Below are 55,924 nucleotides of genomic sequence, written 5' to 3' on the forward strand. Positions count from 1 at the left end.
CGCTTGGCCATGCTGGGTCTCCAGATCGAACAGTCTGGAGATCCATGAATCACACATCACCCGCGTCGTGAATCCTGAATGTCGATTGGACCTAGGGCGCACCAAAGCGTTCCGGAAGCTGGAAGCCTCCGGGGCGACATTGGGATTGGCCCGCGTTGCCGGCACCATGCCGGGCGGGCCTTCACCGGGATTCAGACAGACGTGACATCCACGCTCCTGTTGCGACGGACAGATTCTGCCGACCGCATCGGTGGCCGTCAACCACGGCAAGCGTCCACCTTGTCCGTCCTCCGCCGATTGTGGCTCCACGGTCACGATGCCGTCGCTTTTGACGAGCACCCAGGGGGCGACCTCCGGGGACAGGAGAGACTTTCATCTTTTCCCCGCGACAATGGTCGAAACGGCGCCCGGCAAATGGCGCCTGAAGATAGCTTGCGGTAAGCTTCGGATGACCAATGTGATTCCGGAGCGGGGCCCCTCGCCGGGCACACCGGCAGCAGGACATGGAGAGACAGGAATCCGAGCATGCGCCACACGACTTTGAAGCAGCTGCGATTCCTGTCGGCGGTCATCAAGACCGGCACTGTCACCGCCGCCTCCTCCGCCATGAACGTCACGCCGCCGGCCATCACCGCCCAGGTGAAGGCTCTCGAAGACCTCGTCGGCATGCCGCTGCTCGAGCGCGTCGGCGACCGCTTCATCGCCACATCGGCCGGCAGGGAAATCGCCACCACGCTCGACCGCATCGAGGCGCTTCTCAACGAGTGCTCCGGCGCCCTCGCCGAGATGCGCGAGGCGGGATCGGGCCGGGTTGCCGTCGGCGTCGTCTCCACCGCCCGTTACTTCGCGCCGACCGTGCTCGCCGCCTTCCGCAAGGAGCGGCCAAAGGTCGATATCGACTTCATCGTCGGCAACCGCGACGAGACCATCCAGCGCCTCCGGAACTACGAGGTCGACCTCGCGGTGATGGGCCGGCCGCCGGTCGAGTTCGAGGTCGAGGCCAAGACCATCGGAAAGCACCCGCAGGTGATGATCTGCGCGCCGGATCATCCGCTGGCCCATGAGCGCAACATCCCCATCGAAGCCCTGATGGGCGAGACCTTCCTGGTGCGCGAGGTCAACTCCGGCACGCGCAACTCCTTTGGCCAATTGATCAGCCAGCACGACGGCGGGCGCGATATCCGCGAGTTCGAGATGGGCTCCAACGAGACCATCAAGCAGGCGGTGATGGCCGGCCTCGGCATCTCCTTCATCTCCTCGCACACCATCGCGGCCGAGGTCGAAGCCGGTCGCCTCGTCATCATGGACGTGGTCGGCCTGCCGCTCATGAAAACCTGGAACGTCGTCCGCCGCACCGACAAGCGAATGCTGCCCTCGGCCGAGGCGATGTACAGCTTCTGGGTCGAGCATGGCGGCGACTACCTGCCGAAGATCACCGGTCACGTCGAGTGAGGCCATCGCGGCCGCTCGGGACCGCAACGTGGAGACTTCCATGACCGCCACGCCTCGCCCGTTCCGGGTGGTCGAGAGCTTGTGCGCCACCGGCAAGGAGTCGGAAGCGAAGAAGGAAGATCGCCTGGTCGTCACCGAAGACTTCGCCGCCGTCATCGACGGCGCCACATCTTCAGGTCCGATCGACGGACGGCCGGGCGGCATCGTCGCCGCCGAGGCGGTGGAGCAAGCGGTCAGGGAACTGGCGTCGGACGCGACGGCCCGCGATTTCGTCGACCGCGCCACGGCCGCCATCATCAGGGCGATCGGCGACTGGCCGGATGAGACGATCATGCGCCCATCGGCGGTGGCGGCCGTCTGGTCGCGGGCACGAGGCGAGATCTGGCGGGTGGGCGACTGTCACGTCCGCATCGACGACCGGGACTATCATGGCGGCAAGGAGATCGACCGCATCGGCTACGAGTTCCGCTGCGCCGTCATCCGGGCGCGCCTCCGGCTGGGGCTTACCAGCCTCGATGCCGAACTCAGGGTGCCGACGATGGAGCAGCCCTTCCGGCCGCTCGTCCTTGCCCAGCACGCCTTTCTCAACCTCGACAGCGACGATCCCCTCGCCTATGGCGGCCTCGCCGGCACCTTCGTGCCCGACCGTTTCGTCGAAGTGTTCGAAGCGGCAGACGCCCGCGAGATCGTTCTCGCCTCCGACGGCTTCCTGTCGCCGGCCGCGACGCTCGCGGAGGGCCTCTCGGAGATCGCCCGCATCAGGGAGACCGATCCGCTGATGGTGGAACGGGTCATGGGGTCGCGCCCCTTCATGCCGGGCCGCGACTATTTCGACGATACGACCTATCTGCGGATCGCCCTCGGCTGACCCCGACTACTGCGCGGCGGCGCGCTCGTCGTCCAGCCAACGTGCCTCGTAGGCGGCCAGCATGTCCCACGTCGCCTCGTGGTCGGGCAGACGGTCGTCGACGCCCGCCACCTTTCGGCCGACGGTGATGCCGAATCCGCCGAGATCGCGCGCCATGAAGAAACCCGGCTCGTCGGGAACGTCGTCGCCCGCATGAACCGGCACCCGCCCCTTGAACGGCTTGTGCTCCATCAGGAAGGCGATGCCGGAGCCCTTGTTGGCGCCCCGAGGCACCACGTCGACCGACACGCGCCCCGGGATCACTCCCACGTGGCCGCCGGAATGGCGCTCCGCCAGAGCCGCCGCCTCAAGCGCGAGCGGGTCGCCCTCGTTGTAGACGATGGCCAGCGCGCCGATCTTCCACTGGATGTCCATGGTGGGATAGGTCTTGGCCACCACCTCGGCGATCTCTTCGAGCGCCTTGCGCTCTTCCGGTGTCTGCACCGGCGTGAATCGACGTCCGTCGGCAAAGCGACGGTCGGCGCCTTGCAGCGCGGCGACGGGCAGCTTCAGCGGAGCAAACATCGGATCGACCGTTTCCACCGAACGGCCGCTGACGATGGCGAGCGCGCCACCCAGGAGGTCGTAAAGCCGGTCGATCAGGGCGATGCGATCGGCGGCGATGCCACGCTCGCGATCGGCGTAGGTGGGCCCGATCAGCGTTCCGTCGACATCGAGGAACAGCGCGAGGCGGTCGGGCGCGGGCAGACGGGCGGCAAGGTCGAGCGGATCGGTGAAGGACATGGGCCTGCTGTGGTGGGCGAAAGGGAAAGTCACTCAGACGAAAGTATCGTCCGCAACACTCCTAAGCCCTACAGCCAACGCCGTCCGCCGACAATGCCTTGGCGACTGAATCGATATGAAAGTCGACGATTACGCCAAAAACCGGCCATCAGACCTCGAAATCGTAGACGAGAACCCCCTCCAGACCGCCCTCGGCGGCCGCAACGATCCTGTCGCCGACCTTCACGTGCTCGGGGTGGACGAGGTAGGCATCGCGCGCCGCTTCGTCGGTGAAGGTGACGACGAAGCCGTGCTGGAAGCCATGGCCGAGGCCTTCCGGCGAGACATTCGGGCCAGCCTTGAAGTCGACCATGCCGGGAATGAACGACTTCAGCGCCGCCACGGCGCCATAGAGCTTTAAGACGTCGGCCGACGAAGCGGTGGCCGGCATCTTCATGAACACGCAATGCAGGATCATTCGAACTCCTCCCTCACCGGCCTGCGCGGCCAGCCAGACCTTACTCTTCCACCGGCGGCGGCGTACGGCCGCGCAACGGTCGTTCCTCGATGCGGGACAACAGCGCCAGCGACAGCAGTTGCGCCGCCGCGGCCGCGAAGAACAGCGCCCTGAAGGCGGCCACCGCACCCTCCCGGGCCGCCGGCGCCAACGCGCCCTCGCTGATATGATCGCCGATGCCGGCGCTGCCGACGATGGCGCCCAGCACGGCGATGGCGACGACGGAGCCCAGCGACCGCACGAAGGTGTAGGCGCCGGTGGCCGTGCCGAGATCGCGCGGATTGGCGGCATTCTGCACCATGACGGTGCCGACCGGGAACAGCGTCCCCTGGCCGAAGGCGGTCAGCGCCGCCAGCGCCTCGATCACCCAGAAGGACACGTCGCCTGCAACGAAGCCGACTACCGCCAGCGATACCATCGACAGAGCGCTGCCGATCATTGGCAGCCGCTTGTAGCGCCTCCCCTTGCGCAGGATCCGCGCCGAGATGCTGGAGCCCGCCACCGATCCGAGCATCGGGCCGAGCAACGCCAGACCGGCCGCCGAGGCGCCGAAACCATCGATCAGTTGCAGGTAGACCGGATAATAGACCGAGAAGCCGAACATGCCGGCCGCCGCCAGGAAGGACGTGGCCGAGGTGAGCGCGATCACCCGGTCGCCGAAGATGCGTGGCGGCAACAGCGGCTCTTCGGGCTGGAACTGGTACCAGGCGAACAGCGCGAAGAATGCCGCCGATAGCGCCAGCATGCCGAGAACGAGCGGCGAGCTCCAGGGATAGGTGTGCCCGCCGAGCGTCAGCGGCAGAAGGAACAGCAGCGTCGCCGCCATGATCATCATCGCGCCGAGGATATCCAGCCGATGGTCGCGGCGAACGTCCGGCAAGCGGGATAGCGGCTTCAGAGACAGGCTGACCGCCACGATGCCGAGCGGCAGGTTCAGCCAGAAAATCGCCGACCAGTGGACATACTCGGCGAGCAGGCCGCCGAGCACCGGACCGGCGATGCTGGAAGTCGCCCAGACGGCGGAAATGTACACCATGTACTTTCCGCGCTCGCGCGGCGGCGCCACGTCGCCAATGATGGTCTGGACGAGCGCCATCAGGCCACCACCACCAAGGCCTTGCAGCGCACGGCCGACGATCAGGACCGCCATCGTGGGCGCCATCGCCGAGATCAGCGATCCCGCCACGAAGATGCCGACGCCGGCGTAGAGCACCGGCCGCCGCCCCTTGAGATCGGCGAGCTTGCCATAGAGCGGCGTCACCGCCGTCGCCGTCAGGAAGTAGGCCGACACGATCCACGACACCCATTCGCCGCCGCCGAGCGAGGCGCCCATCACCGGGAGCGCCGGGGTGACGATGGTCTGGTCGAGAGCGGCCAGGAACATGCACAGGAGAGCGGTGACGACGATCTTGGTCTTGTCGTCCTCGGTGAGAATCGACTGGTCGGGCGTGTGCGTCATGGTCTGGTCCGGCAGATTGCGGGGCGCACCCTATCCGCTGTCCAACGCGAAAGCCAGCGACGGCGTTCCGGTCGCTCTCGTCGCTTCGTGAAGGAAGCCTTCCGTTCATCGTCCGAGCCTCTATACTTCGCCCGATGAAACCGGAACCAGCCGCGATGACAGCCGCGCACTCCCGCACCGTCGATCTCAACGCCGACCTCGGCGAGGGCTTCGGCGCCTATCGCATCGGGGACGACGCCGCGCTGCTCGGCGTGGTCACGTCGGCCAACGTTGCCTGTGGCCTGCACGCCGGCGACCCCGAGATCATGGCCGAGACCTTCCGCCTGGCCAAGGCGGGCGGCGTCACGGTGGGCGCCCATCCCGGCTTTCCCGACCTCTGGGGCTTCGGCCGGCGCGCGCTGCCCTATTCGGCCGGCGAGATCGAGCGCCTCGTCGCCTATCAGATCGGAGCGGCGGCGGCTCTGTCGGCCTTGGCAGGCCACCCGATCGCCTATGTGAAGCTGCACGGAGCGCTCGCCAATCTCGCCGTCGCCGACGCCGACATCGCCGCCGCCAGCGTCAGGGCCATCAAGGGCGTCGACGCCTCGCTCGCCTGCCTCGCCATCGCCCACGGCAAGCAGGAACTGGCCGCCCGCGACGCCGGCCTCCGCACCTTCTCCGAAGTCTTCGCCGATCGCGGCTACCAGGACGACGGCAGCCTGATGCCACGCGACCGCCCCGGCGCCTTCGTCCACGACCCCACCGAAGCGGTGGAGCGGGCCTGCCGCATGGTGGCATCCGGCGAGATCGTCTCGGTAGACGGCAAGGCGCTGCCGACCTCGGTCGATTCCATCTGCGTCCATGGCGACAGCCCGACCGCATTGGCAACGGCGCGACTGCTCGCCGAACGCCTCGCCACCGAGAGCGTCGCGCTCGCCCCCTTCGTGAGCAAATCCTGATGAACGGCGCGCTCCTCGACCGCCTCGTCTCGCTCCTCCACGATTCCGGCCTGCGGGAGATCGAGTTCGAGGAAGGGGACATCCACATCCGCCTCGTCAAGGATGGCGACGGCGGCGTCCGGTCGGAAGCGCCGAGCAGCCCCGTCTCCACCGCCATGCCGGAGGCTGTCACCCCCAGCGATCACGCCATCGTCGCCGGTCTCACCGGCACCTTCTATCGAGCCTCCTCGCCGGACGCCCCACCCTTCGTCGAAGTCGGCGACCGCGTCGAGGAAGGTCAGACCGTCGGTCTGCTCGAAGCGATGAAGATGCTGAACCCCATCGAGGCCGACCGCGCCGGCCGCGTCACCCACATTCTCGCCGACAACGGCGCGCTGGTGACACGCGGCGCGCCGATCATCCGCATTGCTCCGGACGATGCGTCATGACCTTCGAGGAGATCGAAGCCGTCGTCCGCCGTCTCGATAACAAGGGCATCGCCATCGCCAACATCCGCGTCGGCCCGGCACGGTTGAGATTGCGCTTTGTCACCGAGGAGAAGCCCGAGCCGGCTCCGATCGAACCGCCGACGCCCCTCGTCGCCGCTCCCTCGCCCGGTCGTTTCCGTCCCAGGCATCCGCTGGAGGCCGCGCCGCGCTTTGCCGAGGGCGACCGGGTACGAAAGGGCGAGGTGATTGCCTATGTCGAGGCCAACGGCCTGTTGTTGCCGGCGGTCGCCGCCGCCGACCTGACGCTCGGCCCGCCCCTGATGGAGGACGGAGAGGCCGTCGGCTGGGGAACGCCGCTCTACGAGACGCGATAGAGCGACGCCGCCCGTCGCAGCCGGCCAAGCCAATCGGCGACCTCGCGCTGCGCCACCAGCGCCTCGTTCCTGCCAACCACCGCGAAACGCAGTTCGTCGCCCGGCATCGCCTGCCCGAGCCGCCAGAGATCGGCCTCGATCACCGTCGCGATCTTGGGGTAGCCACCGCAAGTATTGGCTTCGGCAAGCTGAACGATCGGCCGGCCGGCCGGTGGCACCTGTACCGTGCCCGGCACGATGCCATGAGACAGGAGCTCGCGCCGCCGCTCGCGCATGAGTTCCGGTCCGTCGAGCCGGCATCCCTGGCGATCCGCTTCGGCGGTGACGCGCCAGCCCACCGACAGAAAGCGCTGATGGGCTCCCTCGGAGAAATCGGACCACTCGGCGGCTGGCAACACGCGCAACGGTCGGTCGGCGTCGCTCCGTCCCGGCGGGGGTGGCGCGCCGACGCCGCCATCGGGCAGCTTTCCCGGAGCGCGCCGCCTCACGGGCAACCGATCGCCGCGCTTGAGCCCTCTGCCTTCATGGCCACCATAACCGCTCTTGAGCTCGGTCGCCCTGGCCCCAAGCAGCAGAGGCACATCGACGCCGCCACCGATGGCGACATAGACGCGGGCGCCGACCGTCGGCGGATCGATCGTCAGTTCGTCCCCCTCTTTGACCGCGATGGCCCACCAAGGCGGCAGGCGGCGACCGGATAGCCGCGTTTCGGCGACGGCGCCGGTAACGGCCACCGTTGTCGCCGATGCGAAGCGCAGCCGGAAGGGAAAGGCGGCCACCTCGATCGCCGCCGCATCCGCGTCATTTCCGAGCAGCGCGTTGGCCGCATCGAGCGCTTGAATGTCCATGGCACCGGAGCGGGAGACGCCGCTCGACAAGAGGCCGCGTCGCCCGCGATCCTGCACCGTGTTCAGCGCGCCCGACGACAGGATCTCGATCAAGGCTCCACCCTCGCGACGGTGAAGCGCACCGTGTCGCCCGGCCTCAGCGTCGCCGGTGCGGCACGATGCGGATCGAACAGAACGAAGTCGGTATGGCCGAGAATGTGCCAGCCCGACGGCGCGGTGATTGGCATGATGCCGGCCTGACCGCCGCCAACGATGACCGCCCCTTTCGGCACACCCTGGCGCGGCACCGCCCGGCGCGGCGTCGCCAACGACGGATCGAGCCCGGAGAGATAGGGAAAGCCGGGCATGGCGCCGATCGCCGCCACCCGATAGACGGCGGCGGCGTGGCGCTCCACCACGTCTTCGACGGAAAGGTCGAGGCCGGCTGCGAAGGCCGCAAGATCCGTTCCGCCATAGGAGACCGCGATCTCGTGCGACCGCCCCTCCCCGATGGTGGCGGTCGATTTGCGCCAGCCGTCGGCAAGGCGGCGTCCGATCTCCTCGGCGCCGATCGCCAGCGGATCGAAGACGACCATCAGGTTGTTCATGCCGGGCACGACGTCATCGATTCCGTCGACTGCCGCGAAGCTCTCGGCCAGCGCGAGAAGTCGGGCCTGCCGCGCTTCCTCGAACGCGCCGTCGCCGGCAACGTCGAGAAGAAGCGCACCGATTCCGGCGTCGGATATGGTGAAATGATCGCTCACCGAGCCCCCTTTGATCGACGGCGATTATCCTTGGCCAATGCCTGCCGCGCAAGGGAGCCACGCGGCAATGCGGTTGGTCGATGCTCGCCGGAAGTCTATACTCGTAGACCGATAGCCAGCCGCCAGACGCCGGCAAACACCAAGGACCGCCTGATGACCCCTGAGACCCAAGCCCGCCTCGCCGCCCTGCGCGAGCGGATGGTCGCGACCGAAACCGGCCTCGTTGCCGTTGCCCCGGGCTCGCACATGCAATGGCTGCTCGGCTTCACGCCTGCCTCCGACGAGCGCCCCTGCCTGCTCCTGGTCTCACCGGGCGGCACCGCCTTCCTGATGCCGGCCCTCAACGCCGACGACGTGCGCCAGAACACCGACATCGACTTCTACCGCTGGTCCGACGAGGTGGGGCCGCATGTCGCGCTTTGCCAAGCGCTGGCCGCTATCGGCGCCAATGCCACCGACCGGGTCGCCCTCGACGAGACCATGCGAGCCGACTTTGCCCTGCTCGTGCTCGATGCCCTGCCCGCCGGGGTGCTCCGCACCTTCACCGCCGACACGCTTGGCGGCCTGCGCATGCGCAAGAACGAGCGGGAATACGATCTCCTGAAGATGAACGCCGGCATCGCCGACCGTGCGATCGAAACGGCGGTTGCCGCCCTCAAGCCCGGCATGACGGAGAACGAGCTCGCCGCCATCATCCGCAGCCACTTCCTCAAGGAGGGCGCGGCGCCGAGCTTCTGGATCGTCGGCAGCGGCCATAACGGCGCCTTCCCGCACCACACCGCCTCCGATCGCCATATCGTCGAGGGCGATGCGGTGGTGATCGACATCGGTGGCATCAAGTCGGCCTTCCCGAGCGATATCACCCGCGTCGCCGTCGTCGGTCGCCCGCCGGAAGGTTTTGCCGAGATCCATGCCATCGTCGAACGGGCCGTCGAGGCAGCGCTTGCCGCGGCCAAGCCCGGCGTGCGCGCCCGCGACGTCGATGCCGCCGCCCGCACGGTGATCACCGAAGCCGGTTATGGCAAGTTCTTCACCCACCGCACCGGCCACGGCATGGGTATCGACGGCCACGAGCCGCCCTACATCACCTCCACCTCCGAGACCGTGCTCGAGGAAGGCATGGTGTTCTCCATCGAGCCGGGCATCTACCTGCCCGGCCGCTACGGCTGCCGCCTCGAGGAGATCGTCATCCTGAGGAAGGACGGCCCGGAAATCCTGTCCGGCCTCCCTCGCGACATTCTCGTGGCGAACGGCTGATTTTTCAGCCCTTGCCGGCCACCTTCTCGCTGAGCACACGATTGGGCGACACCTTGCCGGCTTCCTCGTCGGCGATGTTGCCCATCGTCGTCTTGGCGATGGCGAGCAGTGCTTCCTCGGTGAAGAAGGCCTGATGGCCGGTGATCAGCACGTTGGGGAAGGTCAGCAGGCGCTGGAACACGTCGTCCTGGATGATCTCGCTGGAGAGATCCTCGAAGAACAGGTCGGCCTCCTGCTCGTAGACGTCGAGGGCGACGCCGCCGATCCGTCCACTCTTCAGGCCGCCGATCACCGCCTCGGCGTTGATCAGAGCGCCGCGCGACGTGTTGATCAACACAAAGCCATGCTTGGCGCGGGCGATCGCCGCCTCGTCGATCAGGTAATGGGTCTCCGGCGTCAGCGGGCAATGCAGGCTGATGATGTCCGAGCGCTCCATCAGCTCCTCGCGCCCGACATAGGTGACGCCGATCGCCTTGAGATCATCCACCTCGTACCGGTCGTGAGCCACCACCTCGCAGCCGAAGCCGAGGCGGTAGGTGCGCGCCACCAACGCGCCGATGCGGCCAGTGCCGACGATGCCCACGGTGCGGCCGTGCAAGTCGTGACCGAGCAGACCTTCAAGCGCGAAGTTGTTTTCACGGACGCGCGCCCAGGCCCTGTGGATGCGCCGATCGAGCGCCAGCAGCAAACCGACCGAGAACTCGGCCACCGCATGCGGCGAATAGGCCGGCACGCGCAGCACCGTGACGCCCTTTTCCTCCGCCGCCTCGAGGGCGACGTTGTTGAAGCCGGCCGCCCTGAGCGCGACGATGCGGGTGCCACCGGCGGCCAGCGCGTCGATCACCTCGGCGTCGAGCGTATCGTTGACGAAGGCGCAGACGGCCGGAAACCCTTCGGCGAGTCGCGCCGTCGTCCGGTCGAGCCGTGGCTCGAAGAAGGTGAGGTCGTGGCCATAACCGGCGGCGGCCCGGCTCAGGAAGGTGCGGTCATAGGGTTTGGTGCTGAAAACGGCAACGCGCATCGGGCTCTCCGGGTCGGTGGTCCAGAACGAACCTAGCAGGAGCTCACGACAAGGAAAGGGGGATCGAGGGCCAACGATTGGACACGACAAGATCGGCGACGAGACGGACGGGCCTGCCGTCCGGCTTCAGTCGTGAAAAGCGAAGGCAGTATCTTCTGGATCATCGAAGACTGGCAGAACGTCGAGAAGAAGCGCAGATCTCTCGATGATGGCAGCGGCAACAGGCACCGCATTGGCAGCCGACGTAATGCCGGCCCCAGGAAATTCGGGCCGTGGGTCGTCGATAAAGACCAGAAGAACGAAAGTCGGGTCCTCCATCGGGAAGGCTGCCGCGAAGGCGTTGAAGTTGTTGTTGTGCGAGTAGCGACCGTCGATGACCTTTTCGGCCGTCCCCGTCTTTCCACCCACGCGGAAGCCGGCGACATTCGCCTTGCGCCCCGACCCTTTGACGGCATTGAGACGGAAGAGATAGCGCATGTCGTCGCTGGTCTTTTCCGAGACCATCTGAACGGCGAGCGCGCGCGCCTCCTCTTCACTGCGCGGCAGAAGGGTCGGAGGCACCAGTCGGCCATGGTTCATGATGGCTGCTATGCCCACCGCCGTCTGCAGCGGCGTCGTGGCGAACCCATGCCCGAAGGCGCTGGTCAGCGAGTTGACCTGCCGCCAGACGCGCGGCGAAACCGGCGTGGCGACCTCCGGCAGCTCGATGGCCACCTTGCTGAGAAGGCCGGCTCGCTCGAGAAACGCCTTGTGGTTCTCCATGCCGACGGCAATGGCCTCGCGGGCCGAACCGATGTTCGAGGACTGCAGGAACACGTCGACCAAGGACAGCGGCTTTCCCTTGCTGTGCGAGTCGTGGATGACCTGCGAGCCGATAACCAGGGGATGACTGGCATCGTAAATCGTCGTGAGCTCGGCATTGCCCAACTCCAGCGCCATGGCCGTGGTGAAGGTCTTGATGGTAGAGCCCATTTCGAACACACCACCGGAAACCCGATTAAGCCGGTCCTTCTCGGCGGCCTCGGACGGAGTGGCGGGATCGAAGTCGGGCAAGGAAACGAGCGAGATCACTTCGCCCGTCTTGGCATTCAGGATGACAGCACCAGCGGCGGCCGGATGGTATTGCTCCATGGCTTTATCGAGCACCTCGTGCACAGCATGCTGCACCCGAGCATCGATCGTCAGCTGGCTGGCTTTGATCTGAGCTCCATTCATCAGGCCGGACTTGCGGAGCACGCCGAAACTGGACTGATCGAGCCACCTCTCAAAGCCGGAAATCCCGCCGTTGTCGATATCGGTCAGTCCAATGACATGAGAGGTTTCCCTGCCCTGCGGATAAAAGCGCCTCACTTCGCCGCGAAAGCCGATCGCCGGAATGCCGAGCCGCTTGATCTCGTTGGCCTGATCTGGAGTAAGGCCGCGTTTCAGCCATACGAACGACGCCCTGCTCTTCAGCCGTTTGTAGATTTCCTCCCTCGTCATATTGCCCAGAACCCCCGCCAAGGCCTCCGAGGCTTCATCGGCGTCGACCACCTTTCTCGGCTCGGCAAACAGCGAGAGCACCGGAAGATCGGTCGCAAGTATCACCCCGTTCCGGTCGACGATATCCGGCCGGGCGACGGTCCGATCGAGCGTGGACACTTCCTCTTCGGGAGAGGCCCGCATCCCGATGAGCGCGAGCTTGCCGCAGATTGTCAAATAGACGCCGACAAACAAGGCGCAAACAATCATCAGCCGGCTTCTGGAGAGCGCGTCGCGCGAGTTTCCAGGCCGAAACGTGGCAGAGAGCAACGGGAATCGCATATTGTTTGGAACTTCGGAACCCGCCCCGGCCCATGAGGCCGAGGAAAAGCAAGACGATGAGGCTCATCTCTAATGCAACTCGAGTAGCATTAGTACGATTAACGGATTGTTAAATGGCGGAACGCGTCCTCATCAGGCCCGGCGGGCGTAGCGAACGGATACAGAAGGCCGTTCATGCTGCCGTCAACGCGTTGAAGGCTGAAAACCCCGACAAGGAAATCACCATCGCGCAGATCGCCGGAAGGGCAAATTTGCCACCATCCACAATCTATCGCCGGTGGGGCAACCTTACCGATCTCCTGGCGGCCGTTGCCGAGCAGCGCTTCCTGGCAGATCCGGCGGTTCCGGATACGGGAACGTTCAAATCGGACCTGTCACTGTGGCTGGAGCAGTTCATCGACGACGTCTCGTCCGGACCGGGGCTGGTTCTCCTGGAAGAGCGCGTCGCCAACGTCGTTCTGGCTCGAAAGACGGCAGGATATGCCTATGCCAATCTCGACGTTCTGTGTCGGCGGGCCATCGCCCGCGGTGAACCGGCTCCGACGCCAGACTGGCTGATGAATCTGCTCGTGGCGCCGACGATCTATCGCATTCTCTTCATTCGCCAGACCATCTCCAAACCGTTCCAGGAAAAACTTGTCGAGTTGGTCACGTCCCACGCCTCGGAACTGGCGGAGAACCACTCGCAGCCCTCCATAGGGGAGCTGGTCGAGTTTCCAGCCGACCCGTAAATGGGACGGTTTGTCATCAGCAAAACAACGCTTGTGGTTGGCTCAGGATCGATGTGAAACTGGCGTCATGCGCTTTCTCGTCGGCCGCCTTCGCTTCGTTATCGCTTTCGCTGCCCTGCTTGGTCTTCTGGCCGGCCAGAGCGCGGCGATCCCGGCTGCCGTGGGTCACGTTGCCATGATGGCGGCGACGAGCTCTGCCCATAAGTGCTGCGAAACGACGTCCGGGAAGCCCATCGAGAAAGCGAGCCTTGCCGGTGACTGCACCGATGCCGGCTGTTTCATGGCCGCTCCCGCGCTGTTGCCGAACGAGCCGGCCATTGCCTTCGTAGCGGACCGTGCCCGCGAAACACCACTGGTCGCCATCGACCTCACGGGACGGGCCCCGCCACCGCTTCTGGAACCGCCGCGCGCCTGAGCGGCAGCCTCCATCCAACATCTTCGATCGGTTCCGCCAGCGCCTAACGCCTCTGGAGCGTCGCGTCTGGACGGACATTATCACAGGCAAACACCATGAAATCTCAAGTCCTTGCCCTTCTCGCCCTCATCGCCTCCACCTCGCTTGCCGGTGCCGCCGGACAGAAGGTCGACGTCGTTCTCAATGAAGGCTGCATGTGCTGCCACGAGTGGATCGACCACATGCAAAAGGCTGGCTACACGGTGACCGCCACAGAACTCGACTACGACGCCATCTCCACCCGCAAGACGGAGCTCGGCATCCCCGAAGACGCCATCTCCTGCCATACCGCAGTGGTCGGTGGCTACGCCATCGAAGGCCATGTCCCGGCAACCCTGGTCGACCGGCTTCTTGCCGAGAAACCGGACGCCGTCGGCCTCGCCGCACCCGGCATGCCGCTCGGCTCTCCCGGCATGGGTTCGGATGCCGACGCCGAGCCGTTCGACGTGTTGCTGATCGGCAAGGACGGATCAACCCGCGTCTTCGCCACCGTGGAGCCCGACCGGGGCTGACAAATGCAAGGCGGCCGGCGGGATCGGTCGGCCGCCACGCAACTTGATGGCGCTATCGGATGCCATGAACGGCAACTCGGCGACGCTGCGTCGCGAGGTCGAGGCCTTCATCCGCGATCTGAAGGCCGCCTGAGCGTTCGCAACGTTCGACGCTGTCCTGGATAACGAAGTGACCGCCCTCCCGCCGATGGCGCGGGGGGCTTTCGTTGGCGAGGCAGCGTGCTTCTCCTGACACCCCTGGAAACCGCAACTTTTGCCGTCCATATCCGTTAAGGTTGCAGAGCCACGTCCCGCGAGAGGGATGCGTCGCAGCACAGATCGGAACCTTGGAATGGACGGCACGATATCACCAACCGAAGCGGCGGCTCCTCACAAGCAGACGGTCGACGAAGTCATCGCCTCGTTCGGAACCGACATGCGGGCTGGCCTGACACAGGCGGAGGCCCGAAAGCGGCTCGCCGAGTTCGGTCCCAACGCGCTCGCTGAGGAAAGCCCGACGCCGGCCTGGAAGAAGTTTCTCGCACAGTTCGCCAACGTCCTGGTGGCCCTGCTGCTGGTGGCTGCGCTGGTTTCGGCCGGGCTCTGGTTCGTGGAGCGCGACTCCGCCCTGCCCTTCGAGGCCATGGCCATCTTCGCCATCGTCATTCTCAACGCGGTCATGGGTTACCTCCAGGAGGCCCGCGCCGAGCGGGCCGTCGCCGCCTTGCAAGAGATGTCGGCCGCGCACGCCAACGTCCTGCGTGACGGCACGCGCCAAAGCATCCTGGCGACCGAGATCGTCCCCGGCGACATCGTCCTCGTCGAGGAAGGCGACACCGTTCCGGCCGACGCGCGACTGATCGAGGCCATCTCGCTTCAGATGGCGGAGGCAGCGCTCACCGGCGAGAGTCTGCCGGTGGCCAAAGCGGTGGCGCCGATACCTTCGAACGTGCCGCTCGGCGACCGCGCCAACATGATCTTCTCGGGCACGGCGGCGACCTACGGGCGGGGACGCGCCGTCGTGGTGGCGACCGGCATGCGTACGGAGATCGGGCGTATCGCCAGCATGCTGAAGGGCGCGGCGGAGGAAACCACACCGCTGCAACGGGAGCTCGACACGGTCGGCCGTCTTCTGGGCGTCGTCGTCGTGGCGATTGCCGTCGTGATGATAGCGACCATTCTGCTGGTCGAGGACGTGCATGGCCTGTCGGCGATCTTCGACGTGCTGATCCTCGGCGTGGCGTTGGCTGTGGCCGCCATTCCCGAGGGCCTGCCGGCCATCGTGACGGCGGTTCTCTCCATCGGCGTCCAGAGGATGGCCAAACGCAATGCCATCGTCCGCCACCTCGCCGCCGTCGAGACGCTGGGCTCGGCCGACGTCGTCGCCTCCGACAAGACCGGCACCCTCACGCGAAACGAGATGACGGTACGCGTGGTCGCCACCGCCAGCGGGCGGGCGACGTTCAGCGGCACCGGGTATGCTCCCGACGGAGAGCTCATCGGCGAGAGTGGCGACGCCCTCGGCGGAGACCATCTCACCGAAACACTGCGTGCCCTCACCGTCGCCGACCGCGCCAATAACGCCGTTCTGGTGGAAAGGGACGGCCGTTGGTCGATCCAGGGCGACCCCACCGAGGGCGCGTTGATCGTCGCCGCTCGCAAGGCCAGCCTCGAACAGGCGAGCCTCGACGCCCGCTTCGACCGGGTCGGCGAGGTGCCCTTCTCCTCCCAACGCAAGCTGATGAGCACGGTCCACACCGACAGCAACAAGCCGGGGCGGCTCAGGATACTCACCAAGGGCGCGCCGGACGTGTTGCTCGAACGTTGCTCGCACGAACTGGTGGGCGGGGAGGCGCGAGCGCTGTCGAAAGCCCGGCGCGAGGAAATCGCCGCCCTCAACGACAAACTTGCGGGCGAGGCGCTCAGAACGCTCGCCCTTGCCTTCCGGACGCTTGACCAGGACGACGCGCCGACGGACGCCTTCGACGACGACATCGAGCGCGACCTCGTCTTCCTCGGCCTCGTCGGCATGATCGACCCGCCGCGCGACGAGGCCAGAACCGCCATCGGCCTGGCCAAGGCCGCCGGCATCCGCCCGATCATGATCACCGGCGACCACCCCGCCACCGCCTCCGTCATCGCCGCCGAGCTTGGCCTGTCCGATGGCCGCGCCATCACCGGCGCCGAGCTGGAGGCGATGTCCGAGGATGCGCTCGACCAAGCCGTGCGGGACGTGTCGGTGTTCGCGCGCGTCAGCCCCGAGCACAAGCTGCGCATCGTCAGGGCCTTGCAACGCCACCGCAACACGGTCGCCATGACGGGCGATGGCGTGAACGACGCCCCGGCCCTCAAGTCAGCCGACATCGGCATCGCCATGGGCATCACGGGAACCGACGTCTCCAAGCAGTCGGCCGATGTCGTGCTCGCCGACGACAACTTCGCCTCCATCGTCGCGGCGGTCGAGGAAGGGCGCGCCATCTACGCCAACATCCGCAAGTTCCTGCGTTACCTCCTGTCGTCGAACATCGGCGAGGTCATGACGATGTTCTTCGGCGTCCTGTTGGCCGACGCGATGGGCCTGACGGCGGCTGGCGGCGACGGCTTCGTGCTGCCGCTCCTGGCCACCCAGATCCTCTGGATCAACCTCGTCACCGATGGCGCACCGGCGCTGGCGCTGGGCGTCGACCCGGCCGATGCCCGCGTCATGCACCAGCCGCCGCGCCCACGAGGGGAGCGCGTCATAACGTCGACCATGTGGGCGGGCATCCTGTTGATCGGCGTGGTGATGGCCGTGGGCACGCTCGCGGTGCTCGATGCCTCTCTGCCCGGCGGCTTCATCGAAGGCAGCGGCACCATCGGCTATGCCCAGACCATGGCCTTCACGACGCTGACGCTGTTCCAGCTCTTCAACGTCTTCAATGCCCGCTCCGACCACGCGAGCGCTTTCCGGGGGCTGTTCGCAAACCGCTGGCTCTGGGCGGCCGTCGGCCTTTCGCTCATTCTCCACGCCGCCGTCATCTACGTCCCGTTCCTGCAACAGGCCTTTTCGACAACCGGCCTCAAGGCAACCGACTGGTTGCTTTGCACTGCCGTTGCAAGCTCGGTGCTGTGGCTGCGCGAGGCGAGCAAGCTGATCGCTCGCCTCTGGCCCGAAAGCGCCTAAAGGCTAAATGGAAAGCGTCCATCTTCCTCGTGATATATGGCAATGGATGACAACCGAGGGCACGTAGGCCGGAAAGTGACGCATGGCGCTCTTTTACTGGAACACGCATCTGGAGACCGGAAACGTTCAGATCGACAGCCAGCACAAGCGGCTGTTCGAGCTGACGAACAACATCGCCGATGCGGTTTCGGGCCAGGGGTCCCTGCCGGAAGTCCAGGCTCTGCTGGCCGAACTGATAGACTATGCGAACACGCACTTCTGCGATGAAGAGAAGCTGATGTGCCGTTCGTCGCTCGGCGAGTCAAAGCGACACCAGCACATCTGTGCGCACCGCTCTTTCTACAACCGTGTACAGGAGATCGCGGCGAAAGCCGATCTCGAGCAGGCAGAGGCGGTAAACGAGATTCTCAACTTTCTCGTCAACTGGCTCGTCGGCCATATCCTGAAGCTCGACCACAGGATGGTCCACGCCCTGCCCGAACGCGCCGACGAGAACGCGTCCGCACTATCCGTGCAGGAGATTCTGATCGCGGCGCTGAATGAATCCGAGCGCCGTTTCCGCCAGTTGGCCGAGCAGGCGCCCACCATGTTGTGGTTTGCCGGCATTTCCGGCGCCCGGGAGTTCGTCAACCGGGAGTGGACCGAGTTCATGGGGCTTGCCGAAGCCGACATGAAGGCTGCGGACTGGGTCCAGTTCCTGCATCCCGACGACCGCGAGAGCTACCGGGCCTTTCTGGATGAAAGGCTGCGCAAGCACGATGCCGGCCTGATCGAGTACCGGATCCTCGCCAAGGATGGCCATCTGAAGTGGGTCCTCGAAAAGGTCATGCCGCGGCTCGACGAGGACAGGTTCGTCGGCCTCATCGGGGCCGACACCGATATCACGGCGATGAAGGAAACGACCACGACGCTGGAACAGCTTGTCGCTCAGAGAACGAGGGAGCTTGAGCGTCTGGTGAACTCGGACCCGCTGACAGGACTGTTGAACCGACGGGCCTTCGACGAGCGACTCGATCTGGAGATCCAGCGCGCCCAACGATACGACCGCCCCCTCTCGCTCCTGTTCATCGACATCGACCACTTCAAGGAGGTCAACGACCGCTACGGGCACGTTGTCGGCGACGAGGTGTTGCGGGCCGTGGCAACCGTTCTGAAGAACGGGCTGAGGGCGACGGACGCCGCCTGCCGCTACGGCGGCGAGGAGTTCGCCGTCATCCTCGTCGAGACCGACAGGCTGGAGGCGCGGTCGATTGCCGAGCGGATTCGCGTCGCCGCCGAAAGCAACAGGATCGACCAACTCGACAAGAGCGCCACGATCAGCGTCGGCATATCGGTCCTGTCGTCCAAGGACATGGCCGTGGACCTCATCCAGAGAGCCGACGATTCCATGTACGTCGCCAAGAAGAACGGACGAAACCAGAGCTACATGCAATGAGCGCCCGGCGCCATTCTGCTAGCGCCGTGACGTCCATGCGAGACGCAACGACAAGCCGATTGGCGAGCCAACCGCGCATCATGCTGTTTGGAATTTTCAGGCCTCAAGAGAAAAGTGGTGGGCGCGTACGGGATCGAACCGTAGACCCGCTGATTAAGAGTCAGCTGCTCTACCAACTGAGCTACGCGCCCACTTTTCTCGCCGGACGTTGGTGTCGTCCAGAGGCGATGGCGGGCTTATAACCATGGCAGAGATTGGGCGCAAGCTCTTTTCGGTCAGTTAGGCGAAAAAAATGAAAATCATTTTGTTTCAGAGCCTTAGACGGGATTGTTCTCCACATGGAATCTGGCGAGTGAAACCTTGGACGGGCGCACGAAAGCAAACGGCGGCGCCTTTCGGGCCGCCGCGTTCGCCAAGAATCCGGTAATCTCGCCTCAGACGTAGAGTTCGCCGCGCCCGACGATCACCGCCTCGCCGCCGATGCGACCACCGGTGAGTTTGCCCTTCTCGATGATGATCTCGAGCTCGATTCGACTGGGCCGCCCCATCTCGAATCCCTGCTCGATGATCAGCTGGTGCTCGCCGTCGGCCGGCCGATCGAAGCGGCGGACCACCGCCGAGAAGGCGGCGGCGGCGGAACCGGTGGCCGGGTCCTCGCCGATGCCGAGATGTGGCGCGAACATGCGGGCGTGGAAGTCGTGGCCGTTGGTCACGACTTCGCGGGTGTAGACGAAAAGATCGAGTTCGGCAGAGCCGAAGGCGCCGGCCCAAAGCGACTTGTCGACACGGATGCGGCGCATGGCGTCGAGCCCCGCCAGCGGCAGGAAGGCGAACACCGGACCGCCGCCGTCAAAGACGCAGGGCACATGATTTTCGAAGCCGATGTCGCCACGGCTCAACCCCAGCGCCGAGGCGGCAAGACCGACGTCGCCATGGAACGGCCGCTCTTCGGGCAGCTTGGGCAGGTCGAACACGGCGCGGCCCGAACGCTCAGGCGAGATGGTGACGCCGCAGCGGACGACGCCCACCTGCTCTTCCAGCACCACCATGGCGTCGGTTTCGCGCTCGATCCCCTGCAAGCGCTCGTGGGCCAGCAGGACGGCCGTGCCGACGGTGGGGTGGCCGGCAAACGGCAGTTCGCGGCCGGGCGTGAAGATGCGAATCCTGGCCGAGGTTCCGGGCCGCGACGGCGGCTCCACGAACACGGTTTCGGACAGATTGAATTCCTTGGTGATCGCCAGCATGGCGGCGCTGTCGAGACCGGCGCTGTCAAGCACGACCGCCAGCGGATTGCCCGTCAATCCCTTCGCGGTGAAAACATCGAGAATCGCATATCGACGAGCCACTTGGTTCTCTCCTGAGGCGCACGGTGCCGGTCACCATAGTGGTGACTTCGGCTTTAGTCCACGTCGGTTATCACCCGAATTTCACCACGTCCCTTCCAAAATGCGACCAAAATTACCAGCTATGACTAACGGAAAGGATGCACCGGTGCGCCGAGCGTCGACGACCGGGCGTGGAGACGAAAAATGTCCAGGCTGTCAAAGATTGCCGCCCCTGTCGCCATCGCCGCCGTCCTGTCCTCGCTGGCACTGCCGGCCATGGCGGATGGCTATTACCATCGACATCACCGCTATGATGGCGGCGACGTCGCCGCGGCCGGCGCGATCGGCCTACTCGGAGGCGCCATCTTGGGCGCCGCCCTGGCCTCGCCCCCCTCGCCACCGGTCTACTACGAACCGGCCCCGCCCGTGTATTACGAGCCGCCCGTCGTCTACAGGCCAGCGCCGGTCTATCGGCCGGCTCCGGTCGTCGTCTATCGGCAGCCTGCCCCTGTCTATGCGGCTGCGCCGAGCGAGCATCAGGCCTGGTGCTCGGGGCGCTACCGCTCCTACAACCCGTATGACAACACGTGGGTCGACAACCGCGGAAACCTGCGCGCTTGCCAGTCGCCGTATTTCGGCGGCTGACCGGAAAAGCCACCACCCCAGGCAGATCGCAGCCCCTCCCCCGCCCGCCGTGACCTCCAGGCGGGCGGTTCCTTTATGTCACGAAGCCAGGAGCCGGGCGGCGAAGGCTCGGCTGTAGGTGGTGACCTCCGGACGATCGAGCTCGGAAACGGAGCGGAAGGCGATGACCCGCTCCAGCTCGCGCTCCTCCTGCCGGTCGAGCTCGGCCATGATGGCGGCAACGAGTTCGTCGGCCGGCAGCGGAAACCGTAGCACCCGCCCGATCGAGACGCGCGGCCCATCGAAGGCCGCCATCATGCCCTCCATCACCGCCGCCGAGGCAACAAGTCCGGTCTCCTCGCGCAGCTCGCGCTCGATGGAGGCGACCACCCCGACATTGCCCTCGGCGTCGACGTCGGACGGCTCCAGACTGCCGCCCGGCGGATAGATCTTGCCGGCATTGGCCGTCGTCGCGCCCATCTTGCCGAGGATCAGCGCTCCATCCGACGACAGCACCAGCGCCGAGCCGAACAGATTGCGGATGCCGATCTCCGGAAAGCCCCAGTCGCGCCAGGCAAGGAAGCCGGCGAAATCGCCTTCCACCGCCTCTCCGGTCAGCACACCGCCATCCATGGCGATGCCGCCTGGCTCGCCCGGTGCGATGGTGCCGAGCACACGGCCATTCCACAGATGCGGGTTGGCGGCCACGCAGGACGCCCAATGCGCGTCGATCCGGGGACGCAGGTCGTCGGCGATCGGCCACGTGCCGGGCCTGAGGCGAAGGCGGATATCGGTTATGTCGTGGAGCATATTAGGTCCCGGCAAGCCGCACGTTTTGGCGAGTCGGCCAACCCTAGGCCCTCAAGGCGACCACAGGAAGACGTCTTCAGCGGTCAAACAGAAAATCCCCGCCGGAGGTCGGCGGGGATAAAAGCAGTCCAGGGATCGCATAGAGCCTGAGCTGAAATTCGCTGGGATGCGGCAGGTAGCGACGACTTCGAGAACCGGAGCGAAGCGGACTTAAAGGTCCGTGAGCACCGGAAGCGCAGAAGACTAAGCTAGATGCCGCATCCCAGTAGAATTTCCAGTCAGGCTCTCAGGCGGCGCGGATGGTGCCGACGAACGCCGCGACCTTCTGCTCCAGTGCCGCCGACTGCTGGGCGAGGTGCGACATGCGGTCGAAGAGATCGCGCGAGGCGGCGCCGCTCTTTTCGGCCGTGGTCCGGACACCGGAGATGGTCTGTGCCACCTCGGCGGCGCCGACGGCCGCCTCGGAGATGTTGCGGGCGATTTCGCCGGTCGCGGAATTCTGCTGGGTGGCGGCGCCGGAAATCGACGAGGTGATGTGGTCGAGCTCAGCGATGCGGCGGGAGATGTCGGCAATCTTCTCCACCGACTGCTGCGTGGCGCCCTGAATAGTGCCCATCTGCGCCTCGATGTCCTGCGTCGCCTTGGCGGTCTGGCTGGCCAGCGCCTTGACTTCGGAGGCAACGACGGCGAAGCCGCGTCCCGCCTCGCCGGCCCGCGCCGCCTCGATCGTGGCGTTGAGGGCCAGAAGGTTGGTCTGCTCGGCGATTGCCTGGATCATGGCGACGATGGTGCCGACCTTGGAGGCGCTGTCGGCCAGCGACCGCACGTCATGGTCGGTCAGGCGAGCCTGTTCGACGGCGGCGCCAATCAACGTCGACGCTTCGCCGATCTGCCGGCCGATCTCGGCGATCGACGACGACAGCTCTTCCGACGCGCCCGCCACCGCCTGCACATTGGCAGAGGTCTGCTCGGAGGCGCTGGCGACCGCCATCGACCGACCGGACGTGTCCTCGGCATCGGCGACCATTACTTCGGCGGCCTTGAGCGTCGATTGCGCCGTCTGCGTCACGGCGGCGATCACCTCGCCCACCTCGGTCTCGAAGTCGCGGGCCAGCCGGTCCAGAAGCGCCTTCTGCTCGGCGCGCCGCTGTGCATCCGCATCCGCCTGAGCCGCCTTGAGGCGCTCGGTCTCGACCAGCGTGTCACGGAAGGTGCCGACGGTGCTCCACAGAAGACCGATCTCGTCGCGACCGATCTTCTCGGGAATGGCGACGTCCATCTTGCCCTGGGTCAGGCCGGAGAGCGCACCGTTGACGCGCTTGAGCGGGCCGGCGATCTTGGCCGTTCCGATCCAGGAGGCGATGCCGATGCCGGCCAGGATGCCGACGATGGCGAAGATGATCAGAGTTTGACGGCCGGCGACATAGTAGTCGTGGATCGAAGCGCGCACCGCGTCGAGATCCTGCCGGTCCAGGTCGACCAGCTTGTCGACGTCGGCCTGCAACTGCTTGCGGTTGCTGCGGTTGGCGTCGTTGTTGCCCTGCTCGTTGGCGGCGGCCGGCGACTCCTCGGTACCCAGACGAGCCGTCTCGGTGCGGAAGGTCTGGAACTCCTTGGCCTTGGCCACCACGGCGTCGAACGCCGCCTTGCGATCGGCCGGGACGCGGGACGACCACTCACCCAACAACTCGTCGATCGCCTTGAGATTCTTGGCGATCCCGCTGGCAAAGGGCTTGGCCTTCTCGACATCGGTTGCGGCGTAGATGCCGCGTGAGTCCATGACGACAGCCGTGATCAGACGGTTGAGATGCTCGCCGTCATAGGCGCGCTGCGAGGCGAGCTGGAAGGCATCGACCTGTTGGTTGTAGCCTTGCATGAGGCGGATGCCGAGCAGCGCAACGCCAATGGCGATGACACCCAGAACGGCAACGATCGTGTAGAGCTTTCCTTGGATCTTCATTTTTCGCGGTCCCGGAACTAGGCAGTCTTGGCTACCCCTGGGCGAAGAATAGAAATATTTCCATTTCCGAGTTATTAACAGGGAGAACATTCGAATTAAGCTATATTTACTCAGAGATCTATTTTCGGTTGCATCCCTAAATTAGAGTTGCAGAAATACGCATATCTTCCCGAGCCAAGCAGTCGCAAATAACGAGAGCTTCGGAAGGTTGCCCTCCCCGAAGAACAAACGAAAAAGCCGGAAACCTCGAGGATTTCCGGCTTCGTCTCGTAGACCTAACGCGCCAAGCTATCTCGAACCTTGCGTTCGCTCGATCAGGACAAGCAACGCAAGGAACAGACCACGAGTTGCCAACTCCAAGATCAGTTGCGAACCTTGTCGACCAACTTGTTCCCAGGCAATACCCCGCGACCGGGCGGCTTGCCGCCCGGCGCAAGGCATAAAGCGTGGATTGCCTCAGGCGATCAGTTGCGGGCCTTGTCGACCAGCTTGTTCCCAGGCAATACCCCGTGACCGGGCGGCTTGCCGCCCGGCGCAAGGCATAAAGCGTGGATTGCCTCAGGCGATCAGTTGCGGGCCTTGTCGACCAGCTTGTTCTTGGCAATCCACGGCATCATGGCGCGCAGCTTCTCGCCGACGGCCTCGATCTGGTGGCTGTCGTTGTTGCGGCGGATGCCCTTGAAGCGGGCGGCGCCGGCCTTGTACTCCTGCATCCACTCGGACGTGAACTTGCCCGACTGAATGTCGTTCAGGACGCGCTTCATCTCGGCCTTGGTCTCCGAGGTGATGATGCGCGGACCTGAGACGTACTCGCCCCACTCGGCGGTGTTGGAGATCGAGTAGTTCATGTTGGCGATGCCGCCCTCGTAGATGAGGTCGACGATCAGCTTCACTTCGTGCAGGCACTCGAAATAGGCCATCTCCGGCGCATAGCCGGCTTCCACCAGCGTCTCGAAGCCGTTGCGGATCAGCTCGACGAGACCGCCGCAGAGGACGACCTGCTCGCCGAACAGATCGGTCTCGCACTCTTCCTTGAAGGTGGTCTCGATGATGCCCGAACGACCGCCGCCAACGCCCGAGGCGTAGGAGAGAGCCAGCTCAAGGGCGTTGCCCGAGGCGTTCTGCGCCACGGCAACGAGGCAGGGCACGCCGCCACCCTTCTGGTACTCGCCGCGCACCGTGTGGCCGGGGCCCTTCGGGGCGATCATGACGACGTCGAGGGTCGCCTTCGGCTCGATCAGGCCGAAGTGTACGTTGAGACCGTGGGCGAAGGCAACGGCGGCGCCGTCGCGGATGTTCGGGGCGATCTCGTCGCGATAGATGTCGGCCTGCAGCTCGTCCGGCGTGGCGATCATCAGGAAGTCGCCCCACTTGGCGGCCTCGGCCACCGACATGACCTTCAGGCCGTCGGCCTCGACCTTCTTGGCCGTCGCCGAACCCGGACGCAGACCGATGACGATCTCCTTGGCGCCGGAATCCTTGAGGTTCAGCGCATGGGCGCGGCCCTGGGAGCCGTAGCCGACGACGACGACCTTCTTGCCCTTGATCAGGTTGAGATCGGCATCACGATCATAATAGACACGCATGTTGTTGTCCTTCCTCGCCACTGGCGTTCTTGGAACGGCCGACCCCCGCCGGCCGTCATTTCACAGATGAAATCGGGTTACTCGATGTCCTGGGCGCCGTGCCCAAAGAGACGGAAAAACTGCGAGATGGCCAGCCGCGCCCGTCGCGGCCGATCTTCGGAAAGGTCCGCCGGCGACTCGCCGAGCAGCATGCGGACGTGATTGTCCCTCACGATAAGGCCGTAGAGCGTCTCGTAGGCCTCATGCGTGTCGGAAAACTTGAGGTAGCCGTGCCGACGCCCCAGTTCGAGCAAGGCACGGGCGCGGGTCTCGATCGGCAACCGACCATGCTCGCGCACCAGCGCGCCGAGCTGCGCACCGTCGCGATCGGCCTGGCCGATAGCGAGGCGATTGAGCGCCAGCGACACGTCGCCGCCGAGCACGCCCATCAGGTCCTCGGCGAACACCACGAGGCTTCGACTGAAGTCGTCGAGCGTCGGAATACTCTCGCGCGGCCCCGGCGTCCTGACTTTGCTCGCCTGATAGGTGATCATCGCGGCGAGCAAGCCGTCACGATCACCGAACCACTTGTAGAGGCTTTCCTTGGAACAGTTGGCCGCGCGGGCGAGCCCGGCGGTGGTCAACGCCCGCTCGCCGCCTGCGACCAAGAGCTGCAGCGCGCATTCCAGCACGGCATTCTGGCGGGGGGTGAAGGGCTCCATGATGAAGCGATCGCTCTCTGTCTTTGGGTCGAAAACAATGTACCGTACGGTACGGTTCCCGTGTTTTAGTTCCGACTGTCCGCCTTGTCAAGCGCCTCTCCGCCACAACCACATTTCGGTGAAACCGCCGCCTTTCTCCATAGGCATGGGTGGAATCCCTGATGAAAATCGCCTAACGTCCCGCCGCCTCGGACGACAGGCAAGACAGGGGAGTTCGCGTTTGTCCACCCGTATCGAATCCGACACCTTCGGTCCCATCGACGTCGACGCATCGGTCTATTGGGGCGCGCAGACGCAGCGCTCCCTCGGCAACTTCAAGATCGGCTGGGAGAAGCAGCCCAAGGCCATCGTCAAGGCGCTTGGCGTGTTGAAGCGCGCCGCCGCCGAGGTCAATCGCGATCTCGGCAAGCTCGATCCGAAACTTTGCGAGGCCATCGTCACGGCGGCGCAGGAGGTGATCGACGGCAAGCTCGACACCCACTTCCCGCTCGTCGTCTGGCAGACCGGCTCGGGCACCCAGACCAACATGAACGCCAACGAGGTGATCTCCAACCGGGCGATCGAGATCCTGGGCGGCACGCTCGGCTCCAAGAAGCCGGTGCATCCCAACGATCACGTCAACATGAGCCAGTCGTCCAACGACACCTACCCGTCGGCCATGCACATCGCCGCGGCCGCCGAGGTGATCGAGAAGCTGTTGCCGGCGCTGCACCACCTCCACAAGGCGCTCGACGCCAAGGCGAAGAGCTGGGCCGACATCATCAAGATCGGCCGCACCCACACGCAGGACGCCACGCCGCTGACCCTCGGGCAGGAGTTCTCCGGCTACGCCAAGCAGGTGGAGAACGGCATCAAGCGCATCGAGCAGACGCTGCCGATGCTGATGGAGATCGCCCAGGGCGGCACCGCCGTCGGCACCGGCCTCAACGCGCCCAAGGGCTTTGCCGAGAAGATCGCCGCCCGCGTCGCCGTGCTGACCGGCCATCCCTTCACCTCGGCGCCCAACAAGTTCGAAGCGCTGGCCGCCCATGACGCCATGGTGATGAGCCACGGCGCCCTCAACACGGTCGCGGCGAGCCTGTTCAAGATTGCCAACGACATCCGCCTCCTGGGCTCCGGCCCGCGTTCGGGCCTCGGCGAACTGTCGCTGCCGGAGAACGAGCCGGGCTCGTCGATCATGCCCGGCAAGGTCAACCCGACGCAGTGCGAGGCGCTGACCATGGTCTGCGTGCAGGTGTTCGGCAACCACGCCGCGCTGACCTTCGCCGGCAGCCAGGGCCACTTCGAGCTCAACGTCTACAACCCGGTGATGGCCTACAACTTCCTGCAATCGGTGACGCTGCTGGCCGATGCCGCCATCTCCTTCACCGACAATTGCGTCGTCGGCATCGAGCCGCGCGAGGACAACATCAAGGCCGCCCTCGGCCGCTCGCTGATGCTCGTCACCGCCCTCGCCCCCAAGGTCGGCTACGACATCGCCGCCAAGATCGCCAAGACGGCGCACAAGAACGGCACCACCTTGCGCGAGGAAGCCGTCGGCGGCGGCTACGTCACCGACGCCGAGTTCGACGCCTTGGTCAGGCCGGAACGGATGATCGGGCCGGAGTGAGCCTTCAGTACCTGTGCCACCCGTCGAAATCCGCCTTGCCGAGCTTCACGCCTTCCCAGCGGGCGATGGCGTAGGCGGTGGTGAGGTGGAACAGCATGTTGGGCAGCGCGTATTCGACGACGAAGCGCGCCGCCGGCAGTTCGATGTCCGCGAGGCCAGCCCGGTCGGTGACGATCTCCGCGTCTCGCCGGTCGAGGTCGTCCGGCGTCAGCCGCGACAACGCCCCGAAGACGGCGGCGATATCGTCCCTGAGCGCCGCGAAGGACGCGGCCTCTGAAAAACGGAGGTCCGGCAGGCGCGGCACCAGCGGACCGAGCGCCCGGAGCGGAAACCGGGCGGCGATCCGCACCTGCGCCTCGAAGGGCAACATGTCCGGCGCGAGGCGCGACTGAAGCAGCGCCTCCTCCGGCAAATCGTTATCGGCCGCATGCGCCGCCGCGATGATGACGAGCCCGTCGAGCCGCTCCAGATAGCGGCCGAACACCGGCACGGAAATATCGTAAAGACCAATCATTCTGCGCTCCCTGAACCGCAGATTGACCGATGTTAACGACAACAAACGGCAGCAGCCCTCAAGCCCATTCGCTCAGGATACGGCGGCTTTCGGCCAGTGCGTCCATTTTGGCATCGATATCGGCGATCTTCGCCCGCACACCGGCCCGGAAGGCCGGGCAAGGCGCCTCGCCGGAAAGGGCGCCCCGCGCACATGGGAGCAGGGCGCGAATGGACGACAGCGTCAACCCGGCCTCGCTCAGCACGACGATGCGTCGCACGACGGCGACGTCGGCGACGGTAAAAGCGCGATAACCCGATGCCGTCCGCTCAGGCGAAATCAGCCCCTTTGCCTCGTAGTGGCGCAGCATCCGAACGCTGACGCCGGTGCGCCGCGACAGTTCGCCGATCTGCATGGACAGCCCCTTGACCCTGACACATGTGTCAGACCCTAGCATGGCCGTCATCCCGCTTGAAAGGACACATCATGCTGAAGATGACCATGTTTGCCCGCCGCCTGCCCTCGCTCGATCACGCCGAGTTCGACCGCTACTGGCGCGAGGTGCACGGGCCGCTAGTGACCAGCCTCGCAGCGCCCTTGCGCATTCGCCGCTACATCCAGACGACGGTGGAAATCGACGATCCGGTCCAGGAGATGCTCCGACAGGCGCGCGGCACGCTGGCCATCGACTTCGACGGCTTCGGAGAGCTCTGGTGGGAGAACCTCGACGACTACCGCGCCATCCGCTCGACGCCCGAGGGGCTGGCGGCCGTGGCCGAGATCACGGCCGACGAGCGCCGCTTCGTCGACCTATCCAACTCCTGCCTCTGGTTCGGCATCGAACGGCCGATGATCGGATGATGCGCTCCGCTGTCATCGGCAAGCCGTCACGACGCATAGTCGACCGGCAGTGGAGCGCCATCCTTCAGCGTTTCCATGGAAATGGCGGCGCTGACGTCGAACAGCTCCACCTTGCGGACGATCTTCTTGTAGATGACGTCGTAGTGCTCGACGCGCGGCAGGGCGAGCTTCAGGATGTAGTCGACGTTGCCGGTGAGGCGATGCGCCTCCACCACCTCGGGGATGTCGGCGATGACGGCGGCGAAGCGCTCCATCCACTCTGCCGAATGATGGGCGGTGCGGATCAGAGCGTAAACGGTGGTCGGCACGCCAAGCCTGGCACGGTCGAGCACCACGGTACGGCGGGCGATATAGCCCTCGGCCTCCAGCCGCTGGATGCGCCGCGAACAGGCCGAGACCGACAGCGCCACCCGGTCGGCGAGATCGACCACCGAAAGCCCGGCGTCGCCTTGCAGCAGCTCCAGGAGTTTGCGATCGCGCTCGTCAAGCATGCGCCTCCGATTCCTTCATCTAGCAAAGACTGCGCGTCTATTTTGCACGATATGACGTGATAGCGCTACATAATTGCGCACATTCGCCATCGAGCGCTGACGCTTGCAAACGCCTTGCGCCGAGCCGGAGCTATGATCGGCCATCGCGACAAGGGGAACTGTCATGCGCACCATTGGCCTCATCGGCGGCATGAGCTTCGAGAGCACCGCCGTCTACTACCAGATGATCAACGAAGCGGTGCGGACCCGCCTGGGCGGCCTGCACTCGGCCAAGCTGGTCATGCATTCGGTCGACTTCCAGGACGTCGTCGACCTGCAGAAGGCCGGCCGCTGGGATGCCGCCGCGGCCCATCTCGGCGAGGCCGCCCAAGGGCTTGAGCGGGCCGGCGCCGACTGCGTGCTGATCTGCACCAACACCATGCACCTTGTCGCCGACGAGGTCGCCGAAGCCGTCAAGATCCCGCTCCTCAACATCATCGACGAAACGGCCAAGGCGCTCTCCGCCGCCGGGGTTCGCCGGCCGCTGCTGCTCGCCACACGCTACACGATGGAGCATGGCTTCTACGCCCGCCGCATGGCCGCCCACGGCCTTGCCATGACCACGCCCGGCGAGGCCGGACGCGCCGTCGTTCACGACGTGATCTTCGACGAGCTTTGCGCCGGCGTCGTTCGCGACGAGTCCCGCGCCGCCTTCCTCGACCTGATCGCCAAGGCCAAGGACGACGGCTGCGACGCCGTCATTCTCGGCTGCACCGAAATCTGCCTGTTGCTCGACCCCAATGCCTTGCCTCTCCCCGGCTTCGATAGCACGGCGATCCACGCCGCCGCCGCGGTGGATTTCGCACTGGCTGGAGAGATGAAGGCGGCCGCGGAGTAAGGAAGCATTGCGAAGGGAGCGCTATATCGCCCCCTTGCCCCTTTCTGCACGAGGTCCAGCGCCTACGCGCAGGACCTCAGGCCGAAAGAGGCTCCCCGAAATATCAATCGTTCAAGCGTCGGAGTCACCCAGCGCGCAGCGATAGCGGCGCACCGTTTCCGCCATGCCATAGATCATGCAGTCGGCGATCACGGCGTGGCCGATCGACGCCTCGGCGATGTGCGGCGTCCGCTTCACCAGCGGCGGCAGATTGTCGAGCGTCAGGTCGTGGCCGGCGTTGACGGCCATGCCGAGCTTCACCGCCGCCTCGGCGGTGACCGCCACGTCCTCAAGCCGCGCCCGCTGTTCGGCGGGATCGAACGTATGGCCGTAGGGCCCAGTGTAGATCTCGATCCGTCGCGTACCGGTGAGCGCGGCTGCCGCCGCCTGCGTCGGGTCTGCGTCGACGAAGATCGAGGCGCGCATGCCCTCGCCCTGGATGCGCCGCACCACATCCGACAGGAAGGACTGGTTGGCGACGCAGTCCCAGCCATGGTCGGAGGTGTTCTGGCCGGGCATGTCCGGCACCAGCGTCACCTGGTCGGGGCGCGCCGCTTCGCAAAGCTTCAGGAAATCCTCGGTGGGATAGCCTTCGATGTTGTACTCGCGGCCCGGCCAGTCGGTTCTCAGCATTTCCTGCAAGGCGAACACGTCGGTCCTGCGGATGTGCCGCTCGTCCGGACGCGGATGCACCGTGATGCCGGCGGCGCCCGCTTCCAGCGCGATGCGGCTGAGGCCGATCACCGACGGCCAGGGAAGGTCGCGCCGATTGCGCAGGTGGGCGATGGCGTTGACGTTGACGGAGAGTTTGGTGTGGGACATCGCGAGAGCCTACGTTGGGACGCGCGACGATAATCCGCCGGCCCGTATGGCACAAGCAACCATCAGGTGGGGGTGAACGCCGGCAGCCGGAGCCGCCGGCCGGGTTCCAGGCGTATCAGCATGTTCGGTTCGCCCTCGGCGATCTCCAGAACCTCGATGAGACCGGCGCGGTGGAAGGCGTCGAGCGCGCCGCCCATCACCGGCGGCTTCGGAAGCGTCAGGCGCTCGATGGTGAGACGCGAGAAGCCGGCCGCCGTCTGCCGCCGCCCTGCCCGCCCGTCCGTCCACGCGGTCGGCGCCGCCGTTCCCGGCGACGAGAAGACGAAGGGCATCGCCAAATCATCGCTCTCGGCGGAAATGGCGATCGACACACCCGGTGGAAACTGCGGGTTTCGATACTCCCAGCTGTCACCCGACAACCGGCCGCCGCGCGCGGCGATACCGAAGGGCGAAGCGCCGGTTTCCCTCCACGCAGCCCGCTTGGCAAAGCCGGCGCGGCCAAGCGGCGACGTTCTCAGCTCATCCGCGTCGGCAACGTGGAGCAGTTCGAGATAGGCGTTGTCGAAGGCAAAACACAGGTTGGCCGTGCCCTGCCCCACGTGCCGACGCGTGAACGACGGTTCGAGGCCGAGCGCCTTGAGAGCCTCGAACACGCCACCGCCCGGGGCCACGTCCTCAGGTTCGACGAACACGAACAGATGATCGAGTTCCAACGTCATCGCCGCATCTCACGCCAGAACCTTGTCGGCGCCACCGCCGACCATCTCATTCTCCTCGTCGGCGCCCAGCAGCATCTCGTTATGCGCCCCGCCGGCGGGGACCATCGGGAAGCAGTGGGCGAGATTCACGACACGGCAGTCGAACAGCACCGGCCGATCGATACGGATCATCTCCTCGATGGCGTCATCGAGTTCCGACGGCCTCGAGCAGCGGATGCCCACCGCGCCATAGGCCTCGGCGAGGCGCACGAAATCCGGTTGCGCGTCAGCAACGGAGTTGCTGAGGCGGTTGCCGTGAAACAGCGTCTGCCACTGGCGCACCATGCCCAGATGCCGGTTGTTCAGAATGAACGTCTTGACCGGTGCATTGTGCTGAACCGCCGTCGACAATTCCCGGATGTTCATCTGGATCGAAGCGTCGCCCGCCACATTGATCACCAAAGCACCGGGATGGGCGAGCTGGGTGCCGATCGCCGCCGGCAGGCCGTAGCCCATGGTGCCGAGACCGCCCGACGTCATCAGGCGGTTCGGTTCCTCGAAGCCGTAATACTGCGCCACCCACATCTGGTGCTGGCCCACCTCGGTGGTGATGTAGGTGTCGCCACCCTTGGTCAGCGCATGCAGCCGCTCAATGGCATATTGCGGCATGATCGCCTCGGTCGACGGCCGATAGGTCATGCATTTCTTCGCCCGCCAAGCGTCGATCTGCTTCCACCAGGCCGCAAGCGCCGCCATGTCCCGCACCGGCTCGCGAGCCGTCCATGCCGAGATCAGGTCTTCGATCACATGGCCGACGTCGCCGACCATCGGCAGGTCGACCATGACGGTCTTGTTGATCGACGACGGGTCGATGTCGATGTGGATCTTCTTGGAGTTGGGCGAGAAAGCGTCGATGCGACCGGTGATGCGGTCGTCGAAGCGCGCGCCGATGCAGACCATCACGTCGCAGTCGTGCATGGCGAGGTTGGCTTCAAAGGTGCCGTGCATGCCCAGCATGCCGAGCCAGTTCTTGCCCGACGCCGGATAGGCGCCAAGGCCCATCAGCGTCGAGGTGATCGGGAAACCGGTCATCTGAACGAGGTCGCGCAGCAGCGCCACCGCCTTCGGACCGGCGTTGATGACGCCGCCGCCGGTGTAGAGGATCGGCTTCTTGGCGGCCGCCATCAGCTCCACCGCCTCGCGAATGGCTGCGTCCGGCGCCTTCACCGCTGGACGATACTGCGTCAGCGCCTTGTCCTTGCGGTTCTCGTAGGTGCCGGTCTGGAACTGGATGTTCTTCGGGATATCGACCAGCACCGGGCCGGGGCGGCCGGTGGTGGCGATGCGGAAGGCCTCGTGCAGGATGCCCGGCAGGTCCTCGATGCGGCGGACCAGCCAGTTGTGCTTGGTGCAGGGCCGCGTGATGCCGACGGTATCGGCCTCCTGGAAAGCGTCGGTGCCGATCAGCGTCGTCGGAACCTGACCCGTAATGCACACCATGGGGATCGAGTCGGCCCGCGCATCGGCCAGCGCCGTCACCATGTTGGCAATGGCGGGCCCGGAGGTGACGAGCACCACGCCGACCTTGCCGGTGGAGCGGGCATAGCCCTCGGCGGCATGCCCGGCGCCCTGCTCGTGACGGACGAGGACATGGCGGACCTCATCCTGCTGGATCAGCTCGTCGAAGATCGGCAGCACCGCGCTGCCGGGATAGCCGAAAATGGTGTCGACGCCCTGGTCGATCAGCGTCTGGATGACCATCTCCGCGCCTGTCATCTGCCGTGTCATCGCCGTTACCTCGGAATGGGGGGACAATAAAAAAGGCCCCGTGAGGGACCTGTGTTTCGCGCACCATGACTGACCGCAGGCCTCAGATGGAGACCTCCGACACGGTGCGCCAATCAAGTACTACGAAGAAGGAAGGCATGACGTCCTCTGAGCAAAACGCCGGACCAAGATACCGGCCCGACTGCCGACTTGTGGCGGCTCCGACGCCTGCCGGGAAGACGAACTCCCGCGGACGCAGGCGTCGGAGCCAGATCCGCTAGATGCCCGCCTTGCCGCGAGCCAAAGCCGCGAGGCCGGTTCGAGCAAGCTCCACCAGGCCGCATTCCTTCATCAGGCCGACGAAGCGGTCGATGTCGGCCGGCGCACCGGTGATCTCGAACACGTAACTGTCGAGCGTGGCGTCGACGATGCGGGCATTGAAAGCCTGGGCGAGGCGCAGCGCCTCGTCGCGGATCTCGCCCTTTCCGGCAACCTTGACCAAGGCCAGCTCGCGCTCCAGCGCGTCGCCGGCCCATGTAAGGTTGATCACCTTGTGCACCGGCACCAGACGGCCGAGCTGGTGCATGATCTGAGAGATGACCGGCGGACGGCCCGTCGTCACGATGGTGATGCGCGACATGTGGCTGGCGTGCTCGATCTCCGAGACGGTAAGGCTCTCGATGTTGTAGCCGCGCCCCGAGAACAGGCCGACGACGCGGGCGAGAACGCCCGGCTCGTTGTCGACCAGCACCGACAGCGTATGGCTGCGCTCGGTGGAGGGTAGCTCTTCTTCCAGGAAATAGGCGGACTGGGACTGACCTGCGACGATCATCATGATGTCAATTCCGATAAAGCGTTGCGAAGGATGCGAGGGGCTAGATGCCACGCCTCACACCAGAACCTTGCCGGCGGTGCCGATGGCCGTCTCGATCTCCTCGTCGGAGACGTCGGCGCCCAGAAGCATTTCGTTGTGCGCCTTGCCCGACGGGATCATCGGGAAGCAGTTGGCCAGACTGACCACGTGGCAGTCGAACAGCACCGGACGGTCGATGCGGATCATCTCCTCGATGGCGTCGTCGAGTTCCGACGGCTTCGAGCAACGGATGCCTACCGCGCCATAGGCCTCGGCCAGACGCACGAAGTCGGGCTGCGAGTCGACGTAGGAATGGCTGAGCCGGTTGCCGTGCAGCAGCTGTTGCCACTGCCGCACCATGCCCATGTACTGGTTGTTCAGGATGAACGCCTTGACCGGCGCATTGTGCTGCACCGCCGTGGACAGTTCCTGGATGTTCATCTGGATCGAGGCATCGCCGGCCACGTCGATCACCAGCGCGCCGGGATGGGCGAGCTGGGTGCCGATGGCCGCCGGCAGGCCGTAGCCCATGGTGCCGAGACCGCCCGACGTCATGAAGCGGTTCGGCTCCTCGAAGCCGTAATACTGCGCCACCCACATCTGGTGCTGGCCCACCTCGGTGGTGATGTAGGTATCGCGGTCCTTGGTCAGCGCATGCAGCCGTTCGAGGGCGTACTGCGGCATGATTGCTTCGGCCGACGGGCGGTAGGTCAGGCACTTCTTCGCCCGCCAACCGTCGATCTGCTTCCACCAGGCCGCATGGGCCGCCTTGTCCTGCACCGGCTTGCGGGCATTCCAGGCGGCGATCATGTCTTCGAGAACCTGCCCGACGTCGCCGACGATCGGCAGGTCGACCACCACGTTCTTGTTGATCGACGACGGGTCGATGTCGATGTGGATCTTCTTGGAGTTGGGCGAGAAGGCGTCGATGCGGCCGGTAATGCGGTCGTCGAAGCGCGCGCCGACGCAGACCATCACGTCGCAGTCGTGCATGGCGAGGTTGGCTTCGTAAGTGCCGTGCATGCCCAGCATGCCGAGCCAGTTCTTGCCCGACGACGGATAGGCGCCGAGCCCCATCAGCGTCGAGGTGATAGGGAAGCCGGTCATCTTGACGAAGTCGCGCAGCAGCGCCACCGCCTTCGGACCGGCGTTGATGACGCCGCCGCCGGTGTAGAGGATCGGCTTCTTGGCGGCGGCCATCAGCTCGACCGCCTCGCGGATCGCCGCGTCCGGCGCCTTCACCGCCGGATGATACTGCGTCAGCGCCTTGCCCTTGCAGTTCTCGTAGGTGCCGGTCTGGAACTGGATGTTCTTGGGGATGTCGACCAGCACCGGGCCGGGACGGCCGGTGGTGGCGATGCGGAAGGCCTCGTGCAGGATGCCCGGCAGGTCCTCGATGCGGCGGACCAGCCAGTTGTGCTTGGTGCAGGGCCGCGTGATGCCGACGGTATCGGCCTCCTGGAAGGCGTCGGTGCCGATCAAGGTCGTCGGAACCTGGCCGGTGATGCACACCATGGGGATCGAGTCGAGCAGCGCATCGGTCAGCGCCGTCACCATGTTGGTGGCGCCGGGACCGGAGGTGGCGAGCGCCACGCCGACCTTGCCGGTGGAGCGGGCATAGCCCTCGGCGGCGTGGCCGGCGCCCTGCTCATGACGAACGAGGATGTGGCGAACTTCTTCCTGCTGGAACAGTTCGTCGAAGATCGGCAGCACCGCGCCACCGGGATAGCCGAAAATGGTGTCGACGCCCTGATCGATCAGCGCCTGGATGACCATCTCCGCGCCTGTCATCTGCCGTGTCATCGCCTGTTACCTCAAGCTCTCGTCCCGTTGTCCCGGGGAAATCGTTGCGTTGTTCAGGTAATAAAAAAGGCCCCGAGAGGGACCTGACTTTCGCGCACCATGAAAACCCGGCAGGCCTCAGCGAGAGACCTCCGACACGGTGCGCCATCTAAGTACTACGAGAAGGGAACGCATGCCGCCCTCTGGCTCTGATGCCGGGACAACCCCGGAATGGGGCGCAAACTAGCGGTAGTGGCCGGACCGGTCAAGAGCCTATTTCATTCGTTGCGCGATATCGTCGACGACCGCAAGAAAATGTCGCGACGCCTCGGGGTCGAGGCGCGGCCACTCGGGCATCTGATTGCGGAACCAGGTCTCCTGTCGCTTGGCGTATTGCCGAGTCGCGGTAATCGCCGCTTCGACGGCCTCCGTGATCGGGACGTCGCCCCGCGCCGCCGCCATCATTTCCGGCAGGCCGATCGCCTTCATGACCGGCAGCGCCGGATCGAGGTGAAGGGCGGCAAAGGCCGCCGCCTCGTCGAGCCCACCAGTGGCCACCATGGCGCGGAATCGCTCGTCGATACGCGCATGCAGCCAGTCGCGGGCCGGAGCCATGACGACGCGGGCAAGGCCTGCGCCGGGGATCGCCGGTCGCGAGCGCTTTTCCTGCCACTCCGACAGCGGCCGCCCGGTACTGTCAGCCACCTCGAGAGCCCGCAGAACGCGTTGCGTATCGTTGGGATGAAGGCGGCCATGCAGCGTCGGATCGACGACGGCCAACTCCCGATGCAGCGCCGCCGGACTGATCGACCGCGCCCGCTCGCGCCAGAAGGCGCGAACCTTCTCGTCGATCGGCGGCACGTCGGACAGCCCCTGCGTCATGGCGTTGAAATAGAGCCCGGTTCCGCCAACGATCACTGCCGGCCGTCCAGCCGTCTCGTCCAGAGTGCGTTCAAGGTCCTGGATGTAACGCGCCACGGTATAGCCGTCGCTGCCGTCGACATGTCCGTAGAGGCGGTGCGGCGCACGCGCCTCGTCCTCCGGCGACGGTCGCGCCGTCAGAATGCGGAGTTCGCGATAAACCTGCATCGAATCGGCGTTGATCACCACGCCGTAGCAGCGTTCGGCGATCGCCAGCGCCAGAGCCGACTTGCCGCTCGCCGTCGGTCCGGCTATCAGAACCGCGCGCCTTTCTACCGTCTCCGCCGTCACGTCTGGAGCCTCCCATGTCGCTCGTCGCAACGCTTGTCTCATCTCCGGCCAATCCGCAAGTGACCGATAGCCTGATCGTCAGCGTGTCGCGGCGCCTGGGCGGCGACGCCCACAAGGTGCTGGCCGACGGGATCGCCGCCGACATCGCCGTCGGCGACTACCTCTCGCACAGCGAGGCGGTGCATCGCGTTGCCGAGGTTGTCGGCGACGCAGCCGTGGATTTCGCGGTGATCGAAGTCGAGGGTCGGCGCAAGAAGCTTCTGGTCGCCGACATGGACAGCACCATGATCGGCCAGGAATGCATTGACGAGCTCGCCGCCTTCGTCGGCCTCAAGGAGCACGTCGCCGCCATCACCGAACGGGCCATGCGCGGCGAGATCGCCTTCGAACCGGCGCTGCGCGAGCGCGTCGCCCTTCTCAAGGGTCTCGATATCGCCGTCGTCGATGAGGTGCTGCGCGAGCGCATCACCCTGACGCCGGGCGGCCGCGAGCTGATCGGCACCATGCGGGCGCACGGCGCCTATACCGCCCTGGTCTCCGGCGGCTTCACCCTGTTCACCGACCGCATCCGCGACATGATCGGCTTCAACGAGGATCGCTCCAACTGCCTCCTGACCGAGGATGGCCGGCTATCGGGTCTCGTTGCCGAGCCGATCCTCGGCAAGGCGGCCAAGCTTTCCACGCTGATCGAGCTCCGGGAGGCGCGCGGCCTTGCCCACCACGAGACGGTGGCGATCGGCGACGGCGCCAACGACCTCGACATGATCAACGAAAGCGGCCTCGGCGTCGCCTTCCACGCCAAGCCCAAGGTGGCGGAGGCGGCCCAGGTGTCGATCCGCCATGGCGACCTCACTGCCGTTCTCTACCTGCAAGGCTTCACCCGCGAGGAGTTCGCGGCCGTTTAGGCCTACCTATCGGGACGACCGATACCAGCCGCTCGCTTTCTCGTCCCGAGATCCTGCGCCTTCGCGCAGGGACCTCGGCCAGAAAGAAGCAATCCGCCAATATAGGGGCTCCCCTACGGCCCCATCACCCACACGCGCACGGGATTGGCCGGATCGGCCATCAGCTTGATCGCCAGGCAGATGCAGGTGATCACCAAAAGCGGCCGGATGATCTTGGCGCCACCCCTGACGGCCAAACGCGATCCGAGCTGCGCACCGAGGAACTGACCGGCGCCCATCACGAGCCCGGGCTTCCAGAAGATGGCCCCGGAGGCGAGAAACACGAAAAAGCTGCCGATGTTGCTCGCGAAGTTGAGCATCTTGGTATGCGCCGTCGCCTTCAGCAGACCGAAGCCCGCCAGCGACACGAAGCCCAGCATGAAGAACGAGCCGGTGCCCGGCCCGAACAGACCGTCGTAGCAGCCGATCAGCGGCACAAAGGTCAGCGTGAACAGAAATGGGGTGATCCGCGCGTGGCGGTCCAGATCGTTGAGGCCACGCTTGAAGGCAAAGTAGACGGCGATGACGATCAGCATGATCGGCATGGCGATCTGCAGCCAGTCGCCCGGTAGCACCGTGGCGAGAAATGCGCCCAACACCGCGCCGCCAGCCGACATCAGCGCCATCGGCAACTGCGCGCGGAGATTGACCTGCCCCGCCCTCGCATAGCCGAGCGTCGCCGAGGCCGAGCCGAACAGCGCCTGCAGCTTGTTGGTGCCCAGCGACTGCAGCGGCGTGAAACCGGCCAGCATCAGCACCGGCACGGTGATGAGGCCACCGCCACCGGCGATGGAATCGATGAATCCGGCGATCAGCGCGGCGAAGAACAGCGCTGTGAGAATGTGCAGGGACAGGTCGACCAAGATACGCCCAATCGAGAAAACTCAGGAGGAAGGTGTGCGCCCGGGAACGCCGGGCGAGACGCTGAGATCGGCCAGCACCGCCACGCGGACAGCGCTCGCCAGGTTGCGCTCGCCACGCGCCCGATCGATATCGAGAACCAAGCCCGCCAGACTCAGGCCGCGCCGCTCGGCGAGGCTCTCCGCCGCCGCCCAGAACTCGGGCTCCAGCGCGAGGCTGGTCCGATGCCCGGCCAGCGACAGCGACCGTTTGACGTTCATGAGGAGGTGTCCGGCGACGGCTCCGGATCGGCGGGGGAATCGAGACGGTGGCCGTCGAGGCGGCGCGCCTCCAGCGCATCCTGCGCCTTGGCCGTCTGCTTCTCCGCCTTGGTACGGCCGAACTTCACGCGATTCTCCGCCGCTTCGTCTTCGCGGCGGCGACGGTCGCGATCCTTGCGCGCCCGACGGAGGTTGACCAGTTCGCCCATCGCCGGATCAGGGCTTCTTGCGGAAGGCGTCGAGCGAAACGACCGTCGGTCCACCCGCGTGTTCCTCGCCTGCCTCATCGGCCGGCTTCTGCTCTTCTGGCGCCTTGGCGGCGGGCTTTTCCGGCTTGGCGGCTGGCTCCTTGGCGGCCTGCCCTCTGGGCGGACGCGATGCGATCTTCGCCTCGCCACTCGCCGGACCGATCGCCCGGAGCGGGCCTTCCTCGGGCATGTCGGCGGCGTTGCCGCTCTCGTCCACCAGCGGGAACTGCACGGCGAACTCGACGGACGGATCGAAGAAGCCGCGCACCGAGGCAAAGGGAACCACCAGCTTCTCGGGCACGCCGGAGAAGCTGAGTCCGATCTCGAAGCTGGTCTCGTTCACCACCAGCTCCCAATACTGGTGTTGGATGACGATGGTCATCTCGTCCGGATAGCGCTCCTTGAGGCGGGCGGAAATGCGCACGCCCGGCGCCCGGGTGTCGAAGATGATGTAGAAATGATGCTCGCCCGGCAGACCGGCATGCGCCACTTCCGCCAGCACCTTCTTCACAAGGCCGCGGAAGGCCTCCTGAGCCAGAACGTCGTAACGGATCATGTCCTTGGGCATTGAGGCTCCGCCTTGAGGAAATCGCAGTCGGCCGATGGGCCGCGTCGTGGCCGTCAGTTTAAAGCATCCGGCGCAACAGTGTAAACGGCTTCGCGGCAGATCGCCGAAAGCACGCAAAACAGGGCAATGATGGAGAGAGTTGAGTGGAGGCTTCTGTTGCCAGGTGCCTCCGAACCCCGCCTAAAGGTGCAACCCCCTAGGGCTTGATTCCCAGTTTGGGCACCGCATTACGCGGCGACGGCCACCGGAGCATAGTTGTCATTCGCAACTATAAGGTTAGCCCGATAACGGTGGTACAATGCCGAGTGAAAGAGCCGCCTTTACGCCCCCGTCGATCCTATTTCGCCCCCGCCGAAGGCCTTGCCCACAAGGTGGCTTGCAAGGCCTTGGGTGGAGGCGCCGGGTACCGCCCCCGGGTCCGAATGGTTTATTACGCAGTCCGTTTATCACCATAGCCGGATTGCTCCGGCAGGAAGACATATAGGGTGTAGCGGCCCGCCTGTGAAGAGGCGGCAAACGATCCGTCCCCATCGCGGGACGCCGCCATGCACCATCCAACCTTGACCGCCCCCCTCTTCAGGTCCGATAGAAGCGCTGAAAAGCACGAAACCGGCGAGTTCCCATGCTGCGACTGCATCGGCCGAAAGTCTACGCCCGCTACTCTCGCGTCGAGGCCTCGCACCTCCGTCGCCAGATCCTGTTCCTCGTCGGCGGCCTCGGCGTCGGTGTCGCGGCCGTCCTGATGGCGCGCGCCGCCGACCTCGCCCAGGACGGATTCCGGGCCGGCGTCGCCGCATGGCCCTGGCTACCGCTCATCGTGACGCCCGCCGGCTTCGCGCTCTCCTGCCTTCTCGCCCGCAACTGGTTCCCCGGCTCGCAGGGCAGCGGCATTCCGCAGGTGATCGCCGCCCGCAAGCTACCATCGACCGAGACCTCGGGGCACCTCGTCTCGCTGAGAATCGCCGGCGGCAAGATACTGCTGATGCTGCTAGGCCTTGTTGCCGGCGGATCGCTGGGCCGCGAGGGACCGACGGTGCAGGTCGGCGCCGCCATCATGCAGGCGGCCGGCCGTGTCGCCTCCATCCGCCGTTCGTCGCTGTTGCTGGCCGGCGGCGCGGCCGGTGTCGCCGCCGCCTTCAACACACCGCTGGCCGGCATCGTCTTTGCCATCGAGGAGCTCAGTCGCTCCTTCGACAGCAAGGCGAGCGGCATCGTCATCATGACGGTGATGCTCGCCGGCCTGACGGCACAGATGCTGCTCGGCGACTACACCTATTTCGGGTCCTCCTACGTAACGCTGGCGCCCGGCGTCGCGTGGATCGCCGTTCCCGCGGTGGCGGTGGTCGGCGGAGCGCTCGGCGGCCTGTTCAATCGCATCAACGTCGTCTGGTCGCGCCGCGTCCCCGGCAAGCTCGGCGTGTTCATCCGCCGCCGTCCGATCGTCACCGCCGCGCTGCTCGGCCTTCTGGTCGCCATTCTCGGACTCGCCTCGGGCAGCGACGTGAGCGGCACCGGCTACGAGGCGGCGCGCGCCGCCATCCACCAGACACCGGCCGATGTCAGCCTCTGGTACGGCCCGGCAAAACTCCTCGCGACGCTGGCATCGACGCTGTCTGGCATTCCCGGCGGCATTTTCTCGCCGTCGTTGTCCATCGGCGCCGGCCTCGGCCTCGACGTCGCCTACCTCTTGAACGTCGATGCCGTCCAGGCCATCGCGCTCCTGGGCATGTGCGCCTACCTCGCCGGCGTGGTGCAGGCGCCGCTGACCTCGGTGGTGATCGTCCAGGAAATGACGCTCAACCATTCCATGCTGTTGCCGCTGATGCTGGTGGCGCTGATCGCCGGCAAGATATCCAGCCTCATCGCGCCGGAGGGCGTCTATCACGCCCTCGCCCGCAACTTCGCCGTTCCGCCGCCAGCGCCTCCCGCCGACGACAAGGCGACCACGGCTGACTCGGCGCGCGACTCCGTCTAGTCTCTCCTGCCCAACGCACGCGGCGGACAGTCATGCAGCAATATCTCGACCTCCTGAACCTCATCCTCGAAACCGGCACCTCCAAGGAGGACCGCACCGGCACCGGTACGCTGTCGGTCTTCGGCCACCAGATGCGCTTCGACCTCGCCAAGGGCTTCCCGCTCCTGACCACCAAGAAGTTGCATATCAAGTCGATCGTGCATGAGCTGATCTGGTTCCTTCAGGGCGATACCAACATCAAGTACCTGAAGGACAACGGCGTTTCCATCTGGGACGAGTGGGCCGACGACAACGGCGATCTCGGCCCCGTCTACGGCCACCAGTGGCGTTCATGGCCCAAGCCGGACGGCGGCACCATCGACCAGATCGCCGAGGTTCAGGAGACCATCCGCCGCTCCCCTGACTCGCGCCGGATGATCGTCACCGCCTGGAACCCGGTGGACGTGCCGAAGATGGCTCTGCCGCCCTGCCACCTCCTGATCCAGTTCTACGTCGCGGAGGGTCGCCTCTCCTGCCAGATGTACCAGCGCTCGGCAGACGTGTTCCTGGGCGTGCCCTTCAATATCGCCTCCTATGCGCTGCTCACGGCCATGATGGCACAGGCGACCGGCCTCAAGCCCGGCGACTTCGTGCACACGCTCGGCGACGCCCATCTCTACCGGAACCATCTCGACCAGAGCCGGCTGCAGCTCACCCGCGAACCGCGCCCTCTTCCCCGGCTGAAGCTCGCCGAAGGGATAACCGACGTTCGCGATTTCCGATTCGAGCACGTCGCCATCGAGGGGTATGATCCGCATCCGCACATCAAGGCCGAGGTTGCCGTATGAAGAAACTGCCCGCCTTCGGAATGGCCGCCGCTTTCGCCGGGATGCCGGTCATGGGCTACGCCAACGACACGATGGCGGAACTGGCCGCCGGCGGGCTGACCTTCGTCTATGCCGAGAACGTCCAGATGCAGAGCGAGGATCTCTACATCTCGCCGAAGGAAGTGCGCGTCGACTACGTCTTCCACAATGACAGCGACCGTGACAGGACGACGGTGGTTGCCTTTCCGATGCCGGACATCGAGGGCAGCGGCGACTTCATGGTCTCCGTCCCCAATCCCGAGTCCGACAACTTCATGAACTTCTCGGTGACGATCGATGACCAGCCGGTGACGCCGGAAATCGACCGTCACGCCTTCGCCGTTGACGTCGACGTCACCGAGCTCCTGAAGAAGCACGACATTCCCTTGCTGCCCTTTGGCGCGACCACCACGGATGCCCTTGCCGCCTTGCCGAAGCAAACGATCGCCGACTGGATCGAGCGCGGCATCGTCATTCCCATGGAATACGACGACGGCGGCGGCTGGACGACGGAATACGTGCCGGTCTGGCGGCTCAAGACCACCTACTGGTGGCGCACTACCTTTCCGGCCGGCCGCGACCTGCGCGTCGCCCACAGCTATACGCCCAGCGTCGGCATCACCGCCGGCCTCGCCTTCATCGGCCCCGACGAGAACAACCCGTTCGCCGGCGAAGACTTCGAGCGGGAGAGACAGCGCTACTGTTTCGATGACGGTTTCATCAGGGCCGTCGCCAAGCGCCTCGATGCAGCGCAGACCGCCAACTCCTATCTCCAGGAGAGCTGGATTTCCTACGTGCTCACCACTGGCGCCAACTGGGGCGGAACCATCGGCCGCTTTCACCTGACGGTCGACAAGGGCGACACTGAAACGCTTGTGTCCTTCTGCGGCAACGGCGTCAAGAAGACCGGCCCGACCACCTTCGAGCTGACGGCCACCGACTTCTATCCCGAGCGCAACATCGACATCGCGCTGATACGCCGCCCGCGCGACTGATTTCGGCGCACTCCCTCCGTCCCAAGAAAACGGCCGGTCCCGTCAGGAACCGGCCGCTTCTTTTTTTCGCAATGGCGCCGGACGTCAGTCCATCTTCACCGCGACGAAGCGCAGGTCGCCGGTGCCGTTGGAAATGAGCAGCAGCACGGACTTGCGTCCCATCGCCTTCTGCTTTTCCACGGTCTTGGTCACGTCGTCGGGCGATAGAACCTCTTCCTGCGCCACCTCGACGATCAGGTCGCCAGCTGCGACGCCCTTTTCGGCCGCCGCGCTCGCCGGATCGACGCCGCTGATCAGGACGCCACGGACCTCCGCGTTGAGGCGATACTTCTCCCGGGCGGCATCGTCCAGATCGCCGAGCGTCAAGCCGAGAACCTTGGTCTCGCTCTGGGGCTGTTCGGCCGCCGGCTCGTCGGTGGTCGCATCGGCCACCTTCTCGCTCTCCTCCAGGCGACCGAGCTTGACGGGAAGCGTCAGCTCCTTGCCCTTGCGGATGAGCGTGATGGACACCTCCTTGCCGACCGCCGTGTTGGCGACGAGGCGCGGCAGCTCGCGCATGGTCTTGATGGGATGCCCGTCGAAGGTGATGATGACGTCGCCCGGCTCGAGCTTGGATGCCGCCGGTCCGCCCTCGGCAACGCCGGCCACCAGCGCGCCGTGGGGCCTGTCGATGCCAAGGCTCTCGGCAAGATCGTCGGTCACTTCCTGGATATTGACGCCGAGCCAGCCGCGATGCGTCTCGCCGAACTCGCGGAGCTGGTCCACGACGCCGGCCGCGATCTCCGAGGGGATGGCGAAGCCGATGCCGATCGAGCCACCCGACGGAGAGATGATGGCGGTGTTGATGCCGATCACTTCACCCTGTTCGTTGAACAGCGGGCCGCCGGAGTTGCCGCGATTGATGGCGGCGTCGGTCTGGATGTAGTTGTCGTAGGGGCCTGAGTTGATGTCGCGGTTGCGGGCCGAGACGATGCCCGTCGTCACGGTGCCGCCGAGGCCGAACGGATTGCCGATCGCCATCACCCAGTCGCCGACGCGCATATGCTCGCTGTCGCCGAACTTGACGGCGGTGAGCGGCTTGTCCGGCTTGACGCGCAGCACCGCGAGGTCGGTCTTGGCGTCGCGCCCGACCAGCTCGGCCTTCAGCTTGCTGCCATCGGAGAAGTTGGCGACGATCTCGTCGGCATCCTCGATGACATGGTTGTTGGTGATGATGATGCCCGAGGCATCGATCACGAACCCCGAGCCGAGCGACTGCACCTTGCGCGGATCGTTGCCCTCGTCGGAGCCGCCGTCGCCGTTGTCGGCGCCATCGCCCTGGTCGCCGCCCTTGCCGTTGCCGTTCTTGTCGAAGAACTCGTCGAAGAAGTCCTGGAAAGGCGAGCCTTCCGGCACCTGGGGCAGTGGCACCTGCCGCGTCTCGGCCACCGTCTGGGTGGTGGAGATGTTGACCACCGCGCCGATAAGCTTCTCGGCAAGATCGGCAACCGAGTCCGGCCCTTGCTCCGCGGAGGCCGTGCCGACACCGCCAAAGGCGAGCGCCGCCGCCAGCGTCAGCGCCGCGAGCCCCGATCCGCGCCGCCGGCCGACATCCGGCACCGTCCTGTTCCATGAGACCATAGCCGGTCTTCCTCCATTGGAGCGTCCACCCGCGAAGTCCCAGATCTTCCGGAGCGCCAGGACGCTAGAAAACAAAGCCGGAAACAAGGGCGGTGAAGCCTCTGTTCCGGATGAGCGCGATCAGCAACCGCGCCCTACGCATTCGGCGGAGTCATAATCCGTTTCACGGATGGAGACAAACCCCACCCGCGCACGACAGGCGGCCAGGTCAGCCGCCCCGCACCGCCCAGACGACGGCGACACCGACCGCCATGGCGGCGACGCCGCCGGTCCTGAGCCAGAAGTCAGAGGCTTCCAACAGTTGGCGGAGGCCCTTTCGCATCAGGGAAGGGGCTGCCGCGTACAGCAGCCCCTCCAGGACGGCCATCAGGCCGACGGCAACCAGGAAGTCGCTCAAGGCTGGGCCGGAGCGGCCGGAGCCGCCGCGTTCGACATCGTCCCGCTCGGCCCGCCGAAGAAGCGGAAGAACTCCGAGTCGGGCTTGAGCAGCATGGTCGTGCCGTTGGTCAGCGACGCCGCGTAGGCCTGCATCGAGCGGTAGAACTCGAAGAAGCCCTTGTCGGCGCCGTAGGCCCCGGCGAAGATCCGGTTGCGCTCGGCATCGCCCTCACCGTGCAGGATGTCGGCGTCACGACGTGCCTCGGCCAGCAGAACCGTCGCCTGACGGTCGGCCTCGGCGCGGATGCGCGCGGCTTCCTGCGTACCCTCGGCCCTGAGCTCGGCCGCCTCGGCGAGACGCTCCGAACGCATGCGATCGTAGGTCTGTTCGAGCACGTTGTTCGGCAGCTCGGTGCGGCGGATGCGGAGCTCGACGATATCGATGCCGAGATTGGCCGCTTCCGGACGGACGAACTCCGCCACTTCGCGCATCATCGCCGCCCGCTCTTCGGAGAGCGCATCGCCGAACGAGCGCGTGCCGTAGACGCGGCGCAGCGCCGAATCGAGGCGGGTGCGCAGACGCATTTCCGCCATCGTCATGTTGCCGGTGACGCTTTCGCGGAAGGCGCGGGCATTGACGATGCGGTAGGCTGCGAAGGCGTCCACCACATACTGGCGGCTGTCACGCACCTGCACGACGTTGTTGTCGATCTCGATGGTGTTCAGACGCTTGTCGACGATCTGCACGCTATCGACAATGTTGGTCGGCAGCTTGAAGTAGATGCCGGGCTCGGTGATCACGCGCTGGATCTCGCCGAAACGCAGCTGAATGGCCTGATCGCGTTCGGTGACGATGAAGGTCGCCGAGTATGTCACCAGCGCGGCAACCGCGAGGACGATCAGGATGAAGGGCAAGGCGATCGTGCGCATCACTTGGCGGCTCCCGTGGTCGAGGGGGTCGTCGGACGCCCGATTTCGGGCAACGGCAGGTAGGGCAGCACGCCCTGCGTGGAACCGCTGTCCAGGATCACCTTGTTGGTCTTGGAGAACACGTCCTGCATGGTCTCGAGATAGATACGCTCGCGCGTGATCTCGGGCGCCTTGACGTACTCCTGATAGACGGACGTGAAGCGCTGCGCGCCACCGGTCGCCTCGGCGATCACCTGATCGCGATAACCGAGCGCCGCCTCGCGGATCTGCGATGCCTCGCCGCGCGCTTCGCCCAGCCGCTTGTTGGCATAGGCCTGGGCGTCCTGCTTGAACTTGTCCTGGTCCTGCTGGGCGCGCTGCACTTCGCCGAAGGCGTCCTGCACTTCGAGCGGCGGATCGGCGCGGGTGACGTTGACGGCCGTGATCGACACGCCGGCGTCGTAGGAATCCAGCGTCTCCTGGATGCGCTCGCGCACCGCGGTCTGCGCCGCTTCGCGGCCGGTCGTGCGGAACTCGTCGGCGCGGGTACGGCCGACCACCTCACGCATCACCGATTCCGACACCTTGCGGACGATGTCCGGCTGATCGGCGACGCGGAACAGATACTTGATCGGATCGGAGATGCGCCAGAGCACCGAAAACTCGACGCTGACCAGATTCTGGTCGCCCGAGAGCATGATGGAGTCCGCGCCTCCGGCGGCGACGCCGCCCAGCACTTCCTGGTTTTCCTTGAGCAGGGCCGGGGTCTCGACCTGTTCGATCGGCCAGAAGGCAAAATGGATGCCCGGCTCGTTGAGCTCCGGCTTGACCTTGCCGAACAGAAGCTCCACGCCGACCTGATCCGGCTGGACCACGTAGATGCTCTGATAGAGCCAGAAACCGACAGCGGCCACGGCGATCAGCGGCAGCGCCGTCAGAATGCCGGTTGGCTCGCCCTGTCCGGGCCGGCCACCGCCGGGCAGAAGCCGCCGGATCTTGTCCTGTCCGCGCCGGAGCAGTTCCTCAAGGTCTGGCGGCTCGTTGCCGCCGCCGCCACCCTGCGGCCCTCTGGGCGGCTGCCCCCACGGTCCGTTGCCGCCGCCTTTCCAGCCGCCGCCACCACTCTGATTGCTCCAGGGCATTAGGGTCCCTTCCTCCATAAGTAAAAATCAGGAGCGCCTCCCTGACGGTCGGACAAAACTGTCCAACGGGAAACGCTCCGGCTTGGTCTGGCGGCGATCATAAGAGGCAACGCCCCGCTCTTCAACGCGCGCAGAGTTCAATCGCCATTTGGGGTGTGACAGAGCTGCTATCAACCGTCTCGGCGTGATTCTTTCGGCGCGGTCAGCGGCGACGAACCCACGCCTCGAAAACGGCGTCGGCGCTGTCGCGCTCGCCGCGCACCATCGGCTCGCTGTCTGCGAGCTCCCACAAGGCCGGATCGATGGCCGGAAAGCGGGTGTCGCCCTCGGGAGACGCGGCGACACGGGTGACGAAAAGCCGGTCGGCCCGTTCGATCGTCGCCGCGTAGAGAACGCCGCCGCCAGCCACCACGAAGGACGGCGCGCCCTTCGCCTCGGCGCTTGCCGCCGCCGCGCCGAGCGCCGCGTCGAGATCGGCGAGCACGGTGACGCCATCTGGCAGGAACGCCGGATCGCGCGACACCACGAAGGTTTCGCGGCCCGGCAGGGGCTTGCCGATCGACTCGAAGGTCTTGCGCCCCATGACCATGGGGCGGCCGAGGGTCAGCGCCTTGAAGTGCTTGAGGTCGGTGGAGAGATGCCACGGCATGGCGCCGTCGCGACCGATGACGCCGTTCTCGGCCATGGCGACGACGATGTCGAAAAGGGGGCGGCTCACGGACACTCCTTCGCCAGTTTTTCGATGGCTTCGCCCGTCATGCGCACCGGCACCCAGGCATCGTTGAGCGGGGCCCCCATGGCGGCATAGAAATCGATGGCCGACTTGTTCCAGTCGAGCACGGTCCATTCGAAACGGCCGAGCCCCTCGTCGACGCAGCGCCGGGCCAGCCTGGCGAGCAACGCCTTGCCGACACCCTGCCCGCGCGACGCCGGATCGACGAAGATGTCTTCAAGGTAGAGCCCATGCCTCCCGAGAAAGGTCGAGAAGGAATAGAACCAGACGGCGATGCCCGCCGGCTTGTCGCCGATGAAGCCGAGTTCGCAGAACACGCGCGGATTGTCGCCGAAGAAGGCGGCCGCGTAGTCCTCCGGCGTCGCCACCATCTTTTCGGACAGGTTCTCGTAAGCGGCGAGCGAGCGAATGAAGCCGGCGATCACCTCGATGTCGTCGGGCGTGGCGGCGCGCGTGGTCGGCTTGGGGCGACGGGCGTGACGGCCGAGGCGGGAAGGCGATGAACTCATGGGGCAGTCTCCGTCACGCCGCCCGGCGGCAGGCCGACGTCGGAGCTTGGCAACTGTTTCAGTTTGGCGCCAGGCGCCGCCGGTGCGGCATTTTCCAGGATCTTGCCGATGGCGTCGAGCGGGTCGCCCGCCGCCTTCTTGTCCTTTTCCCTGTCCGCCTTCGCCTTCTGGGCGGCCAGGAGCGCCGCCGCCTTGGCCTTCTCCGCCAGAGCCGCCGCCGCGGCGCGCTCGCGCGCCTCCAGCATCAGGCGATTGCGGCGATCCAGCGCCTCACGGTCGCGAAGCACCTGGCGCGACAGGAGTTCGCGCTCGAGGATGTCGGCCTGCATCGTCAGCACGCGCTGCGTCTCCTTTTCGAGCGCGCGGATGCCGAGATAGGAAGCGAAGGCCGTGACGTCGACGCGACGGGACGGGTTGGCGATCGCCCCCTTGAACAGCACCGACACCTGCGGCACGCCGGCGCCGGCCGCCGCGTCTCCGAGGTCGTGGGACAGGCGCCATTCGCTGTCGACGGTCAGGCGGGCGATGTCCACCGTGGCCGAACCGGAGCTTGCGCCATCCTTCGTCGTCACCACGATGTTGGGCGCCCGAAGCGTCCCGCCAGCCAGGGTGAAGGCGGCATCAAGCCGTTCGAAGGCGAGATCGCCCATGTCGACGTTATCGGTGAAGGCCTGCCGGATGCGATCCTCGCTGAGGTCCTTGCCGGCGTCCGCCAGCCGGATCACCTGCCCGAACGCCCGCGTCGTCATGTGGGCGAGCCGCCCCTCCCGGAGCGAGAAGCTGCCGCCGCCGGTGAGCGAGGACATCCAGCCGGCCAGCGTCCGGCCGGTGGCGTTGATCTGGACGTCGACACCCAAGGCGCCGGTCACCAGCGGCCGGCCCTCGCGCCGCCAGGCGAACTCCTCGGCCGCGGCGCCGTCGAGGCGCAGCGTGCCGGAAACGCCGGCCGTGCCGTCGAGATCGCGCTTGATCATCAGGTCGCCGGAAAGCTTGCCGCCGGCCAGCGTCGCCTTGATGCCGTCGAGCCCGGTGCCGGACGCATTGCTGGACAGCGATAGCGACACGCTCTTGGCCGCCGGTCCGCCCTCGATGTCGAAACGTCCGAAGTTGAGGGCAAGATCGGTGTCGAAGCCGTCGATCAACGCTGCCCCGAAGGGCGCCTCCGGCCAGGGATTGCGGCTCTGAACGATCGGGAAATCGAAGACGGCCGGCCCCAGGATGGCCTCGCCGAGCCCGGCCAGCGATCCTTCGTCGAAGGACAGGGTGCCGGTCACCTTCGGCACGGCTGGCGCGAAGTCGATGGAAATGTCGCCGACCGTCGGCACCTCGTCGAGCTTGCCCTCGATGCGATTGACCAGAACCTTGCGGTTGCCGATCGACAGGTGGGCGGAAACGTCGGCCGGCGTCGACCGCATGACGCCCTGGACGATGTTGCCCGACAGCACCAAGAGAGACCCGACGTCGGGCGACTTCAGGTCGAGGTCTAGCTCCGCGCCCGGCGCCGCGCCGCGCGCCAGCGTCGCCGATCCGTTGAGCGTCACCTCGGTCGGCCCCATGGCGCCGCGCAGCACCACGGCAAGACCGTCCTTCGACTTGCCCATGGCGGACAGGGTCACGCTGCCTTCGCCCGGCCGGTCGACATCCGGCACGGCCAGACCGAACTGGCGCATCAGCTCGGCGCCATCTGGCCCCGTCAGGCTGACGTCGGCGGACATGTCGGCGGCGTCCCAGGCGTCGATGCGCCCCTTGAAGGCGAGTTCGCCGCGAATGTCGGTGGCCGCCGCCGAACCGTTCAGCTCCACCTTGATGTCGGTCCCCTCGCCCGACGCCCTGGCGAGCACGGTGCCCTCCAGGCTGGTCGGCCCGAGATGGGGGGCGGCATCGCGCACGAACCCAACCAATGGCGTGTTGGGTGCGAGAGCGCGGACGAGGTCGGCGATGCCGTCCAGCTTTTCGGCCGAGACGCGCATCTGGATCGAGCCGTCGGGCGTCGTCGTCACGTCGCGGACGGTGCCGGCCGCCGTGACGCGGGCGCCGGACAGCGAGCGGACGAACAGGCGATCGACGTCAAGCGTGGCGTCGATGAGCGAGGCCGACACGTCGAAGCCCTCGGCCCGGGTATCGCCGGCGATCAGCGCGCCGACGGCCGCCTTGACCACCACATCGGCCCCGGCGCCCTGCCCCGTCGCGAGGCCGGCCACCGTCTGCACGTCGGAGAGCCTCAGCTGATCGGCATCGAGCGCCAGCGTCAGGCGCGGCTTGCGACCGGCCACGCCCGGCGTGAAGTCGAGCGAGCCGCTGATACGCCCCTCGTCGAGGTGGGCCTCGACTTCGTCAAGCCGCAAGCCGTCGGCCGAGGCCATCACCTTGGCGGAGATCTGGAAGGGGTCCAGGCCGACCTTCGGCCGGTTTGGCGTCCACCAGCCGATCAGCGTCGCCGGCTGCTCGGAGGCGAGCGATACATCGCCCTCGAAACCGATGGTCGGCGCCGTGGCGAGCCGGCCATGGGCCGTGAGCGACGACTTGCCCGGCAGCGTCGCTTCCAGCGTGTCGATGGTCCAGCCCGAGGCGGCGGTCACGAGATCGGCCCTGAGATCGGAAATGATGCTGCCGCCGACCACCAGGCCGGGAATATCGAAGCCGATGCGACCGGGGACGCTCGGCACCGGCAGGCCGGCGATGGCCGCGCCGAAGGCGGCGAGCGCGCCATCAAGGGAAACCGGCTTGTCCGGCCCCGCGCCCAGTGTGCGGTCGAGATCGATCTGGCGGGCCGACAGCACCGCCTCGAAGCTCGGCACCGCCGCCAGATCCAGCGTCGCCGCGCCGGAGATGGTGAACGGCCGCTCTTCCGCCCCGTAGCGGAACTCCAGCGTCTTGGCCAGCACCGCCCGGTTGGAAACGTCGAGATCGGCGGAAAGCGACCAGGGCAAGGTCGCCTTGTCTTCCTTGGCGATCACCCGGTCGAGCGTCGCCTTGCCCGCCCAGGTCGGCCGATGATTGGCAAACTTGAGCTGGCCATCGAAGGTGGCCGCCACCGGATGGATCGCCGAGCGAACGTTGGCCTTGAGCGCGAAGGCGCCGCTGCCATCGGCGGCGCCCGTCGCCGCCTTGATAGTGAAGGTATCGCCGCCGGTCCGCGCCGTGCCCTCGACCTTGTAGGGGCCGGCCAACGCCGGCGCGTCGAGACGGGCCTTGATGCCGTCGACCACCACCGGCAGGCTGTGACGCGCATCGGCAATGACGAGACGACCGTCCTCGATATCGACGCCCGACAGCATCACCCGGCTGGGATTGATGCCGATGCCGCCTTCGGCCGCCATCCATTCGAAGGCGCCGTTTTCGTCGATGCGAACGTTGAGCTCGGGTTGCACCACCTGCATTTCGGTGACGTGGATCTCGCCCGACAGCAGCGGGAACAGCTCGATCTCCATGTTGAAGCGACCGACCGTCATCAGCGGCGCGTTGGGATCGTCGCCGATCACCACATCGGAGAAGGAGAGCGAGGGATAGGGCAGCAGGCTGGCGTCGGCCGTCCCGCGAACGGACACCTTGTGTCCCAGAACGTGCGCCGCCTCCGTCTCGAAAGCGGCCCGGTAGGCCGTCCAATCGACAAACAGCGGTCCGACCAGCGCCACGAGGAGCGCCAGGATGACCGTGAATCCGATACCGAAATACAACGAATTCAGCGTCTTGGCTCCCGTAAACCCACTTCGGAGACGTTGGCGCGCCCCACGTCCGGCCGCGCGATGCTCCGATAAACTCTCACGCCGCCCTGCAAGGTTCGCACCATGGCGCCGTCCGCCCCTCTCCCAAAGACTTAGCAAATCGCAGCGCCACAGGGAAACGGGGATTAAGACATAGTTCACCATTACGGCGGGGGTGAAAGCGGCTTTTCGCCCGCCCCGACCCCACCCTTCGGCGGTATGGCTCATGGGAGCCCGCACCGAAGCGCGGCGACCGTCAACGCCGCCCCCTTTCACTGGTGACGGCGGTTGTCCGCACCGTCTGAGACCTTGCGCCCCGCCCGAATATTCGGCTTTAACCGACACCGGTATGAGCCCAACGGAGACGCGCGATGTCGGCCGAAACCAACGCCATTCCCACAGGCGACCTCACCCAGGACGAGGCCGCCGCCGAACTTGAGCGCCTTTCCGCCGAGATCGCCCGCCACGACCGGCTCTATCACGCCAACGACGCGCCGGAGATCTCGGACGCCGACTATGACGCGCTGCGCGCCCGCAACCGCGAGATCGAGGCGCGCTTTCCCGAACTGGTCAGGACCGATTCGCCGTCGCTCAAGGTGGGCGCGCCGGTGTCCGATGCCTTCACCGAGGTCCGTCACGTCAAGCCGATGCTGTCGCTCGACAACCTGTTCAGCGAGGCCGACCTCCACGACTTCGTCAAGCAGGTGAAGAGCTTCCTCGGCGCCAGCGAAACGCCCGTCTTCACCGCCGAGCCCAAGATCGACGGCCTCTCGATGTCGCTGCGCTACGTGGATCGCCGTCTCGTCACGGCGGCGACGCGTGGCGATGGCACAACCGGCGAGAACGTCACAGCCAACGTGCGCACCATTGCCGATATCCCCGAGGAACTGCCGGCCGGCGCGCCCGACGTCGTCGAGGTGCGCGGCGAGGTCTACATGAAGAAGGCCGACTTCGCCGCCCTCAACGAGCGGATGATGAACGAGAGCGGCAAGCTGTTCGCCAATCCGCGCAACGCCGCCGCCGGCTCGCTCCGCCAGCTCGACCCGAAGGTGACGGCCGGCCGACCGCTCAGCTTCTTCGCCTATGCCTGGGGCGACCTCTCCGAGCCGCTGGCCTCGACCCAGTATGACACCGTGAAGCGCTTTGCCGACTGGGGCTTCCCGGTCAACCCGCTGATGGTGCTCTGCCATTCCGAAGAAGAGCTGTTCGCCCACTACCGGCTGATCGAAAGCCAGCGCGCCGATCTCGGCTACGACATCGACGGCGTCGTCTACAAGGTGAACAGCCTCGCGCTACAGGAACGGCTCGGCTTCCGCTCGCGCTCGCCGCGCTGGGCCACCGCCCACAAGTTCCCCGCCGAGCGCGCCTCCACCACCGTCAAGGCCATCGAGATCCAGGTCGGTCGCACCGGCGCGTTGACGCCGGTCGCCAAACTGGAACCGGTGACGGTGGGTGGCGTCGTCGTTTCCAACGCCACGCTGCACAACGAGGACTACATCAAGGGCATCGGCCAGGACGGCCTGCCGTTGCGCGACGGCCGTGACATCCGCGTCGGCGACACCGTGGTGATCCAGCGGGCCGGCGATGTCATCCCGCAAGTGGTGGACGTGCTGATCGACAAGCGCCCCGCCGACACGCTGCCTTATGCCTTCCCCACACTATGTCCGCGTTGCGGCAGCCATGCCGTGCGCGACACCAACGAGAAGACCGGCAAGACCGACGCCGTGCGCCGCTGCACCGGCGGCCTCATCTGCCCGGCCCAGCAGGTGGAGAGCCTGAAGCACTTCGTCTCGCGCCAAGCCTTCGACATCGAGGGCCTCGGCGACAAGCAGATCGAGTTCTTCCACGCGCAAGACGATGCCAACCTCTCTATCCGCACGCCGGTCGACATCTTCACGCTGGCCGAGCGTGAGGCCAAAGGCCTCAAGCGCCTCGCCAACCTACCCGGCTTTGGCGCGACATCGGTGCGCAACCTGTTCGAGAGCATCGAGGCGCGGCGGCGGATCGATCTGCACCGGCTGATCTTCGGCCTGGGCATCCGCCACATCGGCGAAGGCAACGCCAAGCTGCTCGCCCGCGCCTACGGATCGTGGAGCCATTTCTACGACGCCATGAAGAAGGTGGCCGCGCGCGACCCGGAAACGCTGGCCGAGCTCGACGCCATCGACGGCGTCGGCGCCGTGGTGGTCGAGGCGCTGACCGATTTCTTCGGCGAGGACCACAACCTCACGGCCATCGACGCGCTGCTTGGCAAGATAATGCCGCTCGATGCCGAGGCGCCGGTCACCACCAACAGCCCGGTGGCCGGCAAGACCGTGGTCTTCACCGGTTCGCTGGAGAAGATGACGCGCGACGAGGCCAAGGCGACGGCCGAGCGTCTCGGCGCCAAGGTGGCGGGCTCCGTGTCGAAAAAAACGGATCTGGTGGTGGCCGGCCCCGGCGCCGGCTCGAAACTCGCCAAGGCGTCCGAACTCGGCATCGAGGTGATCGACGAGGACGCCTGGCTCGACCGGATCAAGGGCCTTTAATGCTTTGCCGGCCGGACATCTCGATCCGGCCGGCAAAGCATTTTGGAAAAGCCAAGCTGGCAATACCAACAGGCCTTGCCCCTGACGAGCCTAAACGAGCAACGCGTCCGAGCGTGCTGAAGGTTGCTTCAGGCGAGAACCTCTTCTCAGCGGGTCAGCGCAGACCGGACAGAAGTGCCGCGCCGTCTTGCGCCGTGGAGACAGCCAGGGCATCGGCGGCGAGAACGCCTCGTCGCCAACGTCCTTGGTGCGGTGGGCGCCGCAGGCACGGAAATCGAGGCCGGAAGCCCGGCCGACAGGATTTCTATGCATGCCCTCAGCCACGCGACCAGGAGATGGCCAGCGAGGCCAGTTCCGGCGTGGCAGCGACGAGGCCGCCCGCCGTATCGAGATAGTGGCCGGGCTCGAGCCGCCAGGCCTCATTGTCAGCGTCCTCGGCATTCACCGCCAT

At 65.9% G+C, this 55,924-nt stretch carries 54 protein-coding genes, 1 tRNA gene and 1 other RNA gene (1 of these 56 cut by a window edge); 20 read left to right on the forward strand and 36 right to left on the reverse strand.

The window, feature by feature from the left end; genetic code table 11:
- Positions 1-339, reverse strand: a 339-nt coding sequence (locus tag M4J40_RS04230; protein ID WP_251752381.1) for a hypothetical protein, incomplete at its 3' end; no start/stop codon positions are given.
- Positions 340-525: 186 nt separating this feature from the next.
- Here M4J40_RS04230 and M4J40_RS04235 point away from each other — a divergent pair.
- Both M4J40_RS04235 and M4J40_RS04240 read left to right on the forward strand, forming a co-directional pair.
- Positions 526-1,452: a LysR substrate-binding domain-containing protein gene (locus tag M4J40_RS04235; protein ID WP_251752383.1), complete on the forward strand. Its 927-nt coding sequence runs from the start codon at positions 526-528 to the stop codon at positions 1,450-1,452.
- Positions 1,453-1,492: 40 nt separating this feature from the next.
- A complete protein-coding gene (locus M4J40_RS04240; RefSeq protein WP_251752385.1) occupies positions 1,493-2,320 on the forward strand; it encodes a hypothetical protein in 828 nt (275 codons plus the stop codon).
- Between the two features lie 6 nt (positions 2,321-2,326).
- Here M4J40_RS04240 and M4J40_RS04245 read toward each other — a convergent pair whose 3' ends face one another.
- From M4J40_RS04245 to M4J40_RS04255, 3 genes are all read right to left on the reverse strand, one after another.
- Positions 2,327-3,103: a trehalose-phosphatase gene (locus tag M4J40_RS04245; RefSeq protein WP_251752387.1), complete on the reverse strand. Its 777-nt coding sequence runs from the start codon at positions 3,101-3,103 to the stop codon at positions 2,327-2,329.
- A gap of 148 nt (positions 3,104-3,251) precedes the next feature.
- A complete protein-coding gene (locus M4J40_RS04250; RefSeq protein WP_251752389.1) occupies positions 3,252-3,560 on the reverse strand; it encodes a Dabb family protein in 309 nt (102 codons plus the stop codon).
- A 40-nt stretch (positions 3,561-3,600) separates the two neighbouring features.
- Positions 3,601-5,058: an MDR family MFS transporter gene (locus M4J40_RS04255; RefSeq protein WP_251752391.1), complete on the reverse strand. Its 1,458-nt coding sequence runs from the start codon at positions 5,056-5,058 to the stop codon at positions 3,601-3,603.
- 155 nt (positions 5,059-5,213) lie between these two features.
- Here M4J40_RS04255 and M4J40_RS04260 point away from each other — a divergent pair, with 155 nt between their 5' ends.
- From M4J40_RS04260 to M4J40_RS04270, 3 genes are read left to right on the forward strand one after another with little or no spacing between them, the layout of a single operon-like run.
- Positions 5,214-5,996, forward strand: a complete 783-nt coding sequence (locus M4J40_RS04260) for a LamB/YcsF family protein (protein WP_251752393.1) — start codon at positions 5,214-5,216, stop codon at positions 5,994-5,996.
- Complete coding sequence (locus M4J40_RS04265) at positions 5,996-6,424, forward strand: biotin/lipoyl-containing protein (protein ID WP_251752394.1); 429 nt, start codon at positions 5,996-5,998, stop codon at positions 6,422-6,424. The genes M4J40_RS04260 and M4J40_RS04265 overlap by 1 nt, the downstream gene beginning before the upstream one ends.
- On the forward strand, positions 6,421-6,798 hold the full coding sequence (locus M4J40_RS04270) for a hypothetical protein (protein ID WP_251752396.1): 378 nt from the start codon (positions 6,421-6,423) through the stop codon (positions 6,796-6,798). Before M4J40_RS04265 ends, M4J40_RS04270 begins: the two co-directional genes overlap by 4 nt.
- Here M4J40_RS04270 and M4J40_RS04275 read toward each other — a convergent pair.
- Entirely contained in the window at positions 6,783-7,739 is a 957-nt protein-coding gene (locus M4J40_RS04275; RefSeq protein WP_251752398.1) for a biotin-dependent carboxyltransferase family protein, read from the reverse strand. The two genes, M4J40_RS04270 and M4J40_RS04275, sit on opposite strands and share 16 nt — an antisense overlap.
- A complete protein-coding gene (gene pxpB, locus M4J40_RS04280) occupies positions 7,736-8,389 on the reverse strand; it encodes a 5-oxoprolinase subunit PxpB (RefSeq protein ID WP_251752400.1) in 654 nt (217 codons plus the stop codon). Before pxpB ends, M4J40_RS04275 begins: the two co-directional genes overlap by 4 nt.
- 153 nt (positions 8,390-8,542) lie before the next feature.
- Here pxpB and M4J40_RS04285 point away from each other — a divergent pair, with 153 nt between their 5' ends.
- Positions 8,543-9,646 (forward strand): Xaa-Pro peptidase family protein, encoded by a 1,104-nt coding sequence (locus tag M4J40_RS04285; protein WP_251752401.1) that lies wholly within the window; start codon positions 8,543-8,545, stop codon positions 9,644-9,646.
- Between the two features lie 4 nt (positions 9,647-9,650).
- Here M4J40_RS04285 and M4J40_RS04290 read toward each other — a convergent pair whose 3' ends face one another.
- Entirely contained in the window at positions 9,651-10,667 is a 1,017-nt protein-coding gene (locus M4J40_RS04290; protein WP_251752403.1) for a 2-hydroxyacid dehydrogenase, read from the reverse strand.
- Between the two features lie 126 nt (positions 10,668-10,793).
- Entirely contained in the window at positions 10,794-12,398 is a 1,605-nt protein-coding gene (locus tag M4J40_RS04295) for a penicillin-binding protein 2 (protein ID WP_251752405.1), read from the reverse strand.
- Between the two features lie 185 nt (positions 12,399-12,583).
- Between M4J40_RS04295 and M4J40_RS04300 the strand changes: the two genes are divergently transcribed.
- The 5 genes from M4J40_RS04300 (at position 12,584) to M4J40_RS04320 (ending at position 18,744) form a co-directional block, all read left to right on the forward strand.
- The gene (locus M4J40_RS04300; protein WP_251752407.1) at positions 12,584-13,201 is read left to right on the forward strand and encodes a TetR-like C-terminal domain-containing protein; all 618 of its coding nucleotides are present in this window, start codon (positions 12,584-12,586) and stop codon (positions 13,199-13,201) included.
- Between the two features lie 67 nt (positions 13,202-13,268).
- Positions 13,269-13,616, forward strand: coding sequence for a hypothetical protein (locus M4J40_RS04305; RefSeq protein WP_251752408.1), 348 nt, complete (start codon positions 13,269-13,271; stop codon positions 13,614-13,616).
- Between the two features lie 95 nt (positions 13,617-13,711).
- Positions 13,712-14,167, forward strand: a complete 456-nt coding sequence (locus M4J40_RS04310) for a DUF411 domain-containing protein (RefSeq protein WP_251752410.1) — start codon at positions 13,712-13,714, stop codon at positions 14,165-14,167.
- Between the two features lie 331 nt (positions 14,168-14,498).
- Positions 14,499-17,309: a cation-translocating P-type ATPase gene (locus tag M4J40_RS04315; RefSeq protein ID WP_251752412.1), complete on the forward strand. Its 2,811-nt coding sequence runs from the start codon at positions 14,499-14,501 to the stop codon at positions 17,307-17,309.
- An 82-nt stretch (positions 17,310-17,391) separates the two neighbouring features.
- Positions 17,392-18,744, forward strand: coding sequence for a bacteriohemerythrin (locus tag M4J40_RS04320; RefSeq protein ID WP_251752413.1), 1,353 nt, complete (start codon positions 17,392-17,394; stop codon positions 18,742-18,744).
- A gap of 115 nt (positions 18,745-18,859) precedes the next feature.
- Here M4J40_RS04320 and M4J40_RS04325 read toward each other — a convergent pair.
- Together M4J40_RS04325 and M4J40_RS04330 are read right to left on the reverse strand one after the other, a co-directional pair.
- Positions 18,860-18,935, reverse strand: a tRNA-Lys gene (locus M4J40_RS04325).
- A gap of 243 nt (positions 18,936-19,178) precedes the next feature.
- Positions 19,179-20,090, reverse strand: a complete 912-nt coding sequence (locus M4J40_RS04330) for a PhzF family phenazine biosynthesis protein (RefSeq protein WP_251752415.1) — start codon at positions 20,088-20,090, stop codon at positions 19,179-19,181.
- A 183-nt stretch (positions 20,091-20,273) separates the two neighbouring features.
- Between M4J40_RS04330 and M4J40_RS04335 the strand changes: the two genes are divergently transcribed.
- Entirely contained in the window at positions 20,274-20,714 is a 441-nt protein-coding gene (locus M4J40_RS04335) for a BA14K family protein (RefSeq protein WP_251752417.1), read from the forward strand.
- Positions 20,715-20,792: 78 nt separating this feature from the next.
- Here M4J40_RS04335 and M4J40_RS04340 read toward each other — a convergent pair whose 3' ends face one another.
- From M4J40_RS04340 to M4J40_RS04355, 4 genes are all read right to left on the reverse strand, one after another.
- Positions 20,793-21,503, reverse strand: a complete 711-nt coding sequence (locus M4J40_RS04340; RefSeq protein ID WP_251752420.1) for an NUDIX hydrolase — start codon at positions 21,501-21,503, stop codon at positions 20,793-20,795.
- A 286-nt stretch (positions 21,504-21,789) separates the two neighbouring features.
- A complete protein-coding gene (locus tag M4J40_RS04345) occupies positions 21,790-23,463 on the reverse strand; it encodes a methyl-accepting chemotaxis protein (protein WP_251752422.1) in 1,674 nt (557 codons plus the stop codon).
- 566 nt (positions 23,464-24,029) lie between these two features.
- Positions 24,030-25,049 (reverse strand): ketol-acid reductoisomerase, encoded by a 1,020-nt coding sequence (gene ilvC / locus M4J40_RS04350; RefSeq protein WP_251752423.1) that lies wholly within the window; start codon positions 25,047-25,049, stop codon positions 24,030-24,032.
- A 77-nt stretch (positions 25,050-25,126) separates the two neighbouring features.
- Positions 25,127-25,750 carry a TetR/AcrR family transcriptional regulator gene (locus M4J40_RS04355; RefSeq protein ID WP_251752424.1) on the reverse strand — a complete coding sequence of 208 codons (624 nt, stop codon included), beginning with the start codon at positions 25,748-25,750 and terminating at the stop codon, positions 25,127-25,129.
- A 145-nt stretch (positions 25,751-25,895) separates the two neighbouring features.
- Between M4J40_RS04355 and fumC the strand changes: the two genes are divergently transcribed.
- Entirely contained in the window at positions 25,896-27,359 is a 1,464-nt protein-coding gene (fumC, locus tag M4J40_RS04360; protein ID WP_405030715.1) for a class II fumarate hydratase, read from the forward strand.
- Positions 27,360-27,363: 4 nt separating this feature from the next.
- Here the strand turns inward: fumC and M4J40_RS04365 are convergent, their stop codons facing one another.
- Positions 27,364-27,873 (reverse strand): DUF1993 domain-containing protein, encoded by a 510-nt coding sequence (locus M4J40_RS04365; RefSeq protein ID WP_251752426.1) that lies wholly within the window; start codon positions 27,871-27,873, stop codon positions 27,364-27,366.
- 58 nt (positions 27,874-27,931) lie between these two features.
- Entirely contained in the window at positions 27,932-28,309 is a 378-nt protein-coding gene (locus tag M4J40_RS04370) for a MerR family transcriptional regulator (protein ID WP_311134066.1), read from the reverse strand.
- A gap of 29 nt (positions 28,310-28,338) precedes the next feature.
- Here M4J40_RS04370 and M4J40_RS04375 point away from each other — a divergent pair, with 29 nt between their 5' ends.
- A complete protein-coding gene (locus M4J40_RS04375) occupies positions 28,339-28,713 on the forward strand; it encodes an EthD domain-containing protein (protein WP_251752427.1) in 375 nt (124 codons plus the stop codon).
- 26 nt (positions 28,714-28,739) lie between these two features.
- On the opposite strand, the gene M4J40_RS04380 is transcribed toward M4J40_RS04375, so the two are convergent.
- Positions 28,740-29,204, reverse strand: coding sequence for an Lrp/AsnC family transcriptional regulator (locus M4J40_RS04380; protein ID WP_251752428.1), 465 nt, complete (start codon positions 29,202-29,204; stop codon positions 28,740-28,742).
- Positions 29,205-29,367: 163 nt separating this feature from the next.
- Between M4J40_RS04380 and M4J40_RS04385 the strand changes: the two genes are divergently transcribed.
- Positions 29,368-30,081, forward strand: coding sequence for an aspartate/glutamate racemase family protein (locus tag M4J40_RS04385; protein ID WP_251752429.1), 714 nt, complete (start codon positions 29,368-29,370; stop codon positions 30,079-30,081).
- Between the two features lie 111 nt (positions 30,082-30,192).
- Here M4J40_RS04385 and M4J40_RS04390 read toward each other — a convergent pair whose 3' ends face one another.
- The 6 genes from M4J40_RS04390 to miaA form a co-directional block, all read right to left on the reverse strand.
- Complete coding sequence (locus M4J40_RS04390; protein WP_251752430.1) at positions 30,193-30,942, reverse strand: pyridoxine 5'-phosphate synthase; 750 nt, start codon at positions 30,940-30,942, stop codon at positions 30,193-30,195.
- Positions 30,943-31,004: 62 nt separating this feature from the next.
- Positions 31,005-31,661 (reverse strand): VOC family protein, encoded by a 657-nt coding sequence (locus M4J40_RS04395; protein WP_251752432.1) that lies wholly within the window; start codon positions 31,659-31,661, stop codon positions 31,005-31,007.
- Between the two features lie 9 nt (positions 31,662-31,670).
- Positions 31,671-33,428: an acetolactate synthase 3 large subunit gene (locus M4J40_RS04400; RefSeq protein WP_257235094.1), complete on the reverse strand. Its 1,758-nt coding sequence runs from the start codon at positions 33,426-33,428 to the stop codon at positions 31,671-31,673.
- A gap of 256 nt (positions 33,429-33,684) precedes the next feature.
- Entirely contained in the window at positions 33,685-34,242 is a 558-nt protein-coding gene (gene ilvN / locus M4J40_RS04405) for an acetolactate synthase small subunit (protein ID WP_405030716.1), read from the reverse strand.
- Positions 34,243-34,296: 54 nt separating this feature from the next.
- Positions 34,297-36,063, reverse strand: coding sequence for an acetolactate synthase 3 large subunit (locus tag M4J40_RS04410; protein ID WP_251752433.1), 1,767 nt, complete (start codon positions 36,061-36,063; stop codon positions 34,297-34,299).
- Positions 36,064-36,315: 252 nt separating this feature from the next.
- A complete protein-coding gene (miaA, locus tag M4J40_RS04415; protein WP_251752435.1) occupies positions 36,316-37,254 on the reverse strand; it encodes a tRNA (adenosine(37)-N6)-dimethylallyltransferase MiaA in 939 nt (312 codons plus the stop codon).
- A 14-nt stretch (positions 37,255-37,268) separates the two neighbouring features.
- On the opposite strand from miaA, the gene serB reads away from it, so the two are divergent.
- A complete protein-coding gene (gene serB / locus M4J40_RS04420; protein WP_251752436.1) occupies positions 37,269-38,159 on the forward strand; it encodes a phosphoserine phosphatase SerB in 891 nt (296 codons plus the stop codon).
- Positions 38,160-38,272: 113 nt separating this feature from the next.
- Here the strand turns inward: serB and M4J40_RS04425 are convergent, their stop codons facing one another.
- The 5 genes from M4J40_RS04425 to ssrA form a co-directional block, all read right to left on the reverse strand.
- Positions 38,273-39,061 (reverse strand): TSUP family transporter, encoded by a 789-nt coding sequence (locus tag M4J40_RS04425; protein WP_251752439.1) that lies wholly within the window; start codon positions 39,059-39,061, stop codon positions 38,273-38,275.
- Between the two features lie 21 nt (positions 39,062-39,082).
- Complete coding sequence (locus M4J40_RS04430; protein WP_251752441.1) at positions 39,083-39,319, reverse strand: ribbon-helix-helix domain-containing protein; 237 nt, start codon at positions 39,317-39,319, stop codon at positions 39,083-39,085.
- A complete protein-coding gene (locus M4J40_RS04435; RefSeq protein WP_251752443.1) occupies positions 39,316-39,528 on the reverse strand; it encodes a DUF4169 family protein in 213 nt (70 codons plus the stop codon). The genes M4J40_RS04430 and M4J40_RS04435 overlap by 4 nt, the downstream gene beginning before the upstream one ends.
- A gap of 7 nt (positions 39,529-39,535) precedes the next feature.
- Positions 39,536-40,135: an SspB family protein gene (locus M4J40_RS04440; protein WP_251752445.1), complete on the reverse strand. Its 600-nt coding sequence runs from the start codon at positions 40,133-40,135 to the stop codon at positions 39,536-39,538.
- Positions 40,136-40,277: 142 nt separating this feature from the next.
- Positions 40,278-40,645, reverse strand: a transfer-messenger RNA (tmRNA) gene (gene ssrA / locus M4J40_RS04445).
- 112 nt (positions 40,646-40,757) lie between these two features.
- On the opposite strand from ssrA, the gene M4J40_RS04450 reads away from it, so the two are divergent.
- From M4J40_RS04450 to M4J40_RS04460, 3 genes are read left to right on the forward strand one after another with little or no spacing between them, the layout of a single operon-like run.
- Positions 40,758-42,110 (forward strand): chloride channel protein, encoded by a 1,353-nt coding sequence (locus M4J40_RS04450; RefSeq protein WP_251752446.1) that lies wholly within the window; start codon positions 40,758-40,760, stop codon positions 42,108-42,110.
- Between the two features lie 32 nt (positions 42,111-42,142).
- The gene (locus tag M4J40_RS04455) at positions 42,143-42,937 is read left to right on the forward strand and encodes a thymidylate synthase (RefSeq protein WP_251752448.1); all 795 of its coding nucleotides are present in this window, start codon (positions 42,143-42,145) and stop codon (positions 42,935-42,937) included.
- Positions 42,934-43,950: a DUF4424 domain-containing protein gene (locus M4J40_RS04460; RefSeq protein WP_251752450.1), complete on the forward strand. Its 1,017-nt coding sequence runs from the start codon at positions 42,934-42,936 to the stop codon at positions 43,948-43,950. The genes M4J40_RS04455 and M4J40_RS04460 overlap by 4 nt, the downstream gene beginning before the upstream one ends.
- Before the next feature lie 84 nt (positions 43,951-44,034).
- Here the strand turns inward: M4J40_RS04460 and M4J40_RS04465 are convergent, their stop codons facing one another.
- From M4J40_RS04465 to M4J40_RS04495, 7 genes are all read right to left on the reverse strand, one after another.
- The gene (locus tag M4J40_RS04465; protein ID WP_251752452.1) at positions 44,035-45,570 is read right to left on the reverse strand and encodes a DegQ family serine endoprotease; all 1,536 of its coding nucleotides are present in this window, start codon (positions 45,568-45,570) and stop codon (positions 44,035-44,037) included.
- A gap of 208 nt (positions 45,571-45,778) precedes the next feature.
- Entirely contained in the window at positions 45,779-45,967 is a 189-nt protein-coding gene (locus tag M4J40_RS04470) for a DUF2065 domain-containing protein (RefSeq protein WP_251752453.1), read from the reverse strand.
- On the reverse strand, positions 45,964-46,878 hold the full coding sequence (hflC, locus tag M4J40_RS04475; RefSeq protein ID WP_251752565.1) for a protease modulator HflC: 915 nt from the start codon (positions 46,876-46,878) through the stop codon (positions 45,964-45,966). Before hflC ends, M4J40_RS04470 begins: the two co-directional genes overlap by 4 nt.
- The gene (gene hflK, locus M4J40_RS04480) at positions 46,878-47,999 is read right to left on the reverse strand and encodes an FtsH protease activity modulator HflK (RefSeq protein ID WP_251752454.1); all 1,122 of its coding nucleotides are present in this window, start codon (positions 47,997-47,999) and stop codon (positions 46,878-46,880) included. Before hflK ends, hflC begins: the two co-directional genes overlap by 1 nt.
- A 202-nt stretch (positions 48,000-48,201) precedes the next feature.
- Positions 48,202-48,717, reverse strand: coding sequence for a dihydrofolate reductase (locus tag M4J40_RS04485; RefSeq protein WP_251752455.1), 516 nt, complete (start codon positions 48,715-48,717; stop codon positions 48,202-48,204).
- Positions 48,714-49,241: a GNAT family N-acetyltransferase gene (locus M4J40_RS04490; protein WP_251752456.1), complete on the reverse strand. Its 528-nt coding sequence runs from the start codon at positions 49,239-49,241 to the stop codon at positions 48,714-48,716. The genes M4J40_RS04485 and M4J40_RS04490 overlap by 4 nt, the downstream gene beginning before the upstream one ends.
- Entirely contained in the window at positions 49,238-52,918 is a 3,681-nt protein-coding gene (locus M4J40_RS04495; protein WP_251752457.1) for an AsmA-like C-terminal region-containing protein, read from the reverse strand. Before M4J40_RS04495 ends, M4J40_RS04490 begins: the two co-directional genes overlap by 4 nt.
- A gap of 398 nt (positions 52,919-53,316) precedes the next feature.
- Between M4J40_RS04495 and ligA the strand changes: the two genes are divergently transcribed.
- Positions 53,317-55,473 (forward strand): NAD-dependent DNA ligase LigA, encoded by a 2,157-nt coding sequence (gene ligA / locus M4J40_RS04500; RefSeq protein ID WP_251752458.1) that lies wholly within the window; start codon positions 53,317-53,319, stop codon positions 55,471-55,473.
- 316 nt (positions 55,474-55,789) lie between these two features.
- Here ligA and M4J40_RS04505 read toward each other — a convergent pair whose 3' ends face one another.
- Positions 55,790-55,924, reverse strand: partial view of a hypothetical protein gene (locus M4J40_RS04505; protein WP_251752459.1) — the 3' portion only. It continues 81 nt past the right edge of the window; 135 of the gene's 216 nt are visible here — the last part of the coding sequence; the start codon falls outside the window, past its right edge; the stop codon is at positions 55,790-55,792.

This window comes from Pleomorphomonas sp. JP5 (genome assembly GCF_023721815.1).
GTDB lineage: Bacteria > Pseudomonadota > Alphaproteobacteria > Rhizobiales > Pleomorphomonadaceae > Pleomorphomonas.

What these genes read in the sequence shown, in the direction of transcription:
- M4J40_RS04465 (WP_251752452.1), bottom strand. Translation starts at nt 45,570, where the DNA reads ATGGTCTCATGGAACAGGACGGTGCCGGATGTCGGCCGGCGGCGCGGA.
- M4J40_RS04455 (WP_251752448.1), top strand. Translation starts at nt 42,143, where the DNA reads ATGCAGCAATATCTCGACCTCCTGAACCTCATCCTCGAAACCGGCACC.
- M4J40_RS04385 (WP_251752429.1), top strand. Translation starts at nt 29,368, where the DNA reads ATGCGCACCATTGGCCTCATCGGCGGCATGAGCTTCGAGAGCACCGCC.
- M4J40_RS04250 (WP_251752389.1), bottom strand. Translation starts at nt 3,560, where the DNA reads ATGATCCTGCATTGCGTGTTCATGAAGATGCCGGCCACCGCTTCGTCG.
- hflK (WP_251752454.1), bottom strand. Translation starts at nt 47,999, where the DNA reads ATGCCCTGGAGCAATCAGAGTGGTGGCGGCGGCTGGAAAGGCGGCGGC.
- M4J40_RS04400 (WP_257235094.1), bottom strand. Translation starts at nt 33,428, where the DNA reads ATGACACGGCAGATGACAGGCGCGGAGATGGTCATCCAGACGCTGATC.
- M4J40_RS04290 (WP_251752403.1), bottom strand. Translation starts at nt 10,667, where the DNA reads ATGCGCGTTGCCGTTTTCAGCACCAAACCCTATGACCGCACCTTCCTG.
- M4J40_RS04435 (WP_251752443.1), bottom strand. Translation starts at nt 39,528, where the DNA reads ATGGGCGAACTGGTCAACCTCCGTCGGGCGCGCAAGGATCGCGACCGT.
- M4J40_RS04355 (WP_251752424.1), bottom strand. Translation starts at nt 25,750, where the DNA reads ATGGAGCCCTTCACCCCCCGCCAGAATGCCGTGCTGGAATGCGCGCTG.
- M4J40_RS04240 (WP_251752385.1), top strand. Translation starts at nt 1,493, where the DNA reads ATGACCGCCACGCCTCGCCCGTTCCGGGTGGTCGAGAGCTTGTGCGCC.
- hflC (WP_251752565.1), bottom strand. Translation starts at nt 46,878, where the DNA reads ATGCGCACGATCGCCTTGCCCTTCATCCTGATCGTCCTCGCGGTTGCC.
- M4J40_RS04345 (WP_251752422.1), bottom strand. Translation starts at nt 23,463, where the DNA reads ATGAAGATCCAAGGAAAGCTCTACACGATCGTTGCCGTTCTGGGTGTC.
- M4J40_RS04305 (WP_251752408.1), top strand. Translation starts at nt 13,269, where the DNA reads ATGCGCTTTCTCGTCGGCCGCCTTCGCTTCGTTATCGCTTTCGCTGCC.
- M4J40_RS04235 (WP_251752383.1), top strand. Translation starts at nt 526, where the DNA reads ATGCGCCACACGACTTTGAAGCAGCTGCGATTCCTGTCGGCGGTCATC.
- M4J40_RS04430 (WP_251752441.1), bottom strand. Translation starts at nt 39,319, where the DNA reads ATGAACGTCAAACGGTCGCTGTCGCTGGCCGGGCATCGGACCAGCCTC.
- M4J40_RS04245 (WP_251752387.1), bottom strand. Translation starts at nt 3,103, where the DNA reads ATGTCCTTCACCGATCCGCTCGACCTTGCCGCCCGTCTGCCCGCGCCC.
- M4J40_RS04285 (WP_251752401.1), top strand. Translation starts at nt 8,543, where the DNA reads ATGACCCCTGAGACCCAAGCCCGCCTCGCCGCCCTGCGCGAGCGGATG.
- ligA (WP_251752458.1), top strand. Translation starts at nt 53,317, where the DNA reads ATGTCGGCCGAAACCAACGCCATTCCCACAGGCGACCTCACCCAGGAC.
- M4J40_RS04300 (WP_251752407.1), top strand. Translation starts at nt 12,584, where the DNA reads ATGGCGGAACGCGTCCTCATCAGGCCCGGCGGGCGTAGCGAACGGATA.
- M4J40_RS04260 (WP_251752393.1), top strand. Translation starts at nt 5,214, where the DNA reads ATGACAGCCGCGCACTCCCGCACCGTCGATCTCAACGCCGACCTCGGC.
- M4J40_RS04255 (WP_251752391.1), bottom strand. Translation starts at nt 5,058, where the DNA reads ATGACGCACACGCCCGACCAGTCGATTCTCACCGAGGACGACAAGACC.
- M4J40_RS04390 (WP_251752430.1), bottom strand. Translation starts at nt 30,942, where the DNA reads ATGTCCCACACCAAACTCTCCGTCAACGTCAACGCCATCGCCCACCTG.
- M4J40_RS04295 (WP_251752405.1), bottom strand. Translation starts at nt 12,398, where the DNA reads ATGATTGTTTGCGCCTTGTTTGTCGGCGTCTATTTGACAATCTGCGGC.
- M4J40_RS04265 (WP_251752394.1), top strand. Translation starts at nt 5,996, where the DNA reads ATGAACGGCGCGCTCCTCGACCGCCTCGTCTCGCTCCTCCACGATTCC.
- M4J40_RS04440 (WP_251752445.1), bottom strand. Translation starts at nt 40,135, where the DNA reads ATGCCCAAGGACATGATCCGTTACGACGTTCTGGCTCAGGAGGCCTTC.
- M4J40_RS04310 (WP_251752410.1), top strand. Translation starts at nt 13,712, where the DNA reads ATGAAATCTCAAGTCCTTGCCCTTCTCGCCCTCATCGCCTCCACCTCG.
- ilvC (WP_251752423.1), bottom strand. Translation starts at nt 25,049, where the DNA reads ATGCGTGTCTATTATGATCGTGATGCCGATCTCAACCTGATCAAGGGC.
- M4J40_RS04450 (WP_251752446.1), top strand. Translation starts at nt 40,758, where the DNA reads ATGCTGCGACTGCATCGGCCGAAAGTCTACGCCCGCTACTCTCGCGTC.
- fumC (WP_405030715.1), top strand. Translation starts at nt 25,896, where the DNA reads ATGGGTGGAATCCCTGATGAAAATCGCCTAACGTCCCGCCGCCTCGGA.
- M4J40_RS04270 (WP_251752396.1), top strand. Translation starts at nt 6,421, where the DNA reads ATGACCTTCGAGGAGATCGAAGCCGTCGTCCGCCGTCTCGATAACAAG.
- M4J40_RS04365 (WP_251752426.1), bottom strand. Translation starts at nt 27,873, where the DNA reads ATGATTGGTCTTTACGATATTTCCGTGCCGGTGTTCGGCCGCTATCTG.
- ilvN (WP_405030716.1), bottom strand. Translation starts at nt 34,242, where the DNA reads ATGATGATCGTCGCAGGTCAGTCCCAGTCCGCCTATTTCCTGGAAGAA.
- M4J40_RS04335 (WP_251752417.1), top strand. Translation starts at nt 20,274, where the DNA reads ATGTCCAGGCTGTCAAAGATTGCCGCCCCTGTCGCCATCGCCGCCGTC.
- M4J40_RS04375 (WP_251752427.1), top strand. Translation starts at nt 28,339, where the DNA reads ATGCTGAAGATGACCATGTTTGCCCGCCGCCTGCCCTCGCTCGATCAC.
- M4J40_RS04315 (WP_251752412.1), top strand. Translation starts at nt 14,499, where the DNA reads ATGGACGGCACGATATCACCAACCGAAGCGGCGGCTCCTCACAAGCAG.
- M4J40_RS04490 (WP_251752456.1), bottom strand. Translation starts at nt 49,241, where the DNA reads ATGAGTTCATCGCCTTCCCGCCTCGGCCGTCACGCCCGTCGCCCCAAG.
- M4J40_RS04460 (WP_251752450.1), top strand. Translation starts at nt 42,934, where the DNA reads ATGAAGAAACTGCCCGCCTTCGGAATGGCCGCCGCTTTCGCCGGGATG.
- M4J40_RS04340 (WP_251752420.1), bottom strand. Translation starts at nt 21,503, where the DNA reads ATGCTCCACGACATAACCGATATCCGCCTTCGCCTCAGGCCCGGCACG.
- M4J40_RS04395 (WP_251752432.1), bottom strand. Translation starts at nt 31,661, where the DNA reads ATGACGTTGGAACTCGATCATCTGTTCGTGTTCGTCGAACCTGAGGAC.
- serB (WP_251752436.1), top strand. Translation starts at nt 37,269, where the DNA reads ATGTCGCTCGTCGCAACGCTTGTCTCATCTCCGGCCAATCCGCAAGTG.
- M4J40_RS04380 (WP_251752428.1), bottom strand. Translation starts at nt 29,204, where the DNA reads ATGCTTGACGAGCGCGATCGCAAACTCCTGGAGCTGCTGCAAGGCGAC.
- M4J40_RS04370 (WP_311134066.1), bottom strand. Translation starts at nt 28,309, where the DNA reads ATGCTAGGGTCTGACACATGTGTCAGGGTCAAGGGGCTGTCCATGCAG.
- M4J40_RS04320 (WP_251752413.1), top strand. Translation starts at nt 17,392, where the DNA reads ATGGCGCTCTTTTACTGGAACACGCATCTGGAGACCGGAAACGTTCAG.
- M4J40_RS04410 (WP_251752433.1), bottom strand. Translation starts at nt 36,063, where the DNA reads ATGACACGGCAGATGACAGGCGCGGAGATGGTCATCCAGGCGCTGATC.